General features: G+C 45.1%; 43 protein-coding genes and 1 tRNA gene. 33 read left to right on the top strand and 11 right to left on the bottom strand.

The window, feature by feature from the left end; translation table 11 throughout:
• Window positions 1–138: 138 nt before the first annotated feature.
• The 6 genes from WJQ40_RS10420 to WJQ40_RS10445 are packed head-to-tail and all read left to right on the top strand — an operon-like array spanning window position 139 to window position 5,585.
• The gene (locus WJQ40_RS10420) at window positions 139–1,611 is read left to right on the top strand and encodes a ZinT/AdcA family metal-binding protein (protein ID WP_337540032.1); all 1,473 of its coding nucleotides are present in this window, start codon (window positions 139–141) and stop codon (window positions 1,609–1,611) included.
• 8 nt (window positions 1,612–1,619) lie between these two features.
• The gene (locus tag WJQ40_RS10425; protein ID WP_337539957.1) at window positions 1,620–2,309 is read left to right on the top strand and encodes an ABC transporter ATP-binding protein; all 690 of its coding nucleotides are present in this window, start codon (window positions 1,620–1,622) and stop codon (window positions 2,307–2,309) included.
• A 12-nt stretch (window positions 2,310–2,321) separates the two neighbouring features.
• On the top strand, window positions 2,322–3,164 hold the full coding sequence (locus WJQ40_RS10430; protein WP_337539959.1) for a metal ABC transporter permease: 843 nt from the start codon (window positions 2,322–2,324) through the stop codon (window positions 3,162–3,164).
• Window positions 3,161–3,781, top strand: a complete 621-nt coding sequence (locus tag WJQ40_RS10435; RefSeq protein ID WP_337539962.1) for a hypothetical protein — start codon at window positions 3,161–3,163, stop codon at window positions 3,779–3,781. Before WJQ40_RS10430 ends, WJQ40_RS10435 begins: the two co-directional genes overlap by 4 nt.
• Window positions 3,782–3,808: 27 nt before the next feature.
• The gene (locus WJQ40_RS10440) at window positions 3,809–5,395 is read left to right on the top strand and encodes a DNA methylase (protein WP_337539965.1); all 1,587 of its coding nucleotides are present in this window, start codon (window positions 3,809–3,811) and stop codon (window positions 5,393–5,395) included.
• Window positions 5,379–5,585, top strand: a complete 207-nt coding sequence (locus WJQ40_RS10445) for a hypothetical protein (protein ID WP_262574311.1) — start codon at window positions 5,379–5,381, stop codon at window positions 5,583–5,585. The genes WJQ40_RS10440 and WJQ40_RS10445 overlap by 17 nt, the downstream gene beginning before the upstream one ends.
• A gap of 54 nt (window positions 5,586–5,639) precedes the next feature.
• On the opposite strand, the gene WJQ40_RS10450 is transcribed toward WJQ40_RS10445, so the two are convergent.
• Window positions 5,640–6,431 carry a DUF234 domain-containing protein gene (locus tag WJQ40_RS10450; RefSeq protein ID WP_337539969.1) on the bottom strand — a complete coding sequence of 264 codons (792 nt, stop codon included), beginning with the start codon at window positions 6,429–6,431 and terminating at the stop codon, window positions 5,640–5,642.
• Window positions 6,432–6,720: 289 nt separating this feature from the next.
• Complete coding sequence (locus WJQ40_RS10455; RefSeq protein ID WP_337539971.1) at window positions 6,721–7,056, bottom strand: hypothetical protein; 336 nt, start codon at window positions 7,054–7,056, stop codon at window positions 6,721–6,723.
• 137 nt (window positions 7,057–7,193) lie between these two features.
• Here WJQ40_RS10455 and WJQ40_RS10460 point away from each other — a divergent pair, with 137 nt between their 5' ends.
• The 5 genes from WJQ40_RS10460 to WJQ40_RS10480 all read left to right on the top strand — a co-directional run bounded on the left by WJQ40_RS10460 (window position 7,194) and on the right by WJQ40_RS10480 (window position 10,502).
• A complete protein-coding gene (locus WJQ40_RS10460) occupies window positions 7,194–7,388 on the top strand; it encodes a hypothetical protein (RefSeq protein ID WP_337539973.1) in 195 nt (64 codons plus the stop codon).
• Between the two features lie 49 nt (window positions 7,389–7,437).
• Window positions 7,438–8,103 carry a glycoside hydrolase family 52 protein gene (locus tag WJQ40_RS10465; protein WP_262574306.1) on the top strand — a complete coding sequence of 222 codons (666 nt, stop codon included), beginning with the start codon at window positions 7,438–7,440 and terminating at the stop codon, window positions 8,101–8,103.
• On the top strand, window positions 8,036–9,037 hold the full coding sequence (locus WJQ40_RS10470) for a glycoside hydrolase family 52 protein (RefSeq protein WP_337539977.1): 1,002 nt from the start codon (window positions 8,036–8,038) through the stop codon (window positions 9,035–9,037). Before WJQ40_RS10465 ends, WJQ40_RS10470 begins: the two co-directional genes overlap by 68 nt.
• A gap of 93 nt (window positions 9,038–9,130) precedes the next feature.
• A complete protein-coding gene (locus WJQ40_RS10475) occupies window positions 9,131–9,679 on the top strand; it encodes a helix-turn-helix domain-containing protein (RefSeq protein ID WP_337539980.1) in 549 nt (182 codons plus the stop codon).
• A 13-nt stretch (window positions 9,680–9,692) separates the two neighbouring features.
• Window positions 9,693–10,502: a hypothetical protein gene (locus tag WJQ40_RS10480; RefSeq protein ID WP_337539981.1), complete on the top strand. Its 810-nt coding sequence runs from the start codon at window positions 9,693–9,695 to the stop codon at window positions 10,500–10,502.
• Window positions 10,503–10,540: 38 nt separating this feature from the next.
• Here the strand turns inward: WJQ40_RS10480 and WJQ40_RS10485 are convergent, their stop codons facing one another.
• Together WJQ40_RS10485 and WJQ40_RS10490 are read right to left on the bottom strand one after the other, a co-directional pair.
• Complete coding sequence (locus tag WJQ40_RS10485) at window positions 10,541–11,065, bottom strand: nitroreductase (RefSeq protein WP_337539982.1); 525 nt, start codon at window positions 11,063–11,065, stop codon at window positions 10,541–10,543.
• A gap of 135 nt (window positions 11,066–11,200) precedes the next feature.
• Complete coding sequence (locus WJQ40_RS10490; RefSeq protein ID WP_337539986.1) at window positions 11,201–12,430, bottom strand: hypothetical protein; 1,230 nt, start codon at window positions 12,428–12,430, stop codon at window positions 11,201–11,203.
• A 199-nt stretch (window positions 12,431–12,629) separates the two neighbouring features.
• On the opposite strand from WJQ40_RS10490, the gene WJQ40_RS10495 reads away from it, so the two are divergent.
• The 3 genes from WJQ40_RS10495 (at window position 12,630) to WJQ40_RS10505 (ending at window position 14,972) form a co-directional block, all read left to right on the top strand.
• Window positions 12,630–12,920: a helix-turn-helix transcriptional regulator gene (locus WJQ40_RS10495; RefSeq protein ID WP_337402782.1), complete on the top strand. Its 291-nt coding sequence runs from the start codon at window positions 12,630–12,632 to the stop codon at window positions 12,918–12,920.
• 326 nt (window positions 12,921–13,246) lie between these two features.
• Entirely contained in the window at window positions 13,247–13,303 is a 57-nt protein-coding gene (locus WJQ40_RS10500; RefSeq protein WP_334307705.1) for a hypothetical protein, read from the top strand.
• Between the two features lie 298 nt (window positions 13,304–13,601).
• Window positions 13,602–14,972, top strand: a complete 1,371-nt coding sequence (locus tag WJQ40_RS10505; protein ID WP_337402783.1) for an MATE family efflux transporter — start codon at window positions 13,602–13,604, stop codon at window positions 14,970–14,972.
• Between the two features lie 46 nt (window positions 14,973–15,018).
• On the opposite strand, the gene WJQ40_RS10510 is transcribed toward WJQ40_RS10505, so the two are convergent.
• Window positions 15,019–15,768 carry an AraC family transcriptional regulator gene (locus tag WJQ40_RS10510; RefSeq protein ID WP_262574295.1) on the bottom strand — a complete coding sequence of 250 codons (750 nt, stop codon included), beginning with the start codon at window positions 15,766–15,768 and terminating at the stop codon, window positions 15,019–15,021.
• Window positions 15,769–15,961: 193 nt separating this feature from the next.
• Here WJQ40_RS10510 and WJQ40_RS10515 point away from each other — a divergent pair, with 193 nt between their 5' ends.
• Window positions 15,962–18,238 (top strand): glycoside hydrolase family 3 C-terminal domain-containing protein, encoded by a 2,277-nt coding sequence (locus WJQ40_RS10515; protein WP_337402778.1) that lies wholly within the window; start codon window positions 15,962–15,964, stop codon window positions 18,236–18,238.
• 1 nt (window position 18,239) lies between these two features.
• Complete coding sequence (locus WJQ40_RS10520) at window positions 18,240–18,926, top strand: YjjG family noncanonical pyrimidine nucleotidase (RefSeq protein WP_337539990.1); 687 nt, start codon at window positions 18,240–18,242, stop codon at window positions 18,924–18,926.
• A gap of 56 nt (window positions 18,927–18,982) precedes the next feature.
• Here the strand turns inward: WJQ40_RS10520 and WJQ40_RS10525 are convergent, their stop codons facing one another.
• Window positions 18,983–19,918 (bottom strand): AraC family transcriptional regulator, encoded by a 936-nt coding sequence (locus tag WJQ40_RS10525; protein ID WP_337539992.1) that lies wholly within the window; start codon window positions 19,916–19,918, stop codon window positions 18,983–18,985.
• Between the two features lie 205 nt (window positions 19,919–20,123).
• On the opposite strand from WJQ40_RS10525, the gene yicI reads away from it, so the two are divergent.
• Both yicI and WJQ40_RS10535 read left to right on the top strand, forming a co-directional pair.
• Window positions 20,124–22,466 (top strand): alpha-xylosidase, encoded by a 2,343-nt coding sequence (gene yicI / locus WJQ40_RS10530; protein WP_337539994.1) that lies wholly within the window; start codon window positions 20,124–20,126, stop codon window positions 22,464–22,466.
• Between the two features lie 177 nt (window positions 22,467–22,643).
• Entirely contained in the window at window positions 22,644–23,453 is an 810-nt protein-coding gene (locus WJQ40_RS10535; protein WP_118798806.1) for an alpha/beta hydrolase, read from the top strand.
• A 31-nt stretch (window positions 23,454–23,484) separates the two neighbouring features.
• Here the strand turns inward: WJQ40_RS10535 and WJQ40_RS10540 are convergent, their stop codons facing one another.
• From WJQ40_RS10540 to WJQ40_RS10555, 4 genes are all read right to left on the bottom strand, one after another.
• Window positions 23,485–24,387, bottom strand: coding sequence for a response regulator (locus tag WJQ40_RS10540; protein WP_337540000.1), 903 nt, complete (start codon window positions 24,385–24,387; stop codon window positions 23,485–23,487).
• Window positions 24,374–24,679 (bottom strand): transporter substrate-binding domain-containing protein, encoded by a 306-nt coding sequence (locus tag WJQ40_RS10545; protein WP_337540037.1) that lies wholly within the window; start codon window positions 24,677–24,679, stop codon window positions 24,374–24,376. Before WJQ40_RS10545 ends, WJQ40_RS10540 begins: the two co-directional genes overlap by 14 nt.
• A 217-nt stretch (window positions 24,680–24,896) precedes the next feature.
• Entirely contained in the window at window positions 24,897–26,264 is a 1,368-nt protein-coding gene (locus tag WJQ40_RS10550; protein ID WP_337540003.1) for a HAMP domain-containing sensor histidine kinase, read from the bottom strand.
• A 7-nt stretch (window positions 26,265–26,271) separates the two neighbouring features.
• Window positions 26,272–26,946: a response regulator transcription factor gene (locus WJQ40_RS10555; protein WP_118798847.1), complete on the bottom strand. Its 675-nt coding sequence runs from the start codon at window positions 26,944–26,946 to the stop codon at window positions 26,272–26,274.
• A 208-nt stretch (window positions 26,947–27,154) separates the two neighbouring features.
• Between WJQ40_RS10555 and WJQ40_RS10560 the strand changes: the two genes are divergently transcribed.
• The 5 genes from WJQ40_RS10560 to WJQ40_RS10580 all read left to right on the top strand — a co-directional run bounded on the left by WJQ40_RS10560 (window position 27,155) and on the right by WJQ40_RS10580 (window position 33,515).
• A complete protein-coding gene (locus tag WJQ40_RS10560) occupies window positions 27,155–29,524 on the top strand; it encodes an extracellular solute-binding protein (RefSeq protein ID WP_337540006.1) in 2,370 nt (789 codons plus the stop codon).
• Window positions 29,466–30,314, top strand: coding sequence for a sugar ABC transporter permease (locus WJQ40_RS10565; RefSeq protein WP_118798801.1), 849 nt, complete (start codon window positions 29,466–29,468; stop codon window positions 30,312–30,314). The genes WJQ40_RS10560 and WJQ40_RS10565 overlap by 59 nt, the downstream gene beginning before the upstream one ends.
• A 3-nt stretch (window positions 30,315–30,317) precedes the next feature.
• Complete coding sequence (locus tag WJQ40_RS10570) at window positions 30,318–31,166, top strand: carbohydrate ABC transporter permease (RefSeq protein WP_337540010.1); 849 nt, start codon at window positions 30,318–30,320, stop codon at window positions 31,164–31,166.
• Between the two features lie 4 nt (window positions 31,167–31,170).
• Window positions 31,171–32,475 (top strand): biotin/lipoyl-binding protein, encoded by a 1,305-nt coding sequence (locus tag WJQ40_RS10575; RefSeq protein WP_337402751.1) that lies wholly within the window; start codon window positions 31,171–31,173, stop codon window positions 32,473–32,475.
• Window positions 32,476–32,552: 77 nt separating this feature from the next.
• Window positions 32,553–33,515: a 3'-5' exonuclease gene (locus tag WJQ40_RS10580; RefSeq protein WP_337540013.1), complete on the top strand. Its 963-nt coding sequence runs from the start codon at window positions 32,553–32,555 to the stop codon at window positions 33,513–33,515.
• On the opposite strand, the gene WJQ40_RS10585 is transcribed toward WJQ40_RS10580, so the two are convergent.
• Window positions 33,506–34,993 carry a D-alanyl-D-alanine carboxypeptidase family protein gene (locus WJQ40_RS10585; protein ID WP_262574279.1) on the bottom strand — a complete coding sequence of 496 codons (1,488 nt, stop codon included), beginning with the start codon at window positions 34,991–34,993 and terminating at the stop codon, window positions 33,506–33,508. The genes WJQ40_RS10580 and WJQ40_RS10585 overlap by 10 nt on opposite strands.
• A 165-nt stretch (window positions 34,994–35,158) precedes the next feature.
• Here WJQ40_RS10585 and trmB point away from each other — a divergent pair, with 165 nt between their 5' ends.
• The 10 genes from trmB to WJQ40_RS10635 all read left to right on the top strand — a co-directional run bounded on the left by trmB (window position 35,159) and on the right by WJQ40_RS10635 (window position 43,212).
• Window positions 35,159–35,797 carry a tRNA (guanosine(46)-N7)-methyltransferase TrmB gene (gene trmB, locus WJQ40_RS10590; protein ID WP_337540017.1) on the top strand — a complete coding sequence of 213 codons (639 nt, stop codon included), beginning with the start codon at window positions 35,159–35,161 and terminating at the stop codon, window positions 35,795–35,797.
• 54 nt (window positions 35,798–35,851) lie between these two features.
• Entirely contained in the window at window positions 35,852–36,169 is a 318-nt protein-coding gene (gene trxA / locus WJQ40_RS10595; RefSeq protein WP_118798795.1) for a thioredoxin, read from the top strand.
• A gap of 105 nt (window positions 36,170–36,274) precedes the next feature.
• Window positions 36,275–37,621, top strand: a complete 1,347-nt coding sequence (locus tag WJQ40_RS10600) for an SLC13 family permease (RefSeq protein WP_337404281.1) — start codon at window positions 36,275–36,277, stop codon at window positions 37,619–37,621.
• Window positions 37,622–37,636: 15 nt separating this feature from the next.
• The gene (locus WJQ40_RS10605) at window positions 37,637–38,236 is read left to right on the top strand and encodes a cytidylate kinase-like family protein (RefSeq protein WP_118798793.1); all 600 of its coding nucleotides are present in this window, start codon (window positions 37,637–37,639) and stop codon (window positions 38,234–38,236) included.
• Window positions 38,237–38,407: 171 nt separating this feature from the next.
• Window positions 38,408–38,481 (top strand) — tRNA-Pro (locus tag WJQ40_RS10610).
• A 168-nt stretch (window positions 38,482–38,649) separates the two neighbouring features.
• Window positions 38,650–39,081 carry a GtrA family protein gene (locus tag WJQ40_RS10615; protein ID WP_337540023.1) on the top strand — a complete coding sequence of 144 codons (432 nt, stop codon included), beginning with the start codon at window positions 38,650–38,652 and terminating at the stop codon, window positions 39,079–39,081.
• A 12-nt stretch (window positions 39,082–39,093) separates the two neighbouring features.
• Window positions 39,094–40,410, top strand: coding sequence for a S1C family serine protease (locus tag WJQ40_RS10620; protein WP_337540025.1), 1,317 nt, complete (start codon window positions 39,094–39,096; stop codon window positions 40,408–40,410).
• Between the two features lie 38 nt (window positions 40,411–40,448).
• Window positions 40,449–41,396 (top strand): HD domain-containing protein, encoded by a 948-nt coding sequence (locus WJQ40_RS10625; RefSeq protein WP_262574273.1) that lies wholly within the window; start codon window positions 40,449–40,451, stop codon window positions 41,394–41,396.
• Window positions 41,397–41,439: 43 nt separating this feature from the next.
• Window positions 41,440–42,942 (top strand): 23S rRNA (uracil(1939)-C(5))-methyltransferase RlmD, encoded by a 1,503-nt coding sequence (gene rlmD, locus WJQ40_RS10630; protein WP_337540029.1) that lies wholly within the window; start codon window positions 41,440–41,442, stop codon window positions 42,940–42,942.
• A 72-nt stretch (window positions 42,943–43,014) separates the two neighbouring features.
• Complete coding sequence (locus WJQ40_RS10635) at window positions 43,015–43,212, top strand: RNA methyltransferase (RefSeq protein WP_337540031.1); 198 nt, start codon at window positions 43,015–43,017, stop codon at window positions 43,210–43,212.
• The last annotated feature ends 252 nt before the right edge of the window (window positions 43,213–43,464 follow it).

A 43,464-nucleotide genomic window follows, 5' to 3' on the forward strand; every position in this document is an offset into this window, starting at 1 on the left:
TAAAGCCTATATAAACAGAAGGGTACAGGATGGATGATATCACAGTACCTTCTGTTTTTTGTACCTTTTTTTAGGAAAATTTAGAACAGGAGGCTTTATTTCATGAAAAAATACATTTCTTTACTGATAGCAGCCGTTATGGCAATTTGTTGTCTTGCTGGCTGCAGTCAAAAAAATTCTGACATTTCAACTGAAAATACAACAGAGCTTAAAGTTGTGACAACGATATTCCCGGAATATGACTGGGTACGTCAGATTGCCGGAGATCAGATTTCCAATATTGATCTTACAATGCTTCTTGATAATGGAGTGGATCTGCACAGCTATCAGCCGACAGCAGACGATATTATGAAAATATCTGATTGTGATATTTTTGTATATGTTGGCGGAGAATCAGATGAATGGGTTGAGGATGCCCTGAAGGAAGCGGTCAATAAGGATATGCAGGTGATCAATCTGTTAGAGGTATTGAAAGATACTGTAAAAACAGAAGAAGCAATGCCAGGCATGCAGGCTGAAGAAGGACATAATCATGGATATTCTCATTTTGCCGACAGTGATGTACAGGACAGAAGCCTGTCTGACTGGTCAGGTGACTGGCAGTCTGTTTATCCTTATTTGGAAGATGGAGATTTGGATGAGGTAATGGAGCGCAAGGCTGAAAATGGTGATAAAACAGCAGAGGAATACAAGGCATATTACGAAACCGGATATAAAACAGATGTAGAAAAAATTGTAATTGACGGTGAAAACGGCACAATGGAATTTACAAAAAACGGAGTCGCATCAAAAGCATCCTACGAATATAAAGGATATCAGATTTATGATTATGAATCCGGTAACCGTGGAGTCCGTTATTTCTTTGAAGCTGTCAGTGGATCGTCAGATGCTCCTAAATATGTACAGTTCAGTGATCATGGTATAGCACCTGGAAAGGCAGAGCATTTCCATATTTATGCAGGTAATGACAGCTTTGATGCTTTGTCGGAAGAGATGGAAAACTGGCCTACTTATTATCCTGCTGACATGACTGGTGCGGAGATCGCAGAAGATATGCTGGAACATGAAGAAAAAGAATATGACGAACATGTATGGCTTTCTCTGAAAAATGCGGAAACCTTATGTAAGGCAATTGCAGAAGCACTGGAAAAAGCAGATCCTGCAAATAAGGATATGTATGATGCGAATTTAACGGCTTATGAGGAGAAACTGGCATCCCTTGATACCAGTTACCAGGATGCAGTAAAGGATGCTCCACAGAAGACGCTGCTGTTTGGCGATCGTTTCCCATTCCGTTATCTGGTGGATGATTACGGCTTGAGCTACTATGCTGCCTTTGCGGGCTGCTCTGCCGAGAGTGAAGCCAGCTTTGAAACTATTTCTTTCCTAGCTGAAAAAGTGGATGAGCTTGGACTTAAATATGTCATGACGATTGAAAAATCGGATCAGAAAATAGCGAAAACTATTATTGAGAATACCAGGGATAAAAATCAGAGTATCCTGACACTGGATTCCATGCAGTCCACAACCTCAGAAGATGTTGCAAATGGAACTACATATCTTTCAGTCATGGAGAGCAATCTGAATGTCCTGAAAGAAGCATTGCAGTAGGAGGAATCATGGCACAAATTACCTGTCGGAACTTAAGTATAGGTTATGATGGCAGAGCCATTCTGAAGAACATCAGTTTTTCTGTAAATCAGGGAGATTATCTGTATATTATAGGAGAAAATGGTTCTGGAAAATCAACCCTGATGAGAACTCTGCTTCATCTGCAGCAGCCAGTCGGAGGATCAATTCTGACTGGAGAAGGAGTCAAAAGTGATGAAATTGGATATTTGCCACAGCAGACGGTAATACAAAAGGATTTTCCGGCATCCGTGAGAGAAATTATTCTCTCCGGATGTCAGAACCACTGTGGTCTTCGTCCCTTTTATAACAAAGCAGAGAAGAAAACTGCAGAGAAAATGATGGAAAAGCTGCAGATCACACATCTGAAAAATAAATGTTACCGGGAACTGTCCGGTGGACAGCAGCAAAGAGTTCTGCTTGCCAGAGCGCTTTGTGCAACAAAAAAGATATTGCTGCTGGATGAACCGGTATCAGGACTTGATCCCAGGGCAGCGGAAGAGATGTACCGGCTTATTGAACGGTTAAACAATGAAGAAAAAGTCACAATCATTATGATCTCACATGATATTGAGGCAGCAGTTAAGTATGCCAGCCATATTATGTGCATGGGAAAGACTGTATTTTATGGTACAAAGCAGGAATATCTGAAATTAAAAAGAGATCGGGCCGGTTTATAGGGAGGATGGACTTTGATTGATAAATTAATCTTTTATTTTGAATATCCATTTGTAAGATATGCTTTGATTGTGGGTATATTGATTGCACTTTGTTCCTCTCTTTTGGGAGTTACGCTGGTGCTGAAACGTTTTTCTTTTATTGGAGATGGGCTGTCACATGTAGCGTTTGGAGCAATGGCAGTTGCTTCTGTTTTAAATTTTACAAATAATATGCTGTTTATTTTGCCGGTTACTGTAATTTGTGCAATTTTACTGTTACGTACAGGACAGGATACGAAGATAAAGGGAGATGCAGCAGTTGCCATGATCTCAGTGGGGGCGCTGGCAATAGGTTATCTGCTTATGAATATATTTTCTACGGGACCTAATCTTTCCGGAGATGTATGCAGTACATTATTCGGCTCGACATCTATTCTGACGCTGACACAGGGACAGGTTACTTTATGCTGTCTGCTGTCTGTTATTGTAGTAGTTATTTTTATTTTATTTTATCATAAGATTTTTTGTGTAACTTTTGATGAGACTTTTTCAAAGGCTACCGGAATGAAAACAGATTTTTATAATCTGCTGATAGCAGTGATTACAGCGGTAATTATTGTTCTGGCAATGAATCTGGTAGGATCTCTGCTGATATCGGCACTTGTTATATTTCCGGCACTGTCCGCAATGCGGATATTTCGGACATTTTTCAGCGTTACAGTTTGTTCTGTCTGTCTGTCGGTGCTGTGTGCGGTTATTGGACTTCTTGTATCAATTTTAGCCGGTACACCGGTAGGCTCTACAATTGTTGCAGCAGATATGGTGGCTTTTCTTGTCTGCTGTCTGGTGGGAAAAGCAACAGGAGGCAAGGCATGAGATCTGTAAAAAGAGGTATTTTCATATTGTTATGTATTGCACTGATAACCGGATGTAAGCACAAAAATACTAAGATCAAAGGTGTCAGCAGTTCCAGCTCTGTTGAAGAACTGATCGTTCGCCAAATTGAAGAGGAAGTATATGAAACAGTGCAGGAGGAATCACCTACTGTCGAAATGCCAGAAGAAACAGCCATACCGAATGATGCAGCAGATGATATGGTGGAAGAGGAAACTGCTGGAGCAGAGCCGGAAGGGAAAACTACCGTAGATTATGATCTGACAGCAATGAGCAGTGATATGGTATATGCAACAGTTTATCAGATGATGATCCTGCCGGAAGATTATGAAGGTAAGACATTTCGGATGGAGGGAAGCTTTTACGCAACTTATTATGAACCAACGCAAAGCTACTATTATTATTGTATTATTCAGGATGCAACAGCCTGCTGCGCACAGGGGCTGGAATTTGTGTGGGGAGATGGAAGCCATAAGTATCCGGACGAATATCCTGAGGAATATACAGATGTTGTAGTAGAAGGAACTTTTGAAACTTACAGGGAAGAAGGAGACGAGAATCTGTATTGTAGACTGACTGATGCGGTGTTAACATTTTAGTAGGAAATAGCGGAAGGAGATTGCTGTATGGAAGAGAAAAGCTATATTGCGATCGATCTGAAGTCCTTTTTCGCATCAGTAGAATGTGTGGAACGGGAACTGGATCCTCTGAATACGAATCTGGTCGTAGCGGATGCAGGCCGTACAGAGAAAACCATCTGTCTTGCCGTGTCTCCTTCCTTGAAGGCCTATGGGATCCCGGGGCGGGCGAGACTGTTTGAAGTGGTCCAGAAGGTGAAGGAGGCTAACAGAAAGCGGCGCATGGAAGCACCGGGAGGCCGTTTTACCGGCAAATCACACTTTGCAAATGAGCTGAAGGCACATCCGGAGCTTGCCATAGATTATATCGTGGCACCGCCCCAGATGGCGCGGTATATAAAGCACAGTACGGCTATCTATAATATTTATCTGAAATATGTGGCACCGGAGGATATTCATGTGTATTCCATTGATGAGGTATTTATTGATGTCACCGGATATCTGCCAACATACGGTATGACAGCCCATGAGCTTGCCATGACCATGATCAGGGATGTACTTGGGAGTACCGGTATTACAGCTACAGCAGGGATCGGCTCCAATATGTATCTGTGCAAGATCGCCATGGATATCGTGGCCAAGCATGTGGCACCGGACGCAGATGGTGTGCGGATCGCAGAGCTGACAGAGAGGAGCTACCGGCAGCAGCTCTGGGGTCATAAGCCGATCACCGATTTTTGGCGGGTAGGGCGGGGCTATGCCAGAAAGCTGGCAGAGAATGGAATGTATACCATGGGTGATGTGGCCAGATGCTCTGTTGGGAAGCCGGAGGATTTCCATAATGAAGATCTGCTGTATGAGCTTTTCGGTGTGAACGCAGAGCTTCTGATCGACCATGCCTGGGGATATGAACCGTGTACGATCGCAGATGTGAAGGCTTATAAGCCGGAGAATAACAGCTTCTGCTCCGGACAGGTGCTGCAGAATCCTTATTCCTTCGACAAAGCCAGGCTGGTCATCCATGAGATGGCAGACGGAGCGGCTCTTGATCTGGTAGATAAGAAATTGGTGACAGACCAGATTGTACTGGATATAGGGTATGACATAGAATCCTTAAGTAATCCGGAGATCCGCCGGAAATATAAGGGACCTGTGACGACAGACCGCTATGGACGACAGGTTCCGAAGCCGGCTCACGGTTCCATTAACCTGAAACGGCAGACCGCGTCAGCCAGGATGATCATAGAAGCTACGCTTACGCTGTATGACCGGATCGTGAACCCGGAGCTTCTGGTCAGAAGGATGAGCGTGACGACCAATCATGTGGTCAGTGAGGAAGAGATCCGGGAAGAAGAAAGCTATGAACAGCTTGATCTTTTTACTGATTATCAGGAAAAGGATCAGGAGAGAGAGCATGAGAAGGAAGAGCTGGAGAAGGAGCGTAAGGTACAGGAGGCACTTCTTTCAATTAAAAAGAAGTATGGGAAAAATGCTGTATTGAAAGGCATGAACTTCCTGGATGGTGCGACTGCCAGAGAGCGGAACGGGCAGATCGGGGGACACCGTGCCGGGACAGCGGACAGTGAACCGGAGCAGAAGAAGGAGAAATCAGAAAACCATGAAAGATTCGTATGAGGATATCATAGATCTGCCGCATCCTGCGAGTAAGAAGCATGAGAGGATGTCGAGAATGAACAGAGCGGCCCAGTTTGCCCCTTTCTCAGCCCTGACAGGACTTGGCAGGGCACTTAAGCAGACGGCAGATAAGAATGAAGAGAAGTGGGAAATGGAATATGGGGAGGAGAATGAGGATGGAATCCTGTAGACAAGAAACAGTCTCAATGAAGCAATGGTTGATATCCAGGAAGTTTTATAGATCTCATTCATAAAGAGATTCCAGTGTAAGCAGTAAAACATCTTCATCTTTCAAATCCTTAAACCAGTCAGTGTATCCGGATAAGGAAAAGAAAATATATTTTGAAACTTTGTATTTTGCTGCTATCAGCTTTCCTCTTCGGATCAGAGTTTCATAAATCCCCTTATCTATCTTTTCATTTTTAAATTTGCACTCCCCAATAACAGCCTTTTTATCTAACTCTGATATGGAAACAACATCAATATCTGCGGATTGTGTTCTTATGTTATCATTTTTGTCTGTGATATTTTCTGTGCCCCACCAGGAACCCACTGAAGTGAGAAAGCAGCCATATTCACCTGTGATTCCCTGCTTTAAAGTATAATATCTGCACATTTCCTCGAATACAGTGTCCATAAAAGAATGTAAAACCGGTTTAACAGCCTTCTGATAGTAAAGTGCACCCTGTCCCATTTCGATAACACTGGTAGCTTTGGGGATAAACTCATACCAGAACTTGAACATATAGTCTTTCAAAACATACTGCGTTTTTTTCTTATTCTTTTCGTCTGTGATACATTTTTTCTTTTCAACAAGCCCGACATTGATCAGCTTATTTAATGAATACAATACGGTTGGTTCTTTTTCACCGATTTTAGCTGCGATTGTGTTAAGGGTATTTTCGCCGGATGCGATCTGTTCTACAATATTATTTACGATCGATATATCAGCAAACTCCTGTGTCAGCAAATTTCTGGTTTCATCATATAAATAACCGTCTGTCCGAAAATACAGTCTTTCCCGAAAATCTTTCAAGAAAAGATGATCTGATCAGAATTTAATTGAAAGATATGCTGTTAGATGATAATATAGATATATGGGAAACCAGAGAGCCGGGCGGCTTACCCTCTTTTTTCGGAGGGGCTAACCTTCCAGACGAAAGAAAGGAGGGCGTTGCCGATGTATGTTACATACTCTGATTTAATTCGGATTGGAATATTCATTTGCACCCTTGTGGAATTGTGTTACATGATTTTCAAGGGAAAACGAAAATAGCCGCCATTACTGCGAATAATGACGGCCGACCTTTTATAAAAGGTTGATGCTATAATATTCGGGGTAAGCCGCTTCTCTGGCTTTCCCTTTTTCTATGTTCAATATAACACGAGAGTATATTTTTTTCAAGGTAAATATGAAGGAACCAACCGCACTCTGTGTACTTGGGAGGAAGTGCGTTTTTGCTTCTGGCAGCATGGACGGCACGTACTAGCTCCAGCGCTTTTTCCTGTAGATAGGAAAGCGCCTCCTGCCCGCCAAGGATTGCATAGTGGATCGCAATGGCAACGACGGAAACCGCCCAGTATTTCCACTGTCTTGCTTCATTCAGGGACATTCGTCCAATAATAAATCCATGGTTAAAATAGTCGGAGATGGTCTGCATGAGGCTGTCCTCATCTCCTGCCTGAATAGAACGTACGCTTGTGAAAACAGGAGATTTCTGATAGAGATTCTGAGAGAGGAATGGGGCTTTGACGGTGTTGTCATTTCCGACTGGGGTGCCTACGCAGATCTGCCGGGATGGATCTGGAGATGCCAGACAGCTGTGGACACCACAGAAAAAAACTGGTGAGAGCACTGAATCAGGGAATCTCTGCACTGGTACTGATACTGGTACTGATGCTGCTGGCGGCCTATTTGCTGATCCGTAAAAAATACAGGATCAGTGAGGAAGAATATGATAGAATGGTAGGTGAAATGAAAGCAGGAAGTTAAAAATGCCGGCAGGATTTAAAATATCTGATCCGGCACAGGAGGAAAGGAAATGAGTACAGATTTATTTCAGGCGATCCACAGCCCGATCGGGGCAAATGCGGGATTTGCCATGGGACTTGCTGGACTTGGCGGCGGATTTTGCCTCCAGAGTGACAGAATCCCGGATCAGGATATTTTTATCGGATACAAAGAAGGAAATACGTTATCTATGCTGCCTTTTTATGAGAAAAGCATTTCTTCGGAAAAGGACAGCTTCGCCAAAGATGAGAATGGATCAGAGCTTCAGGAGCATGCCTTTACTGAAGAGGAGGTCAGCAGAGGCTTCGGGCTTGCGACTGACACGTTCCAGACAGGGAGACTTTCATTTTCCTTGATGAACCGGGTGACAGAGCTTTCTGATGTGGAAAGAGGAGAGGAACCGGAGGTAAAGTCAAAAGCGCTTCCCGCCATCGTGGCAAGATTCTGTGTGGACAACAGGGATGGGGAGCAGGAGATCCAAGGCTTCTTTGGCATTGGCAATATGAAGGGCAAGCAGTTTTTAAGCCAGATGTGCGGGGAAGAGCGCTGTGGTGTGATCTCCAAAGACGGCTATGGTTTTGAAGCTGTTCTGTCAGTCGGTAAAGTCCTTTTATATCAGTTCCATGCTGATGAAGGAAGGAGAAAGGAGCCGCTGGATCGTCAACGAAGGAACTTTCCTGATGATGAATACCTTTGATCTGCTGATTGATCATCTTTTCTTTGAGTGCCGGTATCATCCCTGGACAGTGAGGAATGCACTGGATTTCTTTGTGGAATCCTATTCCTATAAGGATCAGTGCAGTATCTCTTTTACCCATGACATGGGTTCTCACTATGTATTTACACCAAAGGGACAATCCAGCTATGAGATTCCCTATCTGACGGACTGCTTTTCCTATATGACACAGGAGCAGCTCTGCAACTGGATCCTGGCAGCAGCGGTGTATGCGTATAGAACCGGTAACACGGTATGGCTTCTGTCCAGGAAAGAGACACTGGTGGAGTGCTTCCAGTCCATGCAGAAGCGTGACGGGCTGATCTCGGACGGTATCATGGATGTGGATTCTTCCAGGTGCGAGGGCGGCAGTGAGATCACGACTTATGACTCACTGGATGTGAGCCTTGGACAGGCAAGGAGAAACAGTTATATTGCCATGAAGTGTTTTGCTTCCTATCTGGCACTTGGCAGCATGTTTGAACAGCTTCCCATGGAGGAGTATCAGGAGCAGGCTGACAGTGCAGCCGATAACTGTGAGGAGCATATGCTTGCTTATTTTGACAGGAAAAAGAAACGGTTTCCAGCTCTTTTCGATGGAGAAGGAACCATGGCGATCGTACCGGTCATTGAAGGGATCATTTATCCTGTCTTTTTCGGAAAACCAGAGGCAGTATCAGAGGATGGAAAGCATGGCAGGCTGATCAGGGCGCTGAAGGAGCATATACAGACGGTACTGGTACCCGGCATCTGCCTGTTTGAGGACGGCGGCTTCAAGCTTTCGGAGACAAGTGACAATTCCTGGATCAGCAAGATCTTCCTGGGTCAGTACATTATCGAAAAGGTATTACATATGAATATGCCACAGATCATGGATAGGGCCGATGCGGCGCACTGGAGCTGGTGGATGGAATAATAAATATTGACGGAAATGATTAAAACCATTAAAATGAGGGTAAAATAAAAGAAAAAACACTCATTTTAATGGTTTTTCTCTTTGGAGGAACTTATGAAAGAAAGACTTTTTGCAGTACCGGCGTACACAACTGCAGAAGAGATCAGGGCTTTGCGTAAACGCCTGAAGCTGACACAAAGGGAGTTTGCGGAACTGATCTGTTGCGCAAAATCAACAGTAGAGCGCTGGGAAACCAGTAAGGAGAATATTACAGGGCCTGTAGTTTTGCTGCTTCAGATGCTGGATCGTTATACGGATTATCCAAAACAGCTTCAGGTTCCGAAAAGAGAGTATCCTCTCAGACTTTGGTATATGTACCGGCAGAAGCCCTGTACACTGATCGATGTCAATGAAATGGAACAGAGGGTGCACATTGTCAATTACACGGATAAGCTTATGTTCAGGGCATTTGGTAAAGTAGAGGATCCGGACTACAGGATGTATGAAGAATTTCTGGAATCCAGATGTTTTCCTGCCAGCAGGGACAAAATGAAACTGGTGTTACAGGATTTGGATCTGCCGTTTTATGACCCCCTTATGATCATAGAAAAGACGGCGGGCAGAATGGCAGAGGATGATTTCTGGATCCAGATAGAACGTTAGATGGGGGAATGGGATGGTAGAACTTTTTGAGCAGGATGAAAGACAGAATAACAGACAGTCTTCCAAGGGAAATCAGTTAAAATGGGAAAACAACGGAATATGGTATAAAGCAGATTATACCGGATATGAGGGGCTTGCAGAATATATGATCTCGCATCTCCTGATGAAATCTTCTCTGCGTCAGGATGAGTTTGTCCTGTATGAGCCTGAACAGGTCAAGTATAAAGCATCAGTTTATTCCGGGGTGATGAGTAATAATTTTCTGAGGGAAGGATGGCAGTTGATTACGCTGGAAAGGCTGTTTAAAACTTTTTTTGGACAGAGTCTTTATCAGTCTGTTTTCAAAATCCCGGAGCCAGAGAAAAGACTGACTTTTTTGGTGGAACAGGTAGAACGGGTCACAAAGCTTCCTGATTTTGGTGCATATATGAATAAGCTGTTTACCATAGATGCTTTTTTCCTGAATGAGGATCGTCACACTCATAATATTGCTATCATGATGAACGGGGATGGGGAGTTTGCCTACAGTCCAATTTTTGACAATGGAGCAGGTCTGCTGGCAGATACATCTTTAGATTATCCACTGGGAAAAGATGTATATCTGCAGATAAAGGAAGTCCGGGCAAAGACGATCAGTTCAGATTTTGATGAGCAGCTTGATCTGGCAGAAAAACTGTATGGGAATCATTTGAAGTTCAATTTTCGTGCGAAAGATGTGAATGATCTGCTTGATAAGATCAGCATATATTCTCCGGAAGAGAAGAACCGGGTAAGGGATATTCTTCTCTCCCAGATGAAGAAATATGCGTATTTGTTTGAGTAAGTATCGTTTTTCAGGTTGTATCAGGCTAAAAAGTATCATTATTTCACGTAATAGACCCAGTTGTCCTTGCGGGGATGCGTAGCGGGGTACTCTCCGTCAACATAACCGAGGATACAGTGGCCGATTCCTTCGTATTCACTTTCGATGCCGAGATCTTTCAGGATTTCCTGGCCTTCTGCGGATTCAAATTCTTCTTTGGCTCTGTGGATCCAGCAGCTTCCAATATCCAGTGCATGTGCTGCCAGCATCAGATTGCCCATGACAAGGCTGCCATCGTAAACGTGGGTCGGTGCTTCCTTTTTAGCGAGAACAATGAGGACAACGGGAGCACCGTAGAAGGGATCTTTGTCACTTCCCATGATCTTTGCATTCATTCTGGAAAGTCTGTCCCGCATTTCCTTATTTGTAACAGCTATGATAATGGGTGACTGTCTGTTCATACCTGTGGCTGCATAGGTGCCGGCCTTAATGATCTGATCAATGACATCAGAGGGAATCATGTCAGGCTTGAAGCTGCGCACACTTCTTCTTGTTTCCATGAGTGTTAGTAAATCTGTATTCATCGTAAATACCTCCTGTTCAAGTATAACTTTACGTATTTATAGTAGCACTGTGAAAACGGGATGGCAAGAAAACAGCCGCTATTACTTTGAGATAATAACGGCTGGTGAGAGGCGGAAAATGATGTGCATATTATGTTAATTAAAAAGTTTGGGGATAATTTCTTCCAGTTTACCACGGTAAGTGCCATCGGAAAAACTGTCATAAGGACAATAATCAATAACGATATTTGTACCAAGATTATTGATAACAGCAACTTCTTCTGACTCCGGAAATACAGTTTCTTGACGGGTAGCATAAAAAATCTTTGCTGTACCGAAAGGAGTTTCAACACTGGCTTTTTCATCCATAGTAACCATACCACGGCCGCCAAAGAAATAATTAAAATAGGCAGGGTCATAAGTGACAATAACGGAGCCGTGTTGTTTTCCCCAGTCGGATTCGGAAGACCTGTTCCGATCCTTCATCTGAAACTTTTTAGAACTTCCGTCTGCAGCTGTTACAGTAGAAGAACCATACCAGTTTTCGGATTCAGGAATGGGATTAAAGCCAAAAACAGTAACTTTATCATTATAATAGGGGCCTGTTTTCATAAGAACGCTGTATGATTCATCTGCAGATATGGAGTTTTCATCAATCTGGATCTTCTGATCATCGGAAACTTCGATAGGAGAGAAGACAAGTGGAATCAAAGTTTCCAGAGTGCCGGAATATTCCTCAAGATCGCCAGAGGAACCCCAGATGAGAGTAACTGTGTAGTCGCCGGTATTCAGCAGAGCTACTTCTTTGCAGCGATCGTCAAAGCCTTCTTCATGGGTTTTTGCAAAATAGACTTTGGCAGTACCGTAAGGAGTTTCCACTTCACCTTTTTCCTCTACATCGGTATCATCCTGTTCTCCGGGAAAGTTGGGAGCAGTATAGATTAATTTATTGTCAGAGGTGATTTCGTATTGCTCGGAGGTGATGGTAAAGTAATCAGTAGCAAGGCAAGGAACAGAATCTATTACTTCGGTATATTTTGTATCAAAGTCGTATCGTGAAGGTGCAAAAGCACTGTTATTTTTGGAATCAGCTTTATAAGGATAGTTAAAACCAAGAATAACAGGATAGTCTCTGGTACCTTCGTTAATTTCAGAATCATAGTATAATAAGTAGTCATAACCGTTTTTATATTCTTCTTCAGGATCAACAGCAGGGGCAGAAGCTGTATCAGCAGTTTCTGTGTCAGCAGGAGACTCTTCGGCAGAGGTGTCTGCTTCTTCTGAAAATTCAGAAGTGGCTGTCTCAACATTGCTTTCTGAACCGCAGGCAGTAAAAAGAGTGCCGGTTAACAGGAAAGCAACAAGTGCAATCGTTCTTTTTCTCATAATAATTCCTCCTCATGAATTAAAAAGTTGTGTTTCATCGTTTTCCAACCCTTTTCTTTGTATTTTTGATATCAGAATAATTACAGGTGAAGTTTAACATAATATTCCCATGTAGTCAACTAATAGAATATAAGAATACTTTGGGTAGATATCCATAGATTATACTATAAAAGTATGGGAGACAGCAGATATGATTTTCATGGGCGAAAAAATTAGAGAACTTCGAACAGAAAAGAAAATGACACAGGAGCAGTTGGCAAATCGTCTTGGTTTGGTAAAGGGCTCCATTTCTGCCTATGAACAGGGAACAAAATATCCCTCTTTGGAAGTATTGGTAAATATATGCCAGATTTTCAATGTTTCCGCAGATTATCTCCTTGGTCTGTCCGATGACAGAATGATAAAAAGTTCTGTACTGACAGATGAACAGACCAAGTTATTGCGGGGATTGATCAAGGAATTTGAAATGGCGAATGCCAGATTTGATTAATCCTGATTTATATTATTTTAATGTGATGGCGTAGACCGTATCGATCTCTGCCGGATAAGTTTCTGCAATGTCACCATTATAATAGATTACAATTTCATCATCAACATTAAGTTGTGTTACACTGTCTTTAAAAATACAGGCCAATACAGTGATGAATTTGTTATTTTATTGCGGTTTACAGATCAAAATGTGTCTGATATAATGTCAATCAAGAAAAGTCAGAGAGCAAAGGCGGTCACCCTCTGTTAAGGAGGGGCTAATCCCTCCGGACAAAAGAAAGGAGGGCGATGCCAATGGTTACATATTCAGAGCTTATAGAGTTCAGTATGTTCATTGTTACCCTTATTGGATTGTGTTATGCAATCTTTAAGGGAAGAAAATAGCCGCCAACTACTCGCAATAGTTGACGGCATAACTACAAAGTTTTGCCAAGCTATAGAGGGTAGGCCGTCTCTCTGGCTTTTCCTCTATTCAAGGATAGCATATAAAACTGTAAAAAGCAAGAAAAGTTCAGCTTGCTCAGTGAAACTTAAATTTAAATAATAATTTAGGGAAATCAGATAGTATCAATTTTCGGTTGAAAGGCTGGAAAATTTCTTTACAGGAGAAAATTCCCATTCCTACCGATTGACGAATCAGGAAAAGGGAACTTATAATGTGGGTGAAAAAGGAGTAACTGACATGAAGACCCACCAGACAGACTTTTCACAGGGAAGTATATATAGAAACATAATGGAGGTTGCAGTACCCATGACCGTGGCACAGCTGCTTAACCTTCTTTATAATATCGTAGACCGAATGTATATTGGAAGGATCCCGGAGGTGGGAACACTGGCGCTGACAGGCGTCGGACTGTGCTTCCCGATCATTACGCTGGTTTCTGCGTTTACGCTGCTTTTTGGTAATGGCGGAGGTCCTCTTTGTGCCATGGAGCGGGGACGGGGAAATGAAGAGGAAGCGGAATACCTTATGGGAAATTCCTTCCTGATGCTTGTACTGACAGGCGCTGTGCTAATGGTGGCAGGGTTGTTGTTTTATAAGCCGGTGCTGTATCTGTTCGGAGCAAGTGATGCGACCTTTGTTTACGCAGGCAGCTATATCAGGATCTATCTGCTCGGCACCCTGTTTGTCATGATCTCTGTAGGAATGAATCCCTTTATCAACAGTCAGGGCTTTGGCAATATCGGTATGTTTTCGGTTCTGATCGGCGCAGTGCTGAATATCGTCCTGGATCCGTTGTTTATTTTTGTACTGAAAATGGGCGTACAGGGAGCCGCCATTGCAACGATCCTGTCACAGCTTGCTTCGGTCATCTGGGTGTTGCGGTTTCTGACAGGTAAAAAAGCGGTACTCCGGCTGAAGGCTGACCGGCTGAAGCTGTCCGGGAAGCGGGTGCTGCAGATCATGGCACTTGGCGTGTCCGGCTTTATCATGAGCTTTACCAATGGTCTGGTGCAGGTGGCCTGCAATGCAACGCTGCAGATATATGGCGGCGATATTTATGTCGGTGTTATGACAGTATTAAATTCTGTCAGAGATATCTGTACACTGCCGGTGAACGGCATTACCAGCGGGGCATCCCCGGTCATGAGCTTTAATTACGGGGCAAAGGCCTATCATAAGGTAAAGCAGGCGATCTGGTTTGTCACGGGACTCTGTGTAAGCTATACGCTTCTGATCTGGGGAGTCCTCAAACTGTTTCCGGAATTTTTCATCCGTATTTTCAATGATTCCCCGGAGCTGGTAGAAAAGGGTGTTCCGGCGCTTCATATTTATTTCTTTGGATTCTGCTTTATGGCACTGCAGTTTACCGGACAGAATGTGTTCGTGGCGCTTGGCAAATCGGGCAAGGCAGTATTCTTTTCTCTGCTCCGGAAAGCCTTTATTGTTGTGCCGCTGACACTGCTTCTTCCCAAAGTTGCCGGGCTGTCAGTGGATGGTGTATTCTGGGCCGAGCCAATCTCCAACCTGATCGGAGGGTGCGCCTGCTTTATCACCATGCTTTGTACGGTACTGCCGGAGCTGAAACGCAGAGAGCAGGAGGGACTGTAAAGGCGGCCGGCAGACCATCGTCCCAAAGTGGGGAGGCTGTCTCAGGTTAGTGCTGCTGTCCGATTCCTGCGCGGAAGAAGTGGGTCTGGTAAGCCTTTGGCGTATAGCCGGTTTCTTCCCGGAAGACTCTTGTAAAGTGGCTCTGGGAGCTGAAAGCCAGAAGGGCGGCAATCTCCGCATAAGAATATTCAGAATCGAGAAGCATATTTTTCGCTGTTTCAATGCGCTGCTTGCGGATATATTCCGTCAGGGTCATTCCCATTTCGCGGTGAAAAAGAGTGGAAAGGTAGCCTGGATGGAGCCCTGTTTCCTTAGCAAGCTCCTGCAGGGAGATTGTTTCATTCAGATGGTAGTAGATGTAGTCAATGCACTGCACGACCGGTCTGGAATAAACGGTCTCTTTTTTTGATTTTGCAAGCTGGGTGATAAAAACCTTGACCATTTCCAGTTCCAGTGTCCTCACTGCATCTGTGCTCTGGCAGGTATCCATTTCCTGGATAAAAAGATCACTGATATTATAGGCTGTCTCCGGATCCATGCCGCCCTCGATCGCATAACGGGTGGTCAGAGTTACTGCAGAGACAAAGAGATATTTCCGGTTTCGTAATGGATCGTCGGACAAATGACCAACGAGGGGAGAGTCAATGAGCTGCCTGTAGGCGTCAAGAGCTCTGGGATCTCCGGCCTTCATATAGAGATAGGGTCTGATCTCTTCTTCATAACGAAGGTGTCTGAAGTTGTTTTCCCGGTTTACAAATTCCAGATATTTCAGTCGTTTCTCATTGATGTTTGCCATAAGAAATGATCCCTCTTTTTTCTATAAATATATATGAAAATCATAACATAAAAATAAAAATTATGATATAAAGAAAAAGCAGGATCCGATATGATGAAACCATGAAAAGCTGTTATGGACGAAAAGAGAATGACAGCAAGTGGTGCAGATAAACAATAAATGAATGGGCTGCAGTGCAGCAGAAAGAGGGACTATGAAAGACTTAAAGAAGCTGATTTCAGAAATGACGCTGGAAGAAAAAGCAGGGATCTGTTCCGGAGCGGATTTCTGGCATACCAAAGCAGTAGAGAGACTGCAGATTCCGGATATGATGATGTCCGATGGACCTCACGGACTGAGAAAGCAGGATCTGGAGGGAGATCATCTTGGTGTAAATGACAGTATCAAGGCTGTCTGCTTTCCGGCAGGCTGTGCCATGGCATCCTCCTTTGACAGGGAGCTTCTTCACCGTGTAGGAGAGACGCTTGGAAAGGAATGTCAGGCAGAAAACGTAGGCGTGATCCTTGGACCTGCAGTGAATATTAAGAGATCCCCGCTCTGCGGACGTAACTTTGAGTATTATTCTGAGGATCCTTACGCAGCAAGCGAAATTGCCACCGCACATATCGAAGGTGTGCAGAGCCAGAATGTGGGAACCTCCATTAAGCATTTCTGCCTGAACAATCAGGAGACAAGAAGAATGTCCATTTCTGCAGAGGTGGATGAAAGAACCATGCATGAGATCTATCTGTCAGCCTTTGAGGGTGCGGTCAAAAATGCAAAGCCCTGGACAGTAATGTGCAGCTACAACAGGATCAACGGTGTATTTGGTTCTGAAAATCAGGAAACCCTGACGGATATCCTCCGCAAAAGATGGGGCTATGAAGGCTTTGTTGTCAGTGACTGGAGTGCTGTCAATGACAGAGTGCCGGGTTTAAAGGCAGGACTTGATCTGGAAATGCCAAGCTCCTTTGGTGAAAATGATGCCCTGATCGTAGAAGCAGTAAAGAAGGGTGAGCTGGACGAGGCAGTTGTAGATCAGGCAGTTGAGAGGATTTTAAATATCGTTTACAGAGCACAGGAAGGCAGAAAGGAAAACGCGGTATTTGACAGGGATGCTGACCATGAGCTGGCAAGAGAGATTGCCGGAGAAACACTGGTGCTTCTGAAAAACGAAGACCATATCCTTCCGCTTAGCAAAGAGCAGAAGCTGGCAGTTATCGGAAAATATGCGAAGAAGCCAAGATTCCAGGGCGGCGGCAGCTCCCATATCAACTGCCATAAGGTGACAGCATTCCTTGACTGTCTGGAAGAGGGAATGGACTATGTTTATGCGCAGGGCTATGATGATGACAGGGATGAGATCAATGAGCAGATGATTACAGAAGCTGTGGAAGCAGCAAAGGATGCAGCTGTGGCAGTGATCTTTGCCGGACTTCCTGATAATTTTGAATCAGAAGGCTATGACAGGAAGCATATGAGAATGCCTGACTGCCAGAATGAGCTGATCCGCCGTGTTACTGAAGTACAGAAGAATGTAATAGTGATCCTGCACAATGGTTCCCCTGTGGAAATGCCCTGGATTTCAGAGGTGAAGGGTGTGATCGAGGCCTATCTTGGCGGACAGGCTGTCGGCGGTGCTGAGTATGATGTACTGTTTGGCAGGGTAAATCCCAGTGGTAAGCTGTCAGAGACCTTCCCCTTAAAGCTTTCTGACAATCCCTCCTACCTGAATTTCCCCGGTGGACAGGATACAGTAGAGTATAAGGAAGGAATTTTTGTAGGCTATCGTTATTATGACTTCAAGGAAATGGATGTCCTGTTCCCCTTCGGCTATGGACTGAGCTATACTGATTTTGCTTATTCTAATCTGAAGCTGGATAAGGAAACCATGAAGGACTCTGATACGCTGACCGTCAGTGTAGATGTGACCAACACTGGTAAGATGGCCGGTAAGGAAGTGGTAGAGGTTTATGTAAGAGATCTGGAGAGCAGTGCTGTACGTCCTGTAAGAGAACTGAAGGAATTTGCAAAGGTTGCTTTAGAGCCTGGAGAAACAAAGACGGTAACCTTTGCGCTTTCTAAGAGAGCCTTTGCTTATTATGAGCCGAAGGTACATGATTTCTATGTGGAGCCGGGTGATTTCCTGGTCGAGATCGGACGTTCCAGCCGGGATATCGTACTTTCTGAAAAGGTGACTGTAACCGGTACTTATCTGCTGGCAGATCATTATGACGAAAATTCCCTTATAGGTGATGCCATGAGGGATGAAAGAGTCAGCGATATTGTAAAGGCTCTGATGGAGAACGGCTTTATGGACTTTGGCGGCAGCGAGGGTGGCTCTGGTTCAGAGGCAATTTCCAAAGATATGATGGCGGCAATGTTTGAATATACCCCTCTCCGTTCCGGTCTTTCCTTCAGCAATGGCAGACTGAAACGGGCAGATCTTCAGGAAGTATTAAAAAAGATGAATGAGAGAATTAAGAAATAATATGTTACGTAAACTACTGTTTGACCTGGATAATACGCTGCTTGATTTTGATAAGGCGGAAAGGCTTGCACTGACGAAGGCGCTCAGTGCCCTTTCCCTGGAGCCGACAGATTATATGCTGGACCGGTATAATAAGATCAATCTGGCACAGTGGAAGTTGCTGGAAAAGGGAGAGCTTGACCGTGAAGCGGTAAAGAAACGCCGTTTTCTGCTTTTATTCGAAGAATTTGGAATTGACCGGGAGGCAGAGGAAGCGGCCCGCCTGTATGAAGGATTTCTTGGAGAGGGGCATTACTTCATGGACTATGCGGAGGAGCTTCTGCAGAAGCTTTCAGGGGAATATCAGATTTATATTGTGACCAATGGAACGGCCCATGTGCAGAAGGGACGGATCGCAAGTGCAGGCATCCGGGACTATGTAGAAGATGTTTTCATCTCTGAGGAGATCGGAGTCAATAAGCCATCGAAGGAATATTTTGACAGATGCTTTGAAAGGATTCCGGATTTTGACAGGAATGAAGCAGTGGTGATAGGGGACAGCCTGACATCAGATATCCTTGGCGGGATCAATGCCGGTGTCAGAACGATCTGGTTCCACAAGAAAGAGAGTCAGAATGAGACAGAAATCATCCCGGATTATGAAATAACAGATTTAAGAGAATTACCGGATTTATTGAAAAAGCTGTAGGATATCCTGCAGTTTTTTCTGTGGTGCGCTTTAGCAGGCTGCCGTGAGAGGCGGGATCAGCCAGAGGTTCCGAAAACAGTATAGGTCCGGTAGTGCCTCGGTGTACAGCCGATCTGTTTCAGGAAGGTTTTGTTATAGTAGCTGATATTGTTAAAACCGGAGCGCAGGGCGATCTCACCAATGGGAAGATCAGTTTCTGTCAGGAGGCTGCAGCTCTGCATGACCCGGTAGTGCATGATGTACTGGAAAGGGGTCTGGTTCATGGTTTCCCTAAAGATCCGGCAGAACCGTCCTTCACTCAGGGCTGCTATATTGGCAAGCTGCGCAAGGGAAATTTCTTCTGAAAAATGTTCCCGGATATAAGAAAGCACAGGAGACAGCCGTTCTCTGTTATGGCGTTCCTGGCGGTTCCCGGAACCGTCTGGCTGTGCCTGTTGGAACAAAAGCTCCCAAAGCAGGTAGATCCGGGACTTCAGAAAGAGCTCTCTTTTGGAAAGAATGTCGTCTGGGCAGCTTTCGATTTCTCTTAATGTAAACAGTAGTTTGGACTGCCAGGAAGCAGCCTTGCAAAGGAGCAGGGTATTCCCTGACAGATGAATTGCTTCCGGGAAAAGAAGATATCCTTCCAGCACAGGATTGATATATTTCCGGGAAAAGTGGCTGTGAGGGTTTTCGTCCAGAAGCTCATAGGAAAAATCCAGTGCGGTGAAGGAGCAGGACTGTGAACAGGCGCTTCTTCCACTGTGGCTGAAGGAGGCATTGATAAAAGCACCTTCTCCTGACTGCAGGATATGGGTTCTGCTTTCTACGGTAAGCTCAAGGCAGCCTCCGGTGACCATAATGAATTCAAACTCTTTGTGCCAGTGCTGGTAAAAGAGAATATCCGCACCGGCCGGATAGGAAAGCCTGTGCAGGGCAAAGGGAAGATCGGCGGTGGTATGGCTGATTTTTTCTTCATATTGTTGTCTGGAAAGAACAGATCCTGGCTCCATAAGTGGTTCTCCTTTAAGAAAGATTACCTTCATTTTTACTGTTTTGGACGAAAATGTCAAGATAGTGTTAGAAAAGTAGAAGATAATTAAAGAATTAGCAATAAAATAGTTATATTCTATCATTACAGAGAGACCTCTGAGGGAAGGACGGAATTGCCTGTCAGAGGAAAAGAATCTATTTTTTCAGAAAGGAATGGGTAAAAACATGAAATTCAGTAATGGATGCTGGTTACAAAAGGAAGGATGCAGCTGCTTTGCTCCTGCAGAAGCTTATTTCACAAAGATTGAAGAGAAAAAGGTTACAATCTGTGCTCCAACTACTCATATTGTTACAAGAGGAGATACTCTGGGGGGCGTAAATCTGACACTGGAGATCACATCTCCTGCACCGGAAATTTTAAGGGTCCGGACTTATCATTATAAGGGAGAGGTTGTAGATACACCTTCCTTCGAACTGGAGATGAATGAAGAGCTGCCTCTTGACGTTAAGGACAGTGAGGAAGAGATCAGCATTGCAAGTGGTGAGCTTACACTTGTGATCACCAAGAAGAACTGGTCCATGACTTACTACAGAAATGGTGAGATGATAACCAGAAGTGCAGGACGTGACCTGGCACTGATGAAGACAGATTTCAAGGGACTTGCTTATAATTATACAGACAGCGAAGAAACTTATATGAGACAGATGCTTTCCTTATCTGTCGGAGAGCTTGTATATGGTATGGGTGAGAGATTCACTCCCTTTGTAAAGAACGGACAGAGCGTGGATATCTGGAATGCTGATGGAGGCACCAGCACAGAGCAGTCCTATAAGAATATTCCTTTTTATCTTACAAATAAGGGATATGGCGTACTGGTAAATCATTCTGAAAAGGTATCCTTCGAGGTAGCGACCGAGATGGTGACCAGAACAGAGTTTTCCGTAGAGGGCGGTTATCTGGATTATTTCCTGATCAATGGACCTACCATGAAGGAAGTACTGACCAGATATACAGATCTGACAGGTAAGCCTTCCCTTCCGGCGCCCTGGACATTCGGACTGTGGCTGTCAACATCCTTTACCACCAATTATGATGAAGCAACAGTTATGAGCTTTATTGATGGTATGCTGGATCGTGGCATTCCGTTACGAACCTTCCACTTTGACTGCTTCTGGATGAAGGAGTTCCACTGGAGCGATTTCGTATGGGACAGCAGAGTATTCCCTGATCCTGCAGGACTGTTAAAGAGAATCAAGGACAAAGGTCTGAATATCTGTGTATGGATCAACAGCTACATTGGCCAGGAATCTGATATCTTCGATGAAGGTATGGAGAAGGGTTATTTCATTAAGAGAACCAATGGCAGAGTATGGCAGTGGGATATGTGGCAGCCGGGTATGGCACTTGTTGACTTCACCAATCCTGACGCTTACAAGTGGTATCAGGATAAGCTGGAAGTACTGCTTGATATGGGTGTTGACTGCTTTAAGACAGACTTTGGTGAGAGAATCCCTACTGAGGATGTTGTTTACTTCGATGGTTCTGACCCGAAGAAGATGCACAACTACTATACCTACCTTTACAATAAATGTGTTTATGAGCTGCTGGAGCGTAAGAGAGGAAAAGGACAGGCTGTTCTCTTCGCACGTTCTGCAACTGTTGGCGGTCAGAAGTTCCCGGTACACTGGGGCGGTGACTGCTGGTCAGATTATGAATCCATGGAAGAAAGCCTTCGTGGCGGCCTGTCTCTGCTGATGAGCGGATTCGGCTTCTGGGCACATGATATCGGAGGATTTGAGAATACCTCTACCGCTGATGTTTACAAGCGCTGGGTAGCATTCGGACTTCTCTCTTCCCACTCAAGACTCCATGGAAGTTCTTCCTACAGAGTACCGTGGGTTTATGATGATGAGGCAGTAGATGTTGTAAGATTCTTCACCAGATTAAAGGCAAGCCTGATGCCTTATCTGTACAAGACAGCGATCGAAACTTCTATAAGCGGTGTTCCTACCATGAGAAGTATGGTGCTGGAATTCACAGAGGATAAGACCTGTCACTATGTAGATAAGCAGTATATGCTTGGCGACAACCTGTTAGTAGCACCGGTCTTTAATGACCAGAGCCTTGCAGAGTATTATCTGCCGAAGGGAACCTGGACAGACTTCTTTACAGGAGAAGAGAAGGAAGGCTGCGGCTGGTTTACAGAGAAGTGTGATTACCTGAGCATTCCGCTTATGGTAAAGGAAAACTCCATTGTAGCAATGGGCGCACATGATGACAAGCCGGATTATGATTATGGTGATGATGCAGAGCTTCGTCTCTATGCACTGAAGGATGGAAAGAGTGCAGAGGCGGTCGTTTATGGCATGGATAAGACAGAGGAGATCGCCATGACAGCAAAGAGAGACGGCAATCAGATCCAGATCGCAGTAAAGAGTGACAAGGTTTACAGGATCAGACTGGTAAATGTGATCGCAATCTCTGTTTCACAGGGTGAAGTAAAGATTGATAAGAAGGACACTGTCATTTTCCTTTCCGGAAATGCAGATCTGACTGTTACTTTCTAAAGGAGTCTGCACAGGCAGGAATGATGAGACAGTGATGCAGAATAAATAAAGAATATGGTTTTTGGGGGAAGCTGCCGCAGGGCAGCTTTTCCTGATTGCCCTGCATATTCAAAAAGAATCCGGATCGTGAATGGAAGATTCATGATCTGACAGGGAATAAAAGAAAAGGAGAATCACATGATACACGAAACAATCGATATGACAGTAGAAGGCAGTATTGGGACTCCCACGCTGACCACTTATATTCTGGACTATGAGGACTGTTATGTTTTCACGGAGCGGCCGCTTGTACTGATCTGCCCGGGCGGCGGTTATGAAAATATATCCGTACGGGAAGGAGAGCCTATTGCCATGCAGTTCAATGCCATGGGATACCATGCGGCGGTTCTGAATTACAGTGTGGCACCGGCGAGATATCCGGCTGCACTTCTGGAGCTGGCAAGCGCCATGGTAACGATCCGTAAGCACGTGAAAGAGTGGCATATTGACCCGAATAAAATTCTGGTGCAGGGATCCTCAGCAGGAGGACATCTGGCAGCCAGTCTTGGCTGCTTCTGGAACAGTGAATTTCTGGTAAATGAAGTGGCTGGCGGGGATGAAAGTCTGTTAAAACCAAACGGTCTGATCCTCAGCTATCCGGTGATCACTTCCGGAGAATTTGCACACAGGGATTCCTTCCGTGCACTTCTTGGAAATAAAGAAGAGACACTTTCAGCGAAAATGTCTCTGGAAAATCAGGTTACCAAAGATACACCACCCACATTTCTGTGGCATACCTTTACGGACGGACTGGTTCCTGTGGAAAACTCTATGTTATTTGCAACTGCACTCTGCAAGGCAAAGGTTCCGGTAGAGTTACATATATTCCCGAAGGGGGCTCATGGTCTTGGACTTGGAAACCGGTTCACCTGCTCCTGTGAGGAGAATCTGCAGCCGGAAACTACGGTATGGATTCAGCTTGCGCAGGCATTTATTGAGCAGCTGTAACCCTTTTTTATACTTAGATTAATATAATATTCTAATTTTTAGGGGCGATGATGGATGCTATCAGTTGATCAGCCTTAAAGGGCTTCGGCAGATGGCTGTCCATCCCGGCCTCTTTACATTTCACAACATCTTCTGCAAAGGCATTGGCTGTCATGGCAATGATCGGAATCGTGCCTCCGTCAGGACGATCAGAAAGTGAACGGATAGTTCTTGTTGCTTCATAGCCGTTCATCCTGGGCATCATAATGTCCATTAATATCACATCATAGGTACTGGCAGGATGACTTTTAAACATTTTCACTACCTCACAGCCGTCTGCTGCCCTTGTCACATGCATACCTTCATCTTCCAGCAGCATAGTTGCGATTTCAGCATTCAGATCATTGTCTTCTGCCATGAGTACGTGAAGATCAGTTGTTCTTTTCTGGACAGGAGCCGTATACGCTTCCCTTTTTTCAATAGGGTCTGCTAGAGTTAAAGGAAGCTCCACGGTGAAGGTTGTACCTTTGCCCTTAGTGCTTTCTACGGTAATGGTACCGCCCATCAGTTCCACATATCGTTTGGTAATAGCCATGCCAAGGCCGGTTCCCTGATATTGTGTTCTTGCACCGGAGTTTTCCTGTGAAAATTCATCAAAAATATGAGAAGCGAATTCTTTACTCATGCCGATGCCGGTATCAGAAATACGGTATCCGAATATGATATTGTCCGGGGCAGTTCCGGGTTTACGGAAGGTTTCAAAAGTAATGCGTCCACCATCATGGGTGAATTTTACGGCATTGCTTATGATATTGATCAGGGATAGCAGATAGTCAGAGATCTGTTTAACTTTTTCAAGATAACTTTTTACTTCAGGAGCCGGCTCATTTTTCAGGGCGATATCAGTGAAACCGATAATTGCATTCATCGGGGTACGGATATCAATAGAATTCACTGTAGCCGATACTGGAGATAGCGAGATAGTCATAGTCTGTGGCAAGGTCCGGCGCCACAATGGCATCAACATCACCATCAGCCAGAGAGGACTGATTTTTATTTACATACAGCCAGTAGGTATCTTTTCCCTGAGGATAGGAAGAAAAATTAAAGAGCTCTGCCCGCTCAGGAGTGTAGGAAACGTTACCGAACAGATCGATTTCTCCATTAGCCAGCATGGTATAACATTCTGAAAAAGAAGCATAGACATATTCGTAATTCCAGCCTGTCAGATAAGATATCTTCTGCAGCCTGTGCGGAAAGGGGAACTGCTGCTGTAAGCAAGGGTACTGTAGTCAGTAAAATAGTGGCCATTTTTGCTGCAAGTTGTCTGAATCTGTTCATGATGTAGGTCTACCTCCGGGTGTACTGCTTTCTGCTGTGTGATGGAGTACGTTCTGAAACCGTAAAAAAGCATTGTAACAGCAGATAATATCTTCAATATTATAAAGGAAAACATATGAAATTTCAACAGGGAAGACCTATAAAAAACGTACTCCCGCCGCCATTTGTGTCAGTAACCCAAAGGTGTCCGTGGTGTGCAGTTACGATTTCACAGGCGATCGAAAGCCCAAGACCGAAATGGCCTTTGGTATTCCGGGATTTTTCAGCCCGGTAAAAGCGCTCAAAAATATGTTCTTTGTCAGCATCGGCAATGCCAGGACCGTTATCGGCCACAGAGAAAAGATACTGATGATTTCTGACAGAAAGAGCAAGGTGGATATGTCCGCCTGCCGGAGTATAGCTGATGGCATTCTGAATGAGAATCGAGAGTACCTGCCGGATGCGCATTTCATCGCAGGAATAAGGCGTAAGCGCTTCTTCCGGGAGGGAAACGGACATGGTGATCGATTTTCTGGCGGCAAGCGGCTCAAAAGCTTCGAAGGTATCAAGCAGCAGAGTGTCTAGTTCGGCAGTGCTTCTGGAAAGTACAAGTTGCCCGCTGTCTGAGGCAGACAGGATGAGCAGGTCATTGACAAGGCTTTTCATCAGGGCTGCCTGTTTTTCAATCGTAGCAAGAAAGCCCGCGACTTCATCCGGAGAGGCCTGATGACAGCATTCCAGACTGGAAAGAATGACAGAAAGCGGGGTGCGCAGCTCGTGGGAAGCGGCAGCCACAAAGGAAAGCTGTTTTTTGCGGCTTTCTTCAATAGGAGCGAGAAGCTTTCCCGTGAAGAAAAAGGAAAACAGGAAAAGCAGGAATATGGTAAAGAGATCGATCAGCAGAAAGAAAAAACGCTGTTCCCGGATCTGCTTTTCAAGGCCGGACAGAGAGGAAAGGATCATGATCTGAAGCTGTGAGGTGTTCCGCTCCAGCGTGATCAATGTGCAGAAGTAATCATTTTTCCCGGAATCTGTGAAGGAAAAAGTCTGGTGCCATGCCGTATAGGGAGATAGGGAGGATGTTTCTTCCAGAGAAGAATCCTGGGGCAGCGTGCTTTCATAATACTCCCACGCCTCTTCAAAGATGTCAGAAAGAGCAGAAGATGTCTTGCTTTTGGACATGAAAGTATTGCCAGCTGATGAAGAAGCAGCCCGGTTTTCTGCAGGAGCCGCATCATGCAGTGTATTATAAAGAAAGGGATGTCCGTTATCCAGCAGATAAAACTGATAGTTTCCCTGGGCTTCCATTTTGGAGAGCCATTCCATGGTGATGACAGACTGCTGCTCCAGATTGGTGATGATGGTGTTGCTGTCATTCTGGAAGGAATAAAACTGGTTCCGGTAGAGGTTATTTTCTGAAATACGGAGATACAGAAATGACATGATGATGATCAGCAGGGTGATGATGCCGCTGCAGAGCAGGGTAAGACGGATTCGTACCTTTTGAAACATGGGAACCTCATTTCTCCTTCAGGCAGTAGCCAAAGCCACGCAGGGTTTTAATGGAAAGGCTGCTGCCTACAGTAGTAAGGCGCCTCCTTAAAAAGTGGATATAGTTGTCAAGATTTCCTTCTTCCACATCGCTGTCCGGCCCCCAGACAGTAAGCAGAAGGGAACTCCGGGAAAGGGGTTGTTCCTTTCTGCGGAGGAAGGTTTCCATCAGGGCAGCCTCCCTTCTGGAGAGGGTGCAGCTTCCGGAAGGGCCGGAAAGCCGGTATTCTTCCGGATAAAAGGTAAGATCCAGAAAGGAAATGTTCCGGGTATTTTCCAGTGTCCTTGGCCGCCTTGCCACGCAGTGGATCCTTGCCAGCAGTTCTTCAAAAGCAAAGGGCTTCACCAGATAGTCATCAGCGCCCAGGTTTAATCCGGTCACCTTGTCAGTCAGTGTGCCAAGGGCAGTGATCAGAATGACCGGTGCCAGCACACCCTTTTTGCGAAGCCGGGAAAGGACGGCAGTTCCCTCCATATGAGGAAGCATGCGGTCAAGCAGGATCACATCATAAATATTCTGTTCTCCATAGAAAAGAGCCTCTTCTCCGTCCAGACAGGTGTCTACAGAAAAGCCCTGTGCCTTTAACTGGAAGCACAGAGCACGGTTTAATTCTTCATCGTCTTCAGCAAGTAAAATTCTCATGGATTCTCCCTCATAAAAGTATTCTATTAAAAAGTATACCACAGAAATCTGTAAGCTTTCTTTAAAATTGCCATGCATATGAAAAAAGGATCCGGTGGATCCTTTTTGAATGATCTTAAGATATCTTCAGAAATCTTAGAGGCAGATTAGAGAAAGGGCTGTTATGCTGTGAGACAGAAAATCAAACAGCGAAAAGGAGTGCTTTTTCATGAAGAAAAGGAAAAGATGGATAAAAACAGGAAGTCTTCTGCTTGCCGGAATGCTATTGCTTAGTGGCTGCGGCACCTTGAAAAATACAGAAGGCACAGCAGGAAATGGAAAGACAGATGATGGCTCAGGCAGTACTGCCATGGGAAGGTATACGGAAACAGAGCTGTCTTTAGAGGATATGATGCAGGGAAATATCTGTCAGATGCTGACACTTTCAGATGGAAATATCGTAATACTTAACGAATTTGACAGTTCTCTGATATCGGAAGATCAGGGACAGAGCTTTCATACCTATGAGATACCGGTTGTGGATCAACTGAATGCAGAACAGCATTATGTGATGGACCTGAAGATGAATGCGGATGGAACCACTGCTGTGATCTACGATGACAATACGGAAGAAGAGTCTGTAGACGAGTTTGGGAAATATATCAAATATATAGTGATCTCTCCGGAAGGAGAGACGACAGAACTGACACTGCCGCTGTCAGAGGATGAGTATGCCAGAAATGTGTGGATTTCTCCGGAGGGCGACTGCTACTTTGCATCGGTCAGCACCCATACGCTTTACCGGGTAAAGAAGGGAGAAACGGAAGGAACGCCTTTTCTGACTATAGATGAGGATGCGCCGAGAATGCTTTCCTTTGCCGGAGATCTGATGATCATGGATGGCTATGATTATGAGGCACCGCTTTTGTATGACCTTAAGGCGGATACGTATGTAGAGGATACTGTGCTGGCAGATTTTGTAAAAGAATACTACGGACAGAGGTCCTTTAACGGAAGCAGTTGGTTTGATCTGTATCTGTTTCAGGGAAAAGAAGACGGTGTGATTTACCTGGCCGGTACCAAAGGACTTCACAGACATGTGATCGGCGGAGGTGCTGTAGAACAGGTCATTGACGGAAGCCTCTCAAGGCTCAGTTCCCCATCCTATGGCCTGTGTGGCATGGTGGAGCTGGATAATCAGGAATTTCTGGCTGTTTTCAGCGGTGGTATTGTCGTGCATTTTGTGTATGATCCAGATATTGCCTCTGTACCGTCTGTGAAGCTGAAGGCATACAGCCTTTCAGAAGATACTTATATGCAGGCAGCAATAACGGAGTATCAGGTAAATAACCCAGATGTTTATGTGGAATATGAAATCGGAATGGAGGAGGGAAGCTCCGTAACCAAAGAGGATGCCCTGAAAAAGCTGAATACACAGATTCTGGCAGGACAGGGACCGGATATTCTGATCATGGATGGAATGCCGCTTTCTTCCTATATAGAAAAAGGACTTCTGCTGGATCTGACAGATACTGTTGCTGATATGGAACAGGATGCAGAGTTCTTTGATAATGTCATAGAAGCAATGAAGCAGGATGGTGGGATTTATACGCTACCATGTACGATCAATCTTCCCATGGTATTTGGAAGACAGTGGGCAGCAGAGGCAGGCCAGGGTTTGACACAGGCAGCAGATGCTATTGAAAAGCTGCAGCAGGAAAATCCGGAAAGTCAGATTTTCCAGCCTTATATGTATTCTCCGGTAGCGGTAATGAAGTGTTTTGCGATGGTTTCTGCACCGGCATGGATCAGAGAAGACAGTACGCTGGATGAAGAAAAGATAAAAGAATTTCTGGTACAGACAAAGAGGATCTATGAGGCACAGATGAAGAGCATGACGCCGCAGAGACAGGAAAATTTTGATATGTACAATGAGTATTTTGTCGCTGACTATGGAGAAAACTGGGCAGCCAATATTTCATTCTGCGGACTGGATGAGATGAGTTACCTTGGCGGCGGAAGCCTGGCAGAGATGGGAATGGTAGACGGTACCTATGATTATGGAATGCTTACCTCAGTAAAAAAGGTAGACGGGTTTGAAGATGTTACCTTTGCGCCGATGAACGGGCAGAGCAGTGATGTGTTTATACCACAGACGCTGGTCTCTGTCAGTGCAGGATCGAAGAATCAGGAACAGGCACTTGACTTTTTACGGATGTTTTTCTCTGTGAAGTATCAGGGGCAGGTCAGTGGATTTTCCATTAATAAAGACGGCCTGAGAGAAAATTTTGCGGCAGGCAGAAATGCAAGCTGGCTGCAGGATCAGGAACCGGATGAAAACGGAGATGTAGTTTATAGCATGATGTCCGTAGGCAATGCTGACGGGCTGGAGGCCACTCTGAATGTCTACTGGCCCGATGAGGAAGCAGAAAACAGCCTGTATCAGCTGATAGAGCAGGTCAAAGTTCCCTATCTGGAAGATGAGACACTGGAAACGGCCGTATTTGAAGAGGGAAAGAAATATCTGGAAGGAAGCTGTGATGAAGAGGAGGCAGTCAGAAATATCAGGGAAAAGCTGGCCATTTATATGGCGGAGTAGCATACGGGAAAGAAGAGAGAAGAAAGCATTTTTATGCTTTCTTCTTCCCAGTCTGATCGGAACGGCGTTCTTTACCGTGATCCCTTTCGGAGATGTGGTCAGGCGGTCCTTTATGACAGAGGTGACCGGACAGTTTACCGGATTTTCCCATTACAAAACAATCTTTGCCAATCAGGCCTTTTTGCTGGCAGTGAAAAATACACTGCGGTTTACCCTGACCGGGATCCCGCTGCTGCTGATCTGCGGCTTTCTGATCGCTCTTTTGTTCAGCGGATCAGGAAAGGCACAGATATTGAAACCGCTGTATCTCCTGCCTTATGCCCTGCCGGCAGCAGTCGTTGTGATCGTCTGGAAAGTGATCGGCTATTATTTAACCGGGCAGGAATTTCTGGTACTGCTTTTGTGTTATCTCTGGAAAAATACAGGATATACGGTGATTTTGTGGCTTGCCGGGATCAAGGGGATCCAGAAGGAGATCCTGGAAGCGGCCATGGTGGACGGGGCAGGAAGCTTTCAGCGGGTGCGCTATATCATACTGCCGGGACTGAAAAATGTATTTTTTACTATTGTGATCCTGTCTTTCCTGAATTCCTTCAAGATCTACCGGGAGGCCTATCTGACAGCCGGAGCTTATCCTGACAGAAGTATTTACCTGCTGCAGCACCTGTTTAACAACTGGTTTGTGAATCTGGAGTTTTCCAAGATGGCGGCGGCTTCGGTACTGCTGTTTCTGGTACTGCTTTCCGGTATCTGGCTGCTGCAGGGCAGATGGAAGGAAAAAGAGGAGTAAGTGATGAGAAAAAGAGGAAAGGAATTACTGATCCTGGCACTTTTACTGCTGCCGGCGCTTGTAACGGTTCTGCCATTGTTTCTGCTTCTGACAGGGTCACTGATGGATGTGCAGGAGATCAGGGAAAGACTGATGCCGGTATTTACCGGAGAAGGAAGCTTTTCCTTTACGGCGATACCGGATTATCCCACATTCCTGAATTATGAAAAGCTGCTTCTGGAGACACCACAGTTTTTTGCGCTGTTCTGGAACAGTATGAGGATGACAGGGGCAGTGCTGGCAGGGCAGCTTCTTGTGGCAGTTCCGGCGGCTTTTGGATTTGCAGTCTATAAGGGGAAGGGCAGCAGGCTGCTGTTTTCCCTGTATACGGTACTGATGCTGATCCCGTTTCAGGTGACCATGCTTTCCAGTTATCTGGTTCTCACCAGGCTGCATCTGATGAATACACAGTGGGCGGTGATCCTGCCGGCTGTTTTTTCAGCGTTCCCGGTATTCTTATGTTACGGAGGATTTTCGGCGATCCCGCAGGCCATGCTGGAAGCGGCGAGGATAGACGGAGCCGGGGAAGCAGGACTGTTCTTGCGGATAGGGCTTCCTCTTGGCAGGGGCGGGATCTGTTCGGCACTGATCCTTGGATTTCTGGAATGCTTTAATCTGATCGAGCAGCCTATGGCATTTCTGGACGACAAATCCCTGTGGCCCCTGTCCCTGTATCTGCCGCAGATCAGTCTGAATCAGGCAGCGACAGCCTTCTGCGGCAGTGTGATCATGCTGATCCCGGTGCTTTTTGTATTCGGGCTTTTCCATGATGATCTGGAGCAGGGGATCGTATATGCGGGACTGAAGGAGTGAGGTTATGAAAGAAAAGAAACGGAAGATTTTTACAGGATTTATCATATTTCTTGGTATCATGTGGCTGTGTACCCTGATTTCCCGGGCAGTGTATGCTTATCAGCTTCCCATGGTCACCGTGCAGAAGCCGGACAGCAAATATGTAGAACATAAGGTGGAGGCAGAGGGGATTGTAGTTGCCGGCGGGGAAATTCCGGTGAACTTTGTCAGTGGTCTTCGGCTTTCCGGGATCTCTGTACGGGAAGGTGACAGAGTGGAGGAAGGAGATCTTCTCTTTACGGTTGACCTGACAGATCTGCAGGAGATCATAGATGCAAAGCAGCAGGAGATCGACAGAATTTCCGTGCAGATGGCATCCATAGAAGAAAATCAGGCGCTGGCACAGCAGAAACGGGATCTTGAGCTTGCACGGGCCAGAGAAGATTATGATACCACGGCACGGATCCAGGATACGAAAGTGGGAAGAGCCGCAGAAGCTTATGTTCAGGCAGAGGAAGACGGAGAAGAAGGCATGGACGAGGAAACGAAGGCGGCGCTGCAGAGCGCTGCCTATGCGGAGGCAGACACGAAAGCGGAACGGGATGAAGCCGTAAAAGATGCAGGAAGAAGGGTAGAGGATGCGCTTCTTCCAGAAGCCTCGTCTTCCGAGCTGACAGAGCTTTCCATGGAAAAGGAAAAGCTTTCAGACAGCCTTTCTGTTTATCGGGAGGTCCTGCAGCAGGAGGGACAGGTGTTTTCAGAAAGAAGCGGTGTGGTCACAGGAGTTTCTCTATCTGCGGGAGAGAGGATCGGGGATACGGCCGTGCTGCGGCTTTCAGATGATACGGTACCCTGTCAGTTAAAGATCCTGATCAGCAGGGAGCAGAAAAAGCATGTGGGCCTGAAGGATTTCGTCACGGTAAAGCTGGAAGGAGAAAGTGAATTTCAGACGACGGTCACCTATCTTGGTGAAAGTGCTTCCGGAGATGGCAGCTATGAAATTCTGATCCCTCTTTCAGAAGGAGAAGGGATACCGGGACAGTCCGGAACCCTGACTGCTTCAGATGCAGGGGAGAAGTTTCCATTCTGTATTCCTGTTTATGCCCTGCATTCGGAAAATACAAGAAATTATGTATATGCGGTGAAGCAGCGGGAAGGGATCCTCGGAGAGGAGTCTTATATTGAGGAGATCAACGTGACAGTGCAGGATCAGAATGAGAATTATGCTGCCATAACCGGGGCACTGGATGGAGATACCATGATCGTGGTAAGTGCCACGAAAGAGATCAAAAACGGAGGTACCGTGCGCCAGCAGGGGCAGGTACAATAAGCACAGCATAAAAGTGGGTTGGTAGGGAAGCAGTTCTGTGGTAAAATAGATCCATCTTTATAAAGGAAACGAATGAAATGAACTATGTTGTGCTTGATCTGGAGTGGAACCAGAGTAATACAGGGGAAGAGCCCGAGGTAAAGGAAATCCCTTTTGAAATTATCGATATGGGTGCGATCCTGCTGAGCAGTGAACGGAAAATGATCAGTGAGTTCAATCAGCTTGTAAAGCCGGCGATCTATCAGCATATGCATGCTATTACCAGTAAGATCATCCATCTTCATATGAAGGATCTGCAAAAGGGGTGTCCTTTTCCGGAGGTGATGGAGGAGTTTCTTGCCTTTAGTGGGAGGAATGTGATCTACTGCACCTGGGGACCGCTTGATCTGTACGAATTACAGAGAAATATGCGTTATTATAAAATGGAGCCGCTAAGCACAGGTCCTCTTAAATTTCTGGATGTACAGAAGCTGTTCAGTATTGCCTATGAGGACCGCAAGTCCAGACGAAGTCTGGAATACGCGATTGATTTCCTGGAGATAGAGAAGGATATTCCTTTTCACCGGGCCTTCAGTGATGCTTACTATACGGCAAAGATACTTGAGATTCTGCCGGAAGAGGTGCTGGAGAACTATTCCATTGATACCTTTGTGCTTCCTGCATCCAGAGAGGAAGAGATCCATGTCTTCTTCCATGATTATATGAAGTATATTTCGAGGGAATTTGCGGATAAGCAGGAGGCGCTGGAGGATAAGGAGGTGATCAGCACCAAATGCTATCTCTGTCATAGGAATATCCGTAAAAAGATCCGGTGGTTTACGCCAAACGGCAAGCATTATTACAGCGTGGCCGTCTGTCCGGTGCATGGCAGCATGAAATCAAAGATCCGGATCCGTAAAACAGAAAATGACGGTGTTTATATTGTGAAGACTTCAAAATTCATATCTGAAGAAGAATGTCAGAAGATCCAGGATAAGAGAGAGGAAGCCAAGGAACACCGCAAACAGAAAAAGAAAAAGCAGGCATCTCATCAGAAATGAATATCTCTGGATCCGGAAGAACGGCGGTTTCTGCCATGTTTCTTCCGGGTCCAGTATTTTTTCCTGCTGACAGAACGTGAGCTTCCGGAAAAGCTGTAATTAATGAGCAGATCCCGGATCACGAAGACCAGAATAGTCAGAGCTGCCAGGATAATGATGACCAGGAGTACGATCTTGATATTAATGAAGATGGTATTATCCATTCCACTGGTTACTGGCTCTGTTTTGGCAGGTGTAATGGGTGCGCTGTCAAAATCATAGGAAGAGTAGGCAGTAGCTTTTGCCAGGTCAACAGAGGCTGTACCAACATAGGTATCCTCATAATAGTAATTAATGGCAGCAACTTCATTTTCTCCGGATACATCATAGGAGATTTCCGAGGTCAGCTCCTGAAAGCTGACGGTCTTTGGCAGGATCAGATAGCTGTCTTTATTTAAGGAAAGAATCGGACTGGAATTCCCGAAAATATCATAGGAGGTATGGAAAAACTCGGTTTCATCGATATTGTATCGTGTTTCGTTTTCTGCTACGTTAGTCACGGTAAAATTTTTGAAACCATAGTCAAAAAGTCTGACGGTATCATTAAACTGTTCCGGACTTTCCTCCTTCATGACCACACAGATCAGCTTTAAGCCATTCTGTTCGGCACAGGTGACGAGGGTCTGCCTTGCTTCATCGGTATATCCGGTCTTGCCACCCTTTATTCCTTCATAGGGAGTGTCTCCGTTAATAAGCTGGTGCTTATTACGTACGGTAAAGTCATCTGGCTGGTCAGCAGTGGCTGCAAAGTGGTGCCTTGGGGTATTGCCGATCTTGCTCAGAAGCTCATTCTGGAAAAAGGCTTTCGCAATGATGGCAAGGTCATAGGCAGAGGTATAGTGGTTTTCATCAAACAGTCCATGAGGATTCACGAAATGGGAATCCTGACAGCCGAGCTCCCTCGCAGTCTCGTTCATCATATCGGCAAAGGCTTCCTGGCTTCCTGCCACATGCTCGGCAACGGCAGCGGCAACCTCATTGGCGGAGGCAACAAGGATACCGTACAGACACTCTTCCATAGTCATAGCCTGTCCTTCATCGATCCCGATATTGGAGCTGCCCTGCTGGATACCGAAGACAGCATCATGGGAAAATGTCACGATCTCGTCCATGGAGCATTCTCTGGCAGCGATCAGACAGGTAAGCAGCTTGGTGGTGCTTGCCGGATAAAGCTTCTCGTGGATATTTTTGGCATAGAGAACCACACCGGTATTGGCTTCCAGCACGATGGCGCCTTCTGCGCCGACGGCGGGACCCTCCGGCCAGTTTTCAATCTCATTGCTCTGTATGGGAAGGGTCAGACGCTCCTCCTGCTGGGCAGCAGCCTCGTTCAGGTCAGCCGGGGCAGCCAGAGCGGTGATGGGTGTCATGGCAGCTGTTACATATAAAAAAGCAGACAAAAAAAAGGTGCCTGCCTGATAAATCCTGTTATGTCTCATTTGGAACTCTCCTTTTTCTTTTCTTATCTTACACTATTTACACTGAAAGCTGAACTGTTTTGAAAAGATTTATCATATTTTAATAAATTGTTCTGAGAAATATGCTTTCAGGAAAAGGAAAGATAAGGTAAAATATAGGTAAACAGATAAAGACAGGAGAAGGCTATGCGTTTAAAAAATGTACCGGGTTCACGGGAAGCGATCGCAGACAGCGTCTTTGTGATCCATGAGCCGGAAACAAATAAAGGTGCCTGGCAGCAGGTATTTGGCAATGACCATGAGATCCATGTAGAGATCGGCATGGGGAAGGGAAGATTTCTTTATGAAATGGCATCTCTGCACCCGGATATTAACTATATTGGTATTGAGAAATATTCCAGTGTCCTGCTTCGTGCTATCCAGAAGATGGAGGAAAAGGAGCTTCCAAACCTCCGCTTTGTCCGGATGGACGCCGAGGATATCACAGAGGTATTCGGAAGAGATGAGATTGACAGGATCTACCTGAATTTTTCAGATCCCTGGCCCAAGGACAGGCATGCCAAGAGAAGACTGCCGTCCAGACAGTTCCTTGCAAGATATGATGAGTTCCTGAAGGGGAATGGCGTACTGGAGTTTAAGACAGATAACCGTGACCTGTTTGACTTTGCAGTAGAAGAGGTACCGGAAGCAGGCTGGAAGATAAAGGAATGTACCTATGATCTGCACCATGATGACAGACTGATGCAGGGAAATGTCATGACAGAATATGAGGAAAAATTTTCCAGTATAGGGAATCCTATCTGCAAGTATATTATTTACAGATAAAACGATACTAACAGATAACCATATAACTATAATAAGAAAAAGGAGGAGATTTTGATGGAACTGAAGATCACAGAGCAGAATTTTGAGGAAGAGGTTGTAAAAAGCAATATACCGGTTCTGGTAGATTTTTATGCTGACTGGTGCGGACCATGTAAAATGATGGCACCGGTAGTAGCAGAGCTTGCAGCAGAATATGAGGGAAAATGCAAGGTTGGCAAGTGCAATGTAGATGAAAATATGAATCTGGCCCAGAAATATGGGGTCATGTCCATTCCCAACATGATCGTATTTAAGAGTGGAGAGGTAAAAGCAAATGTTGTAGGAGCTGTCAGCAAGACAGATCTTGCCGATAAAATCGACAGCGTTTTATAAAAAGTTCAGAAGTGTGAAGAAAATATAAAAATTTTGTGTCAAATTCTTGAATCACTCAGGGTTAGGTGTTATAATCACCCGAGATTATAAGGAGGAGGAGAGAAAATGGCACAAATTATTGCAACTGTGATATTTCTTGTCATGTTTCTGCTGATCATTTCAGAGAAGCTGGAAAGACATATCGTAACACTGCTGAGTGGATTACTGACATTGGTGCTGGTATTCGGTGTCTGTATGCACAGTATGTCAGCAGTGATCAATACGTTAAATTTTAAGGAGATTGGAACTTTAACCTTCTGGTATCAGGCTGGTGAAGCGGCTGAGACCTCCAGTGGCATCAACTGGGCAACCATTATCTTCATAGCAGGTATGATGATCATGGTAGAGGGTATGGGTAATGCAGGCTTCTTCCGCTGGCTTTGTATGAGACTGGCTAAGGCTGTTCATTACAAGACTGTAGCAATTTTCATTACTTTTATGGTTATGTCCAGTATTCTGGCTATGTTTATTGACAGTATTACCGTTATACTGTTCCTGGCAGCAGTAACAGTAGAGCTGGCACAGCTTTTGAAATTTAATCCGGTACCTATGATTCTTTCAGAGATTTTCTGTGCGAATCTGGGTGGAGCGGCTACCATGTGTGGAGATCCCCCGAACATTATTATCGGAACATCCCTTGGATATTCATTTGGAGATTTTATCAGTAATACGGGACTGATCGTTATTTGTGCACTGGTACTTACCGTGATTTATTTCTTCCTCGTATTCCATAAGCAGCTCCGTAGTGACGGAACTGTAGATACATCCGCATTTCCGGATCCCAAAACAGCCATCAGGGATAAGAAGAGCTTTACCATCAGCTGCATTATATTTGCACTTGCAGTAGTTCTTCTTGTAACACATGCACAGACAGGACTTACCGTTGCAACCATCGGACTTGGCATAGCCATCCTGACACTGGTCACATCTGGTAAGGAAGCTGTAGAGCTGATGAAAAAGGTAGATTACAAGACGCTGCTGTTCTTTGTCGGACTGTTTGTTGTAGTAGGTGGTCTGGAGCAGACTGGTGTGCTGGAAGTGATCGCAGGTCTGATCGCCAAAGTCAGCGGAGGAAATATCAAGCTGATGATCGCTATTATCATCTGGGGTTCCGCTATTGCCAGTGCCTTTGTAGATAATATACCATTTGCAGCAACCATGATTCCTGTTATCAAGAGTCTTGCCGTAGCACAGGGTGTAGACCTTTCCACTCTGGCATGGGCACTTTCCATGGGAACAGATATCGGTGGAAGTGCAACACCGATCGGTGCATCTGCGAATGTTGTTGGTACTGCTGTTGCAGCCAAGCATGGTCATCCTATTGGATGGGGCAAGTACTGTAAGGAAGTTGCACCTGCAACCATTATGGTAGTTTTATTCTCCATGTTATTTATCTTTGTAAGATACTTATAAAAGGAGGCAGCATCAATGGAAAAACAGCTTATTATTTCTATAGGACGTGAATTCGGTTCAGGCGGACATGAGATCGCAGAGATTCTCGCAAAGCACTATGGACTGAATCTGTATGATAAGAACCTTCTGCAGGAGATTGCCAATGAGAAAAGCGTAGAGGTAAAGAACCTTGAGAAGTATGATGAGGTTCCAAGAAATCTCTTTATGACAAGAACTGTTAAGGGTTATTCCAATTCTGCGGAAGAGAACCTTGCCAATATGCAGTTTGATTACCTGAGAAAAAAAGCAGAATCCGGAGAATCCTTCGTGGTGGTAGGGCGCTGCTCTGAAGACGTATTAAAGAAGTATCCTGGAACGATCTCTATTTTCATCCTCGGTGACTGGGAGAGTAAGGTTGACCGTGTCGTACGTATTTATGGAATGAACAGGGATGAGGCAGAAACCTTTATGGTTCGTCAGGATAAGAAGCGGAAGAATTATCACAATTATTACTGTAAGGGTAAATGGGGTGATTCCCGTAATTATGATGTATCTATTAACAGCAGTAAGCTTGGAGAAGATGTAACTGCTGAGATGCTGATCGATTACATAAACAGGAGACAGAATAAGCACTGATCCGCCTGAAATAAAAGCATGGCAGGAAGCTGCAGGAGCAGTTCATCTGCCGTGCTTTTAAAAACAGAGCTTCTGCGGATTTCTCTGAATGCCGAATTGCATCTGAATAGCAGGTTTTCAGTATTGACAATTTGGTCTAAAAATTGTATGATAGCTAATGTCGTATGAAATCGGGGTGTGGCTCAGCTTGGTAGAGCGCTACGTTCGGGACGTAGAGGTCGCGTGTTCGAATCACGTCACCCCGACTATAGTTAAGTAAGGTCTGAGGATCTGTGATCCTCAGGCTTTTTTATGTCATCGGAAATGACCCGTTCTAGGTGGAGAATCCTGCTTGCAGGATTCTTTCTTGCAAAAAGGGCTGTAAAATTTTATACTGTTATCATGTGAGAATATATGGAAAAGAGGATACAGACGTGATCGAAAAGCTGAAAGGTAAACTGGATATAACCTTCCTGAAATTTGTACTGGTAGGTGTTGTCAATACAGTCGTAGGGACGGCTGTCATGTTTCTTGCTTACAATCTGCTGCATCTGTCATACTGGATTTCTTCTGCAGCCAATTATATAGTAGGCAGCATATGCAGCTATTTCCTGAATAAATATTTTACCTTTCAAAATAAAAGTAAATCTCCGGTTGTCATCCTTAAATTCATTTTAAACATTACCGTGTGTTATCTGATCGCATATGGTGGTGCAAAGAAGCTGATCCTGCTTCTTTTAAGCGGACTTTCCACAGAATGGCAGGACAATATCGCCATGGTATGTGGCATGGGACTGTTTGTAATATTGAATTACTTTGGTCAGAGATTCTTTGCTTTTAAAGAGGAGAAAAGGGAAGAGGAATAAGGAGAAATCTGTATGGAAGAACAGCAGAATCAGGATAGAACGGATTTTTTGAAAGAGACCATCAAGCAGCGTCCCTTAAACCGGAAAAAACTGATAAGGAAAACAATTATCACAGCAGCTATGGCTGTGATCTTCGGACTGGTAGCGTGTCTGACCTTTCTTCTTCTGGAACCGGTCATAAGCAACCGCCTTTATCCAGAAGAAAAGCCGTCTACTGTAGTACTCGTGGAAGAGAAAGAGTCAGAAGAGATCCTGCCGGAGGATATGATCGCAGATGATTCCGAAATGTCCCCGGAACCTGTGACACCGGTACTGGAAGATGAGCAGATCGCCCAGGTGCTTTCCGAGATGAAGCTAGGTGTCGAGGATTATACATCGCTTTACGATTCACTGGCGGCAGTTGCGAAGAGTGTGCAGTCTTCCATGGTGACAGTGGTTGGAATTACCTCAGATGTGGACTGGTTTAATAATGTATATAAAAATGAGGGATCTGTTGCCGGAGTGATCATAGCAGATAATGGAAAAGAACTTCTGATTCTGACGAATTATCCAGCTGTTGAAGACGCAGAGCTTCTGGAAATCACATTCAGCGATGAACTGGAATATGAAGCTGAACTGAAAAAAAAGGACAGTAATACAGGACTGGCTATTCTTGCAGTAGAAAAAAATACTATGAAGAGGACAACGCTGCAGGCTGCAGAGCCGGTTAAGCTGGGAACATCTGCCGGAAGCAACCTCATAGGAAACCCGGTTATTGCACTTGGACAGCCTGCGGGTGTTGCCGGGTCTGTCTGTTACGGCTTTGTAACCTCTGCAGGCAGTACGGTCGATCTTCCTGATTCCAGATATAAATGGATCACTACTGATATTTACGGCAGCTCTTCTGCCACGGGCATTCTTGTGAATTTAAGCGGGCAGGTAATAGGTATCATAGATTCCTCCCATAACAGCAGTGATACCAGAAATCTGGTCAGTGCTATAGGGATCACGGATCTCCGGAAGCTGATCGAGAGAATGTCAAATGATAAGGATATTCCGTATCTTGGTATCCATGGTGCAGATGTGACGTTGCAGGTGCATGAGGAACTCGACGTACCTTATGGAGCCTATATCATGGAAATAGACATGGATTCGCCGGCAATGGCGGCAGGTATACAGAGCGGAGATGTGGTCACCGGAATTGGAGATACCAAGGTTACCAGTTATCAGGAGCTGATCAATGGTATGATGGATATGGAGCCGGAAGAAACTATGACGTTGACATTGCTTCGTCAGGGACCGGAAGGCTATACGGAAATGGAGCTTCCCGTAACGTTGGGAACCCGATAAGAGAAAAATCATGAACAAAAGGAAAGGGCAAAGTAGAAATGAAATATATTAAAGATTATAAAGACGGTGACAGAGTGTTTGATATTTACCTCTGTAAACACAAGATCTCGGCGGTAACAAAGAATGGAAAGCCTTATGATACAGTGGTACTTCAGGATAAAACAGGAACCATAGACGCAAAGGTGTGGGATCCCAATAATGCAGGTATCGCAGAATTTGATTCCCTGGATTATATCGAGGTGTATGGAGATATTACCAGCTTTCAGGGAGTGCTGCAGGTCAATGTCAAAAGAATCCGTAAGTGTCAGGAAGGTGAATATGCGCCTGCGGATTATCTGCCTGTCAGCAGGTTCGACAGAGAAGAAATGTATCAGGAGCTGCTTTCTTATATTAACGGAGTGGAAAATACATATCTGAAGCAGCTGCTCCAGGAGTTTTTCGTAAAGGATCAGGCGTTTATCAGTGCCTTTAAGCAGTCATCCGCAGCCAAAACGGTGCACCACGGATTTGTGGGAGGCCTGCTTCAGCATACACTCGGTGTAACAAAGCTCTGCGATTATTATTGTAGTACATATCCACTGTTAAAGAGAGATCTGCTGATCACAGCAGCAATCTGTCATGATATGGGAAAGACCAGAGAGATTTCTCTTTTCCCGGAAAATGACTATACCGACGCAGGACAGTTCCTTGGTCATATTGTGATCGGTGTGGAAATGATCGGTGAGAAGGTGCGGAATATCCCAGGTTTCCCAGAAGTATTGGCGAATGAACTGAAGCACTGTATCCTTGCGCATCATGGGGAATATGAATTTGGTTCGCCAAAGAAACCTGCGATCATGGAAGCCATGGCGCTAAACCTCGCAGATAATACGGATGCCAAGATGGAGACCTTTACTGAGATTCTGGAAAACAGCAAGGATAATAACGGATGGCTTGGCTTCAACAGACTGTTTGATTCCAATTTGACAGGAACCAGAATGGAATAATAGCAGGAAGCCATAATAACGCAGAAACAGGGCGGAGAAAAGCGTGAAAAACAGAGAAAACAGCTTTAAAAAGAATGACACTATAGAAACAGAAATTATAGATATAAGTCATGATGGAGAAGGGATAGGCAAGGTAGACGGCTATCCCTTTTTCATCAAGGACACTGTGATCGGAGACCGGATCCTGGCAAGGGTTACCAAGGTCAAAAAAAACTATGGCTATGCCAGGGTGGAAAAAATCCTGAAGCCTTCTGACTGGCGTACAGAGCCGCCCTGTAAGCTGTACAGACAGTGTGGCGGTTGTCAGATCCAGGCGATGGATTATCAGGAACAGCTTGCCTTTAAGCAGAGGAAGGTCCGTGATCAGCTGATTCATATCGGAGGCTTTTCGGAGAAGCTGGTAGATGAGACGGGCGAGCCTGTTGTGGGAATGGAATGTCCTTTCCGTTATCGTAATAAGGCTCAGTATCCGGTGGGACAGAACAAGGATGGCGAGCCGGTGACTGGATTTTATGCGGGAAGAACACACAGTATCATTGAAAATACAGAATGTTATCTCGGAGCAGAAGAGAATCAGGTGATCCTGCAGGCAGTTCTTACCTATATGAGGGAAAATCATGTTCCGGCTTATGATGAGGTGAGCCACAAGGGGCTGATCCGACATATACTGATCCGAAAAGGTTTTACCAGCGGAGAACTGATGGTGTGCCTTGTGATCAACAGCAGAAAGCAACTCCCCTTTCAGGATCGCCTGATCCGGCTCCTTCAGGAGATACCGGGAATGACCAGTATTTCCTTAAGCCATAATCTTGAAAAAACGAATGTCATCATGGGAGGGGAGGTCACTACGATCTGGGGTAATGACCGGATACAGGACACGATCCATGTAAGGGATGTCCTGCATGATTTTGCACTGACAGATCAGGGGATCACCTTTTCTATTTCTCCACTGTCCTTTTATCAGGTCAATCCTGTTCAGACAGAGAAGCTGTACAGCCTTGCACTTTCCTATGCAGCACTTACCGGAAAGGAAACGGTCTGGGATCTGTACTGCGGGATTGGAACGATTTCTCTTTTCCTTTCCGGCAGGGCAAAGCAGGTTTATGGCGTGGAGATCATTCCACAGGCCATTGAGGATGCCCGGAAGAATGCAGAAAGAAATCACATCACTAATGCAGAATTTTTCGTAGGAAAGGCAGAGGAGGTACTGCCAGAGAAATATGGACAGGAAGGGATCTTTGCAGATGTGATCGTGGTAGATCCGCCCAGAAAGGGCTGTGACGGAGCCTGTCTTGATACCATGCTGAAAATGAAGCCGGAGAGGATCGTATATGTGAGCTGTGACAGTGCGACTCTTTCAAGAGATCTGAAGATCCTCTGCGAGGGTGGCTATGAGCTGAAAAAGTGGCGGGCGGTGGATCAGTTCCCAATGACCGTGCATGTGGAGACAGTATGTTTATTGTCCAAACTCCACGAAGCGAAGCATCATGTGAATGTGAGACTTGACATGGACGAGATGGATTTAACGGCGGCTGAGAGGCGCTAAAGGTCCAGGGGACCTTTGCCCAGCGCGGACCGAAGCGGAGCGTAGACAGGCTACTTATGAGGAAAGAAGTATGTGGCAAAGCATAATGATGGGATGAAGGTATCTAATCTGTATATTGCACAGATAAAGCAGAATCATGGAATTATAGAAAGAGAGAACTATAATAAGCCAAAATCTGAGAAGGGCGGACAGCAGGAATGTCCAAAAGAAAAAGAAATAGCGATTGAAGAGGCGTTGAAGTATTTTCAGATGATTCCAAGTGAATCATAGGCTAACTTGGCTTATCGGATGGAGAAAATTCAACTAATGTTATTGAGCCTTCGGACATTGGGAATAAAATCTGATGTTCGTAGGCTTTTTGTTCATGACAATAGAATGTTTGCGGAGCGTGCATTCTATTGTATACAGAAAAATTTTTCGCAGATATAATAAACATGACATATAGCTGTCGTGTTGAATCAGGTATAATATGTATGGAGTGTAAGAAACGATGAAAATAGATAGACTTATCGGTATATTGTC

Origin of the sequence: Suilimivivens sp. (assembly GCF_037359455.1) — a bacterium.
Taxonomy (GTDB): Bacteria; Bacillota; Clostridia; order Lachnospirales; family Lachnospiraceae; genus Suilimivivens; species Suilimivivens aceti.

Excerpts from the sequence above, each read along its gene's own strand:
- WJQ40_RS10420 (WP_337540032.1), top strand. The coding sequence starts at position 139 with ATGGCAATTTGTTGTCTTGCTGGCTGCAGTCAAAAAAATTCTGACATT.
- WJQ40_RS10425 (WP_337539957.1), top strand. The coding sequence starts at position 1,620 with ATGGCACAAATTACCTGTCGGAACTTAAGTATAGGTTATGATGGCAGA.
- WJQ40_RS10435 (WP_337539962.1), top strand. The coding sequence starts at position 3,161 with ATGAGATCTGTAAAAAGAGGTATTTTCATATTGTTATGTATTGCACTG.
- WJQ40_RS10440 (WP_337539965.1), top strand. The coding sequence starts at position 3,809 with ATGGAAGAGAAAAGCTATATTGCGATCGATCTGAAGTCCTTTTTCGCA.
- WJQ40_RS10445 (WP_262574311.1), top strand. The coding sequence starts at position 5,379 with ATGAAAGATTCGTATGAGGATATCATAGATCTGCCGCATCCTGCGAGT.
- WJQ40_RS10455 (WP_337539971.1), bottom strand. The coding sequence starts at position 7,056 with ATGCAGACCATCTCCGACTATTTTAACCATGGATTTATTATTGGACGA.
- WJQ40_RS10460 (WP_337539973.1), top strand. The coding sequence starts at position 7,194 with ATGGATCTGGAGATGCCAGACAGCTGTGGACACCACAGAAAAAAACTG.
- WJQ40_RS10465 (WP_262574306.1), top strand. The coding sequence starts at position 7,438 with ATGAGTACAGATTTATTTCAGGCGATCCACAGCCCGATCGGGGCAAAT.
- WJQ40_RS10470 (WP_337539977.1), top strand. The coding sequence starts at position 8,036 with ATGAAGGAAGGAGAAAGGAGCCGCTGGATCGTCAACGAAGGAACTTTC.
- WJQ40_RS10475 (WP_337539980.1), top strand. The coding sequence starts at position 9,131 with ATGAAAGAAAGACTTTTTGCAGTACCGGCGTACACAACTGCAGAAGAG.
- WJQ40_RS10480 (WP_337539981.1), top strand. The coding sequence starts at position 9,693 with ATGGTAGAACTTTTTGAGCAGGATGAAAGACAGAATAACAGACAGTCT.
- WJQ40_RS10485 (WP_337539982.1), bottom strand. The coding sequence starts at position 11,065 with ATGAATACAGATTTACTAACACTCATGGAAACAAGAAGAAGTGTGCGC.
- WJQ40_RS10490 (WP_337539986.1), bottom strand. The coding sequence starts at position 12,430 with ATGAGAAAAAGAACGATTGCACTTGTTGCTTTCCTGTTAACCGGCACT.
- WJQ40_RS10495 (WP_337402782.1), top strand. The coding sequence starts at position 12,630 with ATGGGCGAAAAAATTAGAGAACTTCGAACAGAAAAGAAAATGACACAG.
- WJQ40_RS10505 (WP_337402783.1), top strand. The coding sequence starts at position 13,602 with ATGAAGACCCACCAGACAGACTTTTCACAGGGAAGTATATATAGAAAC.
- WJQ40_RS10510 (WP_262574295.1), bottom strand. The coding sequence starts at position 15,768 with ATGGCAAACATCAATGAGAAACGACTGAAATATCTGGAATTTGTAAAC.
- WJQ40_RS10515 (WP_337402778.1), top strand. The coding sequence starts at position 15,962 with ATGAAAGACTTAAAGAAGCTGATTTCAGAAATGACGCTGGAAGAAAAA.
- WJQ40_RS10520 (WP_337539990.1), top strand. The coding sequence starts at position 18,240 with ATGTTACGTAAACTACTGTTTGACCTGGATAATACGCTGCTTGATTTT.
- WJQ40_RS10525 (WP_337539992.1), bottom strand. The coding sequence starts at position 19,918 with ATGGAGCCAGGATCTGTTCTTTCCAGACAACAATATGAAGAAAAAATC.
- yicI (WP_337539994.1), top strand. The coding sequence starts at position 20,124 with ATGAAATTCAGTAATGGATGCTGGTTACAAAAGGAAGGATGCAGCTGC.
- WJQ40_RS10535 (WP_118798806.1), top strand. The coding sequence starts at position 22,644 with ATGATACACGAAACAATCGATATGACAGTAGAAGGCAGTATTGGGACT.
- WJQ40_RS10550 (WP_337540003.1), bottom strand. The coding sequence starts at position 26,264 with ATGTTTCAAAAGGTACGAATCCGTCTTACCCTGCTCTGCAGCGGCATC.
- WJQ40_RS10555 (WP_118798847.1), bottom strand. The coding sequence starts at position 26,946 with ATGAGAATTTTACTTGCTGAAGACGATGAAGAATTAAACCGTGCTCTG.
- WJQ40_RS10560 (WP_337540006.1), top strand. The coding sequence starts at position 27,155 with ATGAAGAAAAGGAAAAGATGGATAAAAACAGGAAGTCTTCTGCTTGCC.
- WJQ40_RS10565 (WP_118798801.1), top strand. The coding sequence starts at position 29,466 with ATGAAGAGGAGGCAGTCAGAAATATCAGGGAAAAGCTGGCCATTTATA.
- WJQ40_RS10570 (WP_337540010.1), top strand. The coding sequence starts at position 30,318 with ATGAGAAAAAGAGGAAAGGAATTACTGATCCTGGCACTTTTACTGCTG.
- WJQ40_RS10575 (WP_337402751.1), top strand. The coding sequence starts at position 31,171 with ATGAAAGAAAAGAAACGGAAGATTTTTACAGGATTTATCATATTTCTT.
- WJQ40_RS10580 (WP_337540013.1), top strand. The coding sequence starts at position 32,553 with ATGAACTATGTTGTGCTTGATCTGGAGTGGAACCAGAGTAATACAGGG.
- WJQ40_RS10585 (WP_262574279.1), bottom strand. The coding sequence starts at position 34,993 with ATGAGACATAACAGGATTTATCAGGCAGGCACCTTTTTTTTGTCTGCT.
- trmB (WP_337540017.1), top strand. The coding sequence starts at position 35,159 with ATGCGTTTAAAAAATGTACCGGGTTCACGGGAAGCGATCGCAGACAGC.
- trxA (WP_118798795.1), top strand. The coding sequence starts at position 35,852 with ATGGAACTGAAGATCACAGAGCAGAATTTTGAGGAAGAGGTTGTAAAA.
- WJQ40_RS10600 (WP_337404281.1), top strand. The coding sequence starts at position 36,275 with ATGGCACAAATTATTGCAACTGTGATATTTCTTGTCATGTTTCTGCTG.
- WJQ40_RS10605 (WP_118798793.1), top strand. The coding sequence starts at position 37,637 with ATGGAAAAACAGCTTATTATTTCTATAGGACGTGAATTCGGTTCAGGC.
- WJQ40_RS10620 (WP_337540025.1), top strand. The coding sequence starts at position 39,094 with ATGGAAGAACAGCAGAATCAGGATAGAACGGATTTTTTGAAAGAGACC.
- WJQ40_RS10625 (WP_262574273.1), top strand. The coding sequence starts at position 40,449 with ATGAAATATATTAAAGATTATAAAGACGGTGACAGAGTGTTTGATATT.